Raw genomic sequence first — 46,422 nt, 5'->3', positions numbered from 1 at the left:
CGCCCCGGCCGCGGGCGGCTTGCGCATCGGCAGGCTCGGCAGCGTCGCCGGTTTCGACTGCGCCGCAGCGGATTCGGCGGGCAGCGTGAAGTGGAATTCGCCCGGTTCGACCAGCGTCGGATCGGCGGGCCGGATGATCGGCAGATCACCGGACGTATCGCGCTCGTCCTTGCTGGGCGGCGGGATGATGCGCAGCGTGCCCGTGTTCTGGACCGGGGCAGCTCCCGCAGGGGCTGAGACAGGCTGTGCCGCACCGGCATTCGCGGCTTCCGTGGATGCGGCTGCCCCGCCCGCGGCCGTCTCACCCGCGGCGGCGGAGCTGCGTGGCTGGAAGTTTGCCGCGATCGTCGGTCCGTCCGGTCCGAACGGCTGGAACGTCGTCGGCTCCGGTGTGCGGCGGTAGTCGTTGTCCCGTGCCGCCGCCACGGACACCGGGTCGGGACCGTCGGACGGGTTCGCGCCGCGCGGAGTGTTGGCGAGCAGTTCCGCGCCGAACACTTTCGGTGTCCCGGAATCGAACGGCGTCCCCACGGTGCCCGAGTCGGCGGGCACACGCCCGCCCAGCCCCAGCGCCGCGCGGGCGGCGGCCGCGAACTGTCCGGCGGTCTGATATCGGTCGGCGGGCGCCTTCGCCATCGCGCGCGCGATCACGTCGTCGACCGCCTCGGGCACGCCGGCGCGGGCGGCGCTGGCTCGCGGCGGTGGTTCCGACAGGTGCGACCGGATCAGCACGCTGACGCTCTCGGCGGGGAACGGCGTCGCACCGGTGAGGCATTCGTGCAGGACACAGGCCAGCGAATAGATGTCGGCGCGGGCGGTCACGGGCCCGGAGTCGAATCGTTCCGGCGCCATGTAGGTGTAGGAACCGGCGGCGTGGCTGCCGGTGGTGTGCGGGTTGTCGCCCTCGTCGCGGGCGATGCCGAAGTCGGTGAGATACGCGAAGTCGGCCGGGGTGACGAGGATATTGGCCGGTTTCACATCCCGATGGACCAGCCCGGCGGCGTGGGCCGCATCCAGCGCGGCGGCCACCTGCTCGACGATCGCCACCGCGCGGTCGGTATCGAGCTTGCCCTGCCGGCGCAGCAGGGTGCGCAGGTTCTCACCGCGCACCAGCCGCATATCCAGGAACAGAGAGCCGCCGGTCTCACCCCAGTCGTGGATCGGGATGATGTGTGGTTCGGCCAGCCGCGCCGCCGCTTGCGATTCGCGGCGGAAGCGTTCCTGATACGTCGCGTCCTGGGCGAGCTGTTCGGGCAGAATCTTGAGCGCGACGACGCGATCCCTACCGGTATCGAACGCCTCGTACACCTCGCCCATACCACCGCGACCGAGCAGCGAGCGCACCTCGTACGGGCCGAATCTGGTGCCGACCCGTGACCTCGGCACATCCACCGGTGAACCTCCAACTCCTGGGCAAGGTGGCCAACCTGCCCGGCGCCGCACCGGGTTGCCTGCCCCTCAGAACGCCGATTCTCCGGGTGCGACCACGCCGTGGTCAAACGCGAACACGATCGCGGCCGCCCTGTCCCGTAACCCGAGCTTGCCGAAAATGTGTCCGACGTGGCTCTTTACCGTTACTTCGGAGATGCCGAGTTCGCCGGCGATCTCGGAGTTGACCCGCCCGCGGCCGATCAGTTTCAGCACCTCGAGCTCGCGCGCGGTCAGCTCCGCCATGCGCGAGCGAGTGTCCGCGGGGACCGGACGCGCCGTCCGATAGGCCGAGAGCACCCGGCCGGTGACGGACGGGTCGAGCCAGGAGCCGCCCTCGGCCACGGTGCGGACCGCGCGGATCAGATCCTCGGCGGGGGAGTCCTTGAGGATGAAACCGGCCGCGCCGGCCCGCAGCGCCCCCGAGAGCAGATGGTCGTCGTCGAAGGTGGTGAGTACCAGCACCGGCGGCGCGTCCGGCCGGGTCCGCAGCCGGCGCGTCGCATCGATGCCGCCGACCCGCTTCATTCGCAGATCCATCAGCACCACGTCCGGACGGTGGTCGGCCAAGGCGGCCGGCACCTCGTCGCCGTCGCCGCATTCGGTGACCACGAAGCCGTCGCGGCGGCGCAGAATCCTGCGCAGCCCGCCCCGCACGAGTTCCTGATCGTCGACGACGAGCACGGTGGTGGTGGCGGTATCGGTCTCGGTGAGCGGGGTCTGACCCGGGTTCACATGTCCTCCTGTGGTCTGCGGGACACTCTCACCGGTCCTCCTGGCGTTTGCGGGTGAGCGAGGTGATCGCGTCGCGCACCATCGTCAAAGGATCGTCGAGTCCGCTCACCGGGCAGACCTCGTCGGGAGCGAGGGGGATGCGGGCACGCACCTGCCAGTACTCGCCCGATCGGCCGGCCGACAGGTTGCCGTTCAGGGTGGCCGTGCGCTGGCGCATGCCGCTGATCCCCATCCCGCGGCCGGTGCGCGGAGCCGGGCCCTGCGGCAGCGTATTGCGCACGCGTACGGTCACTTCGCCGGGCAGCACGGCGATATCGAGGGACGCTCGGGCGCCGGGAGCGTGTTTGGCGATATTCGACAGCGATTCCTGGCTGATCCGATACAGCGCCAGACCCGTCGACGCGGACACCACCGCGGTGTCGCCGGTCAGGTGGTAGGTCACCGGCAGTCCGGCGCCGACGAAATCGGAGACCAGGTCGGCGATGTCCTCGAGCCCCGGTTCGGGCGTCAGCGCGGAGGGGCGCTGATCGAGCAGGCCGACGGTGTGCCGGATATCGGCCATCGCCTGGCGGCCGAGGCGCTCGGCATCGCCGAGTGCGTCGATGGCCTCGTCGACATCGCGATCGGTCTCGAGCGCGTGCCGGGCCGCGGTCAGGTGCAGCAGGGTGACGCTGAGGGAATGGGCGATCACGTCGTGGACCTCGCGGGCGATCCGGCGGCGTTCGTCGTCGGCCGCCTGCGCGGAGCGGATGGCCTGATTCTCGCGTTCCTGATCCAGCGACTGCCGCTGGAATTGCAGCATCAGACCGACCATCCAGCCCAGCACGATCGCGACGACGTACACCTGCACCAGTTCGCCGTAGCCCAGGGCGTAGAAGATCAGCATCTCCGCGACCGCGGCGATCATCCAGAACAGGCTCACCCGTTTCGGCGCGATCGCCCCGATCATGCCGACCATCACGGTCAACACCAGCGGCGAGCAGTCGGGCGAGACCGGCTGCAGCAGGAACAGCGCCTGGGCGGTGAGCGCGGACAGTCCGAACACCGCCGGCTTCGGGGGCAGATCGAAGAAGAACAGCAGCGGATAGCAGGCGAACAGCAGCGCCACCGCGAGGAAGGGCACCCCCGTCGAGAAGTACTGGCTGCGCAGCGACGCGGCCGCGACCGCCGACACCACGACCGCGACGTCCGCGGTGACGACCACCGAGACGGGATAGCCGTAGGACATCTCCTCGACGCGCTGCCGCAGCGTGCCGGCCGGATCGTGCACGAGGTCGAGAAGTCGCCGCGCGACCCGCCCCAGCGCCAGGCGTGCCCGGCCCGGGCGCCGGGGTGCGTGCGGCGATACCTCCGCACGGTCGTCGGCGCTGGTCAGGTCCATAACAGTCAGGCTAGTCGCCGACGGGTGGTCGCTGCATCGTTCCCGGAAAGGGCTCACGCTCCTACCGTGGTAGGACGCGAAGTCTCGTCTGCGGCACGACGTATCCGCGGTGGCGCCTCCGTAGCGTGAGTCGCACAGTGTCCGGCAGAGAGGTTCGGACACCCGGCCCGAGGAGATGGGTGCGATGACTTGGCAAGACCAGCACGCTCGTACCGAAATCCTGCACGAGGTGCTCGCCCGCGCGGCCGTCGACCCGGCCACGCCGGGCCTGTTCTACGACCTGCCCGAGTGCGATCGGCTCTTCGGCGGGCCCACCGGAGTGCTTGCCGCCCTGCGGTATCGGTGGGACAACCACCTGCACGCCAAACTCGACCAGGCCCAGCTGCAGGGACAGTCCCCGAGCGAGGCCTATCGGGAATTGGCCGCCGAACAACCGGTACTGCGTGCCGTGCTCGACGCACACGAGGTCCGGCATTGGCATCGGGAGCCGGCCCTGGCACGCTGAGCGACGATCCGACCCGGTTGCGGCGCAGTCGAACCCGCGCCGCCACCGCGACCGACAGCAGAAAGAGGGTGGGGCGACCGCCATGTTGGAATTGACCGACGTAGTCAAGGAATACCGGGTGGGTGAACAGCGGGTTCGCGCCCTCGACACCATCAGCCTGCGCATCGAGGCGGGCGAATTCACCTCCATCATCGGCCCGTCGGGCTCCGGGAAGAGCACGCTGCTGCATCTGCTCGGCGCGTTGGATTCACCGGATTCGGGATCCATCACCTTCCGGGGTGAGGAGATCGGTTCCCTCGACGACAACCGGCAATCCGAATTCCGCCGTCACCGAGTGGGTTTCGTCTTCCAGTTCTTCAACCTGCTGCCCACTCTCTCGGCGTGGGAGAACGTCGCGGTCCCGAAACTGCTGGACGGCACCGGATTACGCAAGGCCAAGCCGCGGGCGCTGGAACTGCTCGACCGGGTGGGCCTGGCCGATCGCGCCGAACATCGCCCCGCCGAACTGTCCGGCGGCCAGATGCAGCGGGTGGCCGTGGCTCGCGCGCTGATCATGGACCCGCCGCTGATCCTCGCCGACGAACCCACCGGCAATCTGGATTCCAAGACCGGCGCCTCGATTCTGGAACTGCTCGGCGACATCTCCGGGGCCGGCAATTCGGTGGTGATGGTCACCCACGACATGGGGGCCGTCGAATACTGCGATCGCGTGATCACCCTGCGGGACGGGCGCATCGGTTCCGACGAACTGGTTTCCGCGCGCGGCCGTGAGGTGCACGACGGTGACGAGGTGGTGCGCGCGTGATCACAGCCGGCTGGGATCGGTTGCGGCTGTTCAATATCGGAGAGCTGTTCACCCACAAGGGCCGCACCGCCATGTCGATGGCGGTCATGGGGGTTTCGGCGGGACTGCTGGTGGCGGTGCTCAGCATTTCCGGTTCGGTGACCGGTTCGGTGGACCGGCTGACCTCGGCGCTGGGCGGTAAGGCGCAACTCGAGATCTCCGGCGTCACCGCGAGCGGATTCGGACAGGACCTGGTATCGCAGGTGCGCGCCGTGCCCGGCGTCGAGGCCGCGGTGCCGATGATCCGCACGGGGGTCGGCAATCCGGCCGATCGCACGCTGCTCATCGGCGCCGACGCATCGGTCTCCGCACTCGGCAGCGATCTCAACGGGGCGATGAGCGCGCAGGCGGCGAAACTGCTGTCGGTTCCCGGCGGGGTTCTCGTCGGCGCGGGGCTGGGCCGGCACGAGGGCGACACCTTCACGCTGGGCAACCGGCAGGTGACCGTGGCCGGGGTGCTCGACGACGCCACCTCACACAAACTCAACAGCGGGCACATCGTCATCGCCACGCTGCCCGTCGCTCAGCAACTCGCCGGACGGACGGGCATGCTCGACTCCATCCAGATCGTGCCGAAGCCGGGAACCGATGTCGGACAGCTGCGTTCGGCGCTGACCACACTGGCGAACGGCCGTGCCGTGGTGGCCGACCCGAGCCTGCGCACCGCCCAGGCGAGCGGCGCGATCCAACTCGTCCGCTTCTCCACGACGATGGCTTCGGCTGCGGCGCTGATCGTTTCGGGCTTCCTGATCTACAACGCGATGAGTATGGCGGTGGCACAACGCCGCCCGACACTGTCGCTGCTGCGCGCGATCGGCGGGCGGCGGCGCCCGATGGTGCGTGATCTCATCGTGGAGGCGGCCGTCATCGGATTGATCGGCGGCGCGATCGGTTCGGTGGTCGGGATCTTCGCCGGCCGCATGTCGATCGACACGATTCCCTCGGCCATGGTGGCGGCCGTGGACACCCGCACCGAATACATGGTGCCCGGATACGCGATTCCGTTCGCGATCGCGGCCTGCGTGCTCGCCAGCGTCGCCGCCGCCGCGATCGCGGCTCGCCAGGTCTACAAGGTGCAACCCATCGAAGCTCTGGCGCCGGTCGGCGTGTCGAAGGCCGATGCGGTGGGGCCGTGGCTGCGCTGGGGGGCGCTGGTGGGCGGCCTGGTCATGGTCGGTGGCGCGATTTTCATCGCCCGCGCCGATCTGGGGCGGGCGTCGCTGGCCGCGATCTCGCTGTCCATCGCGGGCGCGGTCGGGCTGTGTTTCGCCGCGATGGGCCCGATCGTGCGCCTGGCCGCGGCGGTGGCCCGTATCTTCGGAGCGCCCGGCGCGCTGGGGGCGACCACCATCGAGCGGGCTCCGCGTCGCGTCTGGGCGACGGCGATGACGGTGATGATCGGCGTCACCGCGACAGTCGCGATGGGCGGTGCGTCGAGCAATCTGGTCGATTCGGCGACGGACTCGTTCTCCGATCTCGGCCGCCGCGACGCCTACATCAGCCCCACCTCGCTCGCCGAATTCCCCACGGGGCCCTTGCTTCCCGCCGATCTGAAGGAGACCGTGCGGCGGGTTCCCGGTGTCGCCGATGTGGGATCGGCACAGATGGCCTTCGCCACCGTGGGCAGCGATCGGGTGATGTTGCAGGCCTATCAGTCCAATATCCGGTCGTCGGTCCTCGCGGATCTGGGACCCGATGTGTTGCAACAGATGTCGACCGGCGAGGGCGTGGTGCTGTCGCGCGACGTGGCACGCTCCCTCGGCGTCGGCGCGGGCGCGCAACTCGAACTGCCCACGCCGACCGGCATCCATTCCGTGCGGGTCCTGCGGGTGATCCCGTACTTCTCGGCGCTGTCGGGCATCGTGCTGATGGATCTGGACGTCCTGCGGCAATGGTACGACCGCCCGGGAGAAACGATCCTCGGCGTCAACTTCGCACCCGATGCCGACAAGGCCCACGTGATCGACGCGATCCGCGCGGTGGTGCCGCCCGGTCTGCACGTGGACACCGGAGCGCAGGCGCTCGCGGCGGTATCGCAAGGGGTGCAGCAGGGTACGTCGCTGTCCGGTTCGATCCTGTGGATCGTGGTGCTGGTCTCCACCGCGGCACTGCTGAACACGCTGATGCTGTCGGTCCTGGAACGCCGCCGCGAACTCGGCGTGCTGCGCGCCATGGGCACCAGCCGCCGATTCCTGTTGCGCACGGTGCTCACCGAGGCCGCCGGCATCGGATTGGCCGGTGCCGCACTGGGTTTGGTGACCGGCGCGGCCGTGCAATATCTGGCCACCATGGCGATGGGTCACGCGATGACCATCGACGTGGTGTATCGCCCGAGCCCCATGTTGCTGGTCTACGCCGTCGCCGCGCTGGTGCTGGCCCTGCTCGGCTCGATTCCGCCGTCGCTGCGCGCGGCCCGCATGCCGATCGTCGAGGCCATCGCCGTCGACTGATCGAGTCAGGAGGGGAAGTCCCACGCGGCCGGGCGCGCGGGACTACTCCCTTTCGGGCCGAGAGTCGGTCGGTGCGGCGGCCGGTGGCCGATAGATTGGCGGAATGGACGAATCGGATGCCGTCGGCCCGCCCTTGTCCGCGCTGGATACGGGTGCGAAGCCACCCGGTCCGATCGCCGCCGCCGCCACCGTGTTCGCCGTCGCCGTGCTGGTCTGCTTGCACTACGGCTGGTGGCCGTCCCGATTCGGCAGTATGCGGTGGGCCGATCCCTTGCTCGCCGCGGCGGGGGCACTGGTCCTCCTCGCCGCCGTGGCAGTGCTGTGGACGGTCCGCACCCTGTACGTGCTCGGACGAGACCGCCGATGGTCGTGGTGGGTGCTGCTCGTACCAGTGACCGTGCTGGCCGCCGGTCTGATGGTGATCCTCGCGCCGCGAACGACATTCGACGAGATGCGCCCGGAATTCGAACGCGTCGCCCGCGAGCTGCTGGCGGGGCCCGACACTGTCCGGAGCAATTTCGAGATCGGGCGGTTCGACATCGCCTATGCGCGCGCGGATTCGGGTGGTGCCGTCTACTTCGTCGAGGCGGGCGGGCTCGGGCTGGACACGAGCAGCGGGTGGGCCTACTCACCGAACGGCAGGCCGGCCGGATTCGACGATTTCTCGGCGAGGCACCTCGCCGGACCGTGGTACGAGTTCACCGCGGTCTGGCGGACGTGACTCGGGTCGGCGCAGCGTCGTCGGTGCCCTTACATAAACTGGTGGCCATGACTGCACCCACGGTGGACTTGATGGACTATGCCGACGTCATCGACCGGTACGAGCCGGTGCTGGGCATGGAGGTGCACGTCGAACTGGGCACCGAAACCAAGATGTTCTGCGGGTGCCCGACGGCCTTCGGCGCCGAGCCGAACACGCAGGTCTGCCCGGTATGTCTGGGCCTGCCGGGTTCGCTGCCGGTGGTCAACCAGCAGGCCGTGGAGTCGGCGATCCGCATCGGTCTCGCGCTGAACTGCTCGATCACCCCGTGGGGCCGATTCGCGCGCAAGAACTACTTCTACCCGGATCAGCCGAAGAACTACCAGATCAGCCAGTACGACGAGCCGATCGCCACCGACGGCTACCTCGATGTGGTGCTCGACGACGGCTCCGTCTTCCGGGTCGACATCGAACGTGCCCACATGGAGGAGGACACCGGTAAGTCCCTGCACGTGGGCGGCGCCACCGGCCGCATCCACGGCGCGAGCCATTCGCTGCTGGACTACAACCGGGCCGGCGTGCCGCTGATCGAGATCGTCACCAAGCCGATCACCGGCGCCGGTGAACGGGCCCCCGAGGTGGCGCGCGCCTACGTCACCGCACTGCGCGATCTGCTGAAGGCGCTCGACGTCTCCGACGTGAAGATGGAGCAGGGTTCGCTGCGCTGCGATGCCAACGTATCGCTGATGGCCAAGGGCGCCAAGGAATTCGGCACCCGCACCGAGACCAAGAACGTGAACTCGCTGCGCAGCGTCGAGGTCGCGGTGCGCTACGAGATGCGCCGCCAGGGCGCGGTGCTCAGCTCCGGCGGCACCGTGATCCAGGAGACCCGGCACTTCCACGAGAGCGACGGCTCCACCTCCCCGGGCCGGGTGAAGGAAACCGCCGAGGACTACCGCTACTTCCCGGAGCCGGACCTCGAGCCGATCGCACCCGACGCCGACTGGGTCGAGAAGCTGCGCGGCACCATCCCCGAATACCCGTGGCTGCGCCGCGCCCGCATCCAGGCCGAATGGGGTCTGTCCGACGAGGTGTTCCGCGATCTGATCAACGCCGGCGCGCTCGACCTGATCATCGCCACCGTCGACGCCGGCACCACGGTCGACGCCGCCCGCGCTTGGTGGGTCAACTACCTCACCGAGCAGGCCAAGGAGCGTGAGGTCGCGCTCGAGGATCTGCCGATCACGCCGAAGCAGGTCGCCGAGGTGGTGGCGCTGGTCGACGCCAAGACCGTCAACTCCAAGGTCGCGCGCCAGGTCGTCGATTTCGTGCTGGCCGGTGAGGGCGATCCGGGGCAGATCGTCGAGGCCAAGGGGCTGGGCATGGTGTCCGACGATTCGGCCCTGCAATCCGAGGTCGACAAGGCCCTGGCCGCCAATCCGGACATCGCCGACAAGATCCGCTCCGGCAAGGTCCAGGCCGCCGGCAAGATCGTCGGCGACGTCATGAAGGCGACCCGCGGCCAGGCCGACGCCGCCCGCGTCCGCGAACTGGTCCTCGCCGCCTGCGGCGCCGCCTGAGTTCTCGACCCCCGAGGCCCGGTCCACTGCGGCCGGGCCTTCGACGGAGCGCTAGTCCGGTCCGCCGCCCGCGCCGCCCTTCGGCGGTGGGATGCGCACGATCCGGTCGTCCAGCGGGCCCGCGGCGGCGGGCTTGTTGACCGTCCCCACCCAGACGTTGCCGTCGGCGCCCAGCGCGGCGCCGCCGAGGGAGCCGTATTTGTCCTGGGCCACCATCGTCGGGGCGGTGGTCACCGCGTGGGTGGTGGGGTCGGCGTCGGCGAAGGCCAGCGCCTTGGCGCCCGACATCGAGACCGCGACGCCGTCCACCGCGGCCGCGCAGCCACCCGCACCCGGTTTGTCCGGCCACGTCCATGCGGTGGCGACGGCGCCGTCGGGTCCCAGGCGCTGCAGCCGGTCCTCGGTGGCGGTGCGGTCTGTGAACCAGATGGTGTCCTTGTGGTCGGGGCACACTCCGCCCGCGGTGCCGATGCCCGACGCCACCACCTTCGGATTGGCGTTGCCCGGCGCCGGATCGTCGATCTCGAGCAGCTTGCCCGCCAGGGATCCGGGGTTGTTCGCCGCGCCCGAATTGCCGGCGTCACCGGTCAGCACCGCCAGCTTGGTCGGTGAGACGAAGGCGAGTGAACCGTGATTTCCGTTGGCGCCCTTGGGAATTCCGGTGAGAATCGGTTTCGGATCGCCGCCCGCGCCGATGCGCACGACGCGATTGTCCGAGGCGGTGGTGATGTAGGCGTAGACCAAGCCGTCCTCGCCGTAGCTCGGTGAGAGCGCGACATCGCTCAGCCCACCGTCGCCTGCCCCGTCGACGTCGACCCGGGCGACCTCGAGCGGCTGCGGCGGCGCCTGGCTCGGATCGACGGCGGTGACCTTCAGAATGCGCCCCGTGGTGCGCTCGGTGACCAATGCCTGCTGCCCGTCCGGCAGGACCGTCAGCCCGCCGGTGGTGTCCAGGCACGACACCACGACCGCCGGATCGGGATCGATACACGGCCCGGTGGGGCGCTGCCCGGTCGGCGGCGGAGTTTTCGGTTCGCTGGTCGGACCCTGCCCCTCGGGTTCGATGGTGGGCGCGGGAGTGAACGGTTTGGACGCGGAATCGTCGAAGCGGGCACAGCCGACCACCAGGCCGGCGGTGACGGCGAGGATCGACGCGACACGGCCGACGACAACCACACTCATTGCCCAAACGTTACGGAAATACCGCCGCGCGCGCTCGCAGGGGGCCGGGCCACACCGCGCGGACCGTCACGGCGACTCCGGTTCGTGCTGGCGAGGCGCGCCGCAGGACCTGCCGGGCGCGGCTGACACGCCGGGACCGGACCACGCGCCCGCTCGTTCGGCGTCATACTCTGTGCCCGTGACGGACAAGCCGAATCAAACACCGGAATCGAATCAGCCGTCGGGGCGGCCGTCGGGCTCCGGACCGACGGCAGGCAGCCCCTACGACAATCCGACCGGCGAATTCCCCTCGGTGAAACCCGCGGTGGGCAAGGATGTTCCGCGGACCGAGGACGATTTGGGCCTGGACCCGGACGTACCGGCCGCGGGTGCCGAGCACACCGGCGCCACGAAGGCGACGAAGGGCCCCACCGGCACCGCGGCCGCCGGCGCTACCGCCGCGAGCGCAGCGCACCCCGGCGCTGCCCGGGGCACCGACCACCCCGGCGCCGAGCCCACCGGCACCGAGCATCCCGGCGCGGAACACCCCGACGCCGAGCATCCCGGCACTGCTCCGGGCGGCGCCGCGCCCGCCGATGCGGAAGCGCCCACCTATGCCTTCGCCACGATCCCTCCCGCCCGGGCCAACGGCGAGACCGAGCGTCTCCGTCGCCCGCGCGAATATCGCCGCGGCACACTGGATCTGGGCTTGCTGGGTTTGCGCCTGACCGTCGGCCTCACCTTCCTGTACCACGGCCTGCAGAAGCTGGCGGGCTGGTTCCACGGACCCGGTCTGGACGGCACCCGGCACATGCTCGAACAGGGCGGCTGGAAGCACATCGAACTGTCCACCGCGATGCTCACCGTCTCCGAGGTCGGCGGCGGCGCGCTGATCATCCTCGGCCTGGCCACCCCGCTGGCGGCCGGCGCGGTCCTGGCCTCGATCTCGACCGCGTGGCTGTGGAAGCAGGGCATGGCTCCCGACTTCCAGTACCGCCCGGTCGAATTGGAGTCGATCCTCGCCGGCGCGGCGGCCTCGCTGATCCTCACCGGCCCGGGCCGCCTGTCGTTCGACCGCAACCGCGGCTGGGCCGTCCGCCCGTCGTGGGGTTCGTTCGTCTGCCTGGTCCTGGCACTCGGGGCAGCGGCCGCGGGCTGGATCTTCCTGCACGGCGGCAACCCGTTCGTGGGGATCTTCTAGAGTCGTCCCCGTGTCGAATCCCGTTGAGCCGTCGAGTCACCGAGCGATCGAGCGCCTGATCGCCGACTACGCCCTGCTGGTCGACCAGGGCGACTTCGGCGGCGTCGGAGCCCTGTTCGCCACGGGCAGCTTCGGCGGCAGCGGCGCGCGGATCGAGGGCAGCGCCGCCGTGGAGAAGATGCTGTCCGCCACCGTGATCCGCTACGACGACGGCACTCCCCGCACGAAACACCTGGTCACAAACCTGGTGATCGAGGTCGACGAGGCCGAGGGCACTGCCACGGCCAGATCGTATTTCACCGTCCTGCAAGCCACCCCCGACCTACCACTGCAACCCATCGTGAGCGGCCGCTACGCCGACCGCTTCCACCGCACCGACGGCACCTGGGCCTTCGCCGAACGCGCGGTCACCATGGACCTCATCGGCGACGTCAGCCATCACCTGCGCAGGTAGGTAGCTGCGACGTCCGACTACAACCCACTGAAAACGGCCGCTCCCGTCGGAGAGCAGCCGTTTCGCGCACTCGATGATTACCCCCGCCCCGGAAGCGAAAGGGCCGCCCCGCCGCAGCGGGGCGACCCGTCTTCCGATCTTTCACTCGGGCGACATCGGTTTCGCATGCACAGGGGTCACTGGTCGCCCAACTGCCGCAGATCCGGCGGACCGGCCCGGATGAGCTCCGGCGCGGAACGACCGCTCAGCTACGAATGAATGCGAGCAGGTCGGCGTTGATGGTCGCGGCTTCGGTCGTCGGCATCCCGTGCGGGAAACCCGGATAGGTCTTGAGGGTGCTGTTGGGCAACAGTTCGGCCGAGCGGATGCCGGTGTTCTCGATCGGGACCACCTGGTCATCCTCTCCGTGCATGACGAGGGTGGGGATCGTGATCTTCGTGAGCTCATCGGTGAAGTCGGTCTGGGAAAATGCGACGACACCGTCGTAGTGGGCTTTGGCGCCGCCGGTCATACCTTGGCGCCACCAGTTCGCGATCACTCCTTCGGAGGGCTGTGCGCCGGGCCGGTTGTAGCCGTAGAACGGTCCTTCGGCGAACGTGCGGAAGAAGTCCGACCGGCGGGTGGCGACCTGCTCCTGGATGTCATCGAAGACCGACTTGTCCAATCCACCCGGATTGTCGGCGGTCTTCACCATGATCGGCGGCACCGCACTGATCAGAACGGCTTTTGCCGCCCGATCCTGTCCGTGGCGGGTCAGATAACGCACGACCTCCCCGCCGCCGGTGGAATGACCGATATGAACCGCGTTCGTCAGATCGAGATGGGTGACCACGGCGGCCAGGTCATCGGCGTAGTGGTCCATATCGTGCCCGTCGGCGACCTGAGCGGAACGGCCGTGTCCGCGCCGGTCGTGAGCAACCACCCGGAAACCGTGGGACAAGAAGAACATCAGTTGTGCGTCCCAGTCATCCGAGGACAGAGGCCAGCCGTGGCTGAAGACGATGGGCTGTCCGCTGCCCCAGTCCTTGTAGTAGATGTCGACGCCGTCCGACGTTGTAATGAAAGGCATGGGGACTCCTCGTGATCGGATTCTCGGTTGTTGCCCGCAGGTCGCGACCGGAACCGGTTGGGGCGACGACGCTTCTGAACGGTCGGCGCCAGACAAATGTTGCTCGATTCGGACATGGCGCGCCCCGCTGTGCGCGCCACGAATCCCCCTTTTTCCGCCATCCCGGTTCGCGGTCGCCGGATCGTGGGGCGATCACTCCTCGGCAGGGCGGGACGCCGTGCCGGTTGCCGGCGAACAGACGACGATCAGCCGCAGGTCAGGCGATACTGTGTCGCTCTGACCTGCGGCTGAGGTTCGATATGGACCTCGGTAACTCACCGAGCACACCAAACGTGGTCGATCACCTGACGCGAGACCGACACCCCCTTCCCGCACCCCACGGCACGCAGGAACGCGGGGAGGCGGCACAGCCTAGGGCACGCGGCGGACGGCGCCCTTGTCGGCGGAGGTGGCCAGTGCGGCGTAGGCCCGCAGCGCGGTGGTGATCGGCCGGTCGCGCTGCACCGGCTGCCACGGCCGTTCCCGCGCTTCCATCTTGGCGCGGCGCTCGGCGAGCACCTCGTCGTCGACCAGCAGCTCCAGCGCACGGGTGTGCACGTCGATGCGGATGCGGTCGCCGTTCTCGATCAGGCCGATGGCGCCGCCGCTGGCCGCCTCGGGGGAGATGTGCCCGATGGACAACCCGGAGGTGCCGCCGGAGAAGCGGCCGTCGGTGATCAGCGCGCACACCTTGCCCAGGCCGAGGCCCTTGAGGAACGAGGTGGGGTGCAGCATCTCCTGCATACCCGGGCCGCCGGCGGGGCCTTCGTACCGGATCACGACGACGTCGCCGGGGGTGATCTTCTTGCCGAGGATCGCCGAAACCGCGTCCTCCTGGGATTCCAGCACCACGGCCGGTCCTTCGAAGGTGAACAGATCCTCGTCGATACCGGCGGTTTTCAGGATGGCGCCATCGAGGGCGATATTGCCCCGCAGCACGCACAGGCCGCCTTCGACGGTGTAGGCGTGCGCGATATCGCGGATGCATCCGCCCTCGGCATCGGTGTCGAGCGAGGACCAGCGGTTCTCGGTGGAGAACGGCACGGTGGTCCGCACGCCGCCGGGCGCGGCGTGGAACAGTTCGATCGCTTCGTCGGAGGCCTTGCCGGAGCGGATGTCCCAGGTATCGAGCCACTCGTCGAAGGAGGCGGTGTGCACGGTGGTCACATCGGTTTCCAGCAGTCCGCCGCGGCGCAGTTCGCCCAGGATGGCGGGGATGCCACCGGCGCGGTGCACATCTTCCATGTGGTAGTCGGAGTTGGGGGAGACCTTCGACAGGCAGGGCACCCGGCGCGAGATCTCGTCGATGGTGGCGAGGTCGAAATCGATCTCGCCTTCCTGCGCGGCGGCCAGGGTGTGCAGCACCGTGTTGGTGGAACCGCCCATCGCGACGTCGAGGGCCATCGCGTTGCGGAAGGCCTTGGCGTTGGCGACGTTTCGCGGCAGGACGGAATCGTCGTCGTCGCGGTACCAGCGGTTGGCGATGTCGACGACGGTGCTGCCGGCCCGCTCGAACAGGGCCCGCCGCGCCGCGTGGGTGGCGAGGGTGGAGCCGTTGCCGGGCAGTGCCAGGCCCAGTGCCTCGGTGAGGCAGTTCATCGAGTTCGCGGTGAACATGCCGGAACAGGAACCGCAGGTCGGGCAGGCGCTGCGCTCGACTTCGCTGAGGCCCTCGTCGCTGACCTCGGTGGAGGCGCTGGCGGCGATCGCGGTGATCAGATCGGTGGGCGCCTGGGCCACACCGCCGACGACCACGGCCTTACCGGCCTCCATCGGACCGCCGGAGACGAACACGGTCGGGATGTTCAGCCGCATGGCGGCGTTGAGCATGCCGGGAGTGATCTTGTCGCAGTTGGAGATACACACCAGCGCGTCGGCGGTGTGCGCGTTGACCATGTATTCGACCGAGTCCGCGATGATTTCGCGGCTGGGCAGCGAGTAGAGCATGCCGCCGTGACCCATCGCGATGCCGTCGTCGACGGCGATGGTGTGGAATTCGCGCGGCACACCGCCGGCGGCGCGCACCGCGTCGGCGACTATCTCGCCGACATCCTTGAGATGCACGTGGCCGGGCACGAATTGGGTGTAGGAGTTCGCGATCGCGACGATCGGCTTACCGAAATCGGAGTCGGTCAGGCCGGTGGCCCGCCAGAGTGCGCGTGCGCCTGCGGCATTGCGTCCGGCGGTGGTGGTGCGTGAGCGAAGCGGTGGCATGAATTCGGTCCTCGGTGGTCGGCGCGGTGGCCGGAGCGGCTCTACTCGGGCAGGGCTCTGCTCGTCGGTGCTCATCGTCCGGTGGGTCGCCGGGGCCGAGGGCTGGTCGGCCACCGTGCGGAGCGTCTCTTCGGCGAGTGGTGTCGTCGGCAGAGGTGTCTGTTCGCAAGAGCAGAGTGTCTGTTCGGCGCTTCAACGTTACTCCCGCCACCGGAGCGTGCTCACCGGAGGCGGGTGGTCGTGCGGCCGCGGGGTGGCGCGGCAGCACGACGCACGTCGAGCCGGTCCGAGCGGCCGTCACCGGGTGGGGTCTCGACCACGGACCCGCACCGCGATGCGATGATCGCGGCGACTGCGCCCCGAGTGGGGACGTCCTCAGGGCAGCGCCGCGAAAGCTCGGATTTGTTCCCGGCGTTCGGGGTTGGCGCGAGAGTGTGAAACATCCCACTCGATCGCCGCGGTCGTGCTGCGACAACCCGCCGAAGCGGCGGAGTTGAAGAAGTAGTTCGCTCAGTCGTCCGTGGGGGTGTCCGGCTTGTCGGCAGCGTCGGTCGACGAGCTGTCCGCTGCACCGGATTCCGGGGTCTCGTCGGCGCTGCCTTCCTGGCCGCCGCCGCTCTTGTCCTCCGCGCTCGCCGCGCTCTTCTCCGGCCGCGCGAACGGATCCGGAATCCGCCCGTCCGAGGCCGCGACCAGATCCTTCAATCGGTCGTAGCTCACCGCCGGCAGAGCCACCTCGGAGTCGTCGCTCAGATGGGCGCGCACCCAGCCGCGCTTGGGGATCCGCAGCCCCTGAATCTGCGACCAGTCGACGTGCCGGGAACCGAAAATCGTCCGCAGATCGAGTCCACCGGCCGACACCGTGGTGCGGGAGCGTTCGACCCACCACGCGGCCGCGATCGGAATGAGGAACAGGATCCACAGCACCGCCGGCCAGCCGAAGAACGGGAACGCCGCGCAGAACAGCAGGATGAACACCCCGAGATGCGCCAGCCGGGGAATACGGATCACACGCCCCGTATCGGATCCGCCCTCGGCGGTGTGGGACGATTGAGCTGGTGGCACGGACTGCTGCGGCGATGACACACCCCCATCCTCGCATCATGGTGAAGCGACACTCGAACCGCCCCGTCTCACATAATGAGACACCGCACGTCAAGTAATTTGACTCATCGACTCTCGCGCGCATACCGTCGAGCGCGTGAATCGAAACGAGCTTCTCGTAATCGGCCGGCGCGTCCAGCGCTGAGCCTGACGACTCGAGGTCGACTACGTCAAGCTCGCAACTGCGACGCGCCACCCTCGCTCAGCCATCGGCTGACGGGGGCTTTTTTGTGTTCGGACAAGTTGTGTTCACGGCTTCGATGTTCGCTCGAGCGCCGCGCAGGCGCCCCGTGAGAGCGAAGCGGTGAACGACAAGCAGTAAGGAAAAAGACGGTGAGCGCACCAACCGCACGGCCCGGGCCCTCGGCCCGCAGGCCAGCGCCCTCGGCTTCCCAGCCGACTCCCGCGGCTGCGGCCGCGACCGGAAACCGCCGCCAGGTCCCGCCCGAGAAGGTGACCGGCGCCCAGTCCGTCGTCCGCTCCCTCGAGGAGCTCGGCGTCGACACGGTATTCGGCATTCCGGGTGGTGCGATTCTCCCCGTCTACGACCCGCTCTTCGACTCCACGCGCGTGCGCCACGTGCTGGTCCGCCACGAGCAGGGCGCCGGACATGCGGCGACCGGTTACGCCCAGGCCACCGGCAAGGTCGGTGTGTGTATGGCCACATCCGGTCCGGGCGCGACCAACCTGGTGACCCCGATCGCGGACGCGCAGATGGATTCGGTGCCGCTGGTGGCGATCACCGGACAGGTCGGCCGTGGCCTGATCGGTACCGACGCCTTCCAGGAAGCCGACATCTCCGGCATCACCATGGCGTGCACCAAACACAACTTCCTGGTCAACGACGCCATCGACATCCCGCGCATCATCGCCGAGGCGTTCCACCTGGCCTCGTCCGGCCGCCCGGGCGCGGTGCTGGTCGACATCCCGAAGGACGTGCTGCAGGCGCAGACCACCTTCAGCTGGCCGCCGGAGATGCGGTTGCCCGGCTACCGCCCGGTGACCAAGCCGCACGGCAAGCAGGTGCGCGAGGCGGCCCGCATGATCGCCGAGGCCAAGGCTCCCGTGCTCTACGTCGGCGGCGGCGTGATCAAGGCCGACGCCTCGCCGGAGCTGTTGGAACTGGCCGAGCTGACCGGCATCCCGGTGGTCACCACCCTGATGGCGCGCGGCGCGTTCCCCGACAGCCACACCCTCAACATGGGTATGCCCGGTATGCACGGCACCGTGGGAGCCGTTGCCGCTCTGCAGAAGTCGGACCTGCTGATCACGCTGGGCGCCCGCTTCGACGACCGCGTCACCGGTCAGCTGGATTCCTTCGCCCCGCACGCGAAGGTGATCCACGCCGATATCGACCCCGCCGAGATCGGCAAGAACCGCCACGCCGATGTGCCGATCGTGGGCGACTGCCGTGAGGTCATCACCGAACTGATCGAGACCCTCAAGTCCGATCCGGCCTTCACCAACGCCGAGGCTCCGCTGCTGGATCTGGCGTCCTGGTGGACCTACCTCGACGGTGTGCGCAAGCAGTACCCGCTCGGCTACGGCCCCACCTCCGACGGCTCGCTGTCGCCGGAGTACGTCATCGAGACCCTGGGCCGCCTCGCCGGACCGGAGGCGATCTACGTCGCCGGTGTCGGCCAGCACCAGATGTGGGCCGCGCAGTTCGTCAAGTACGAGAAGCCGCGCACCTGGCTCAACTCCGGTGGCCTGGGCACCATGGGCTACGCCGTGCCCGCGGCGATGGGCGCCAAGATGGGCGCGCCGGACAAAGAGGTGTGGGCGGTCGATGGTGACGGCTGCTTCCAGATGACCAACCAGGAGCTGGCCACCTGTGCCGTCGAGGGCGTGCCGATCAAGGTCGCGCTGATCAACAACGGCAACCTGGGCATGGTCCGGCAGTGGCAGACCCTGTTCTACGAGAAGCGCTACTCCAACACCGACCTGGGCACCCACACCCTGCGCATCCCCGATTTCGTGAAGCTCGCCGAAGCGCTGGGCTGCCACGGCATCCGGGTGGAGAAGGAAGAGGACGTCGAGGCCGCCATCCGCGAGGCGCAGTCGATCAACGACCGTCCCGTGGTGATCGACTTCATCGTCGGCAAGGACGCGCAGGTGTGGCCGATGGTCGCCGCCGGCACCTCCAACGACGAGATCATGGCCGCCCGCGGCATCCGCCCCCTGTTCGACGAGGACGAGCAGGCCTCCGAGCCCGCCGTCATCCATGAGGCCATGTCGCACGACAAGGCGACCCTGTCGGCGCACGAACGGGCCTCGCAGAAGGAGACCAACCTGTGAGCACGACCCATACCCTCAGCGTGCTGGTGGAGGACAAACCCGGCGTGCTGGCGCGGGTGGCGAGTCTGTTCTCCCGGCGTGGATTCAATATCGAATCCCTGGCCGTGGGTGGCACCGAAGTTCCGGAGATCTCGCGGATGACCATCGTCGTCACCGTGGAGGATCTGCCGCTGGAGCAGGTGACCAAGCAGCTCAACAAACTGGTGAACGTCATCAAGATCGTGGAGCAGGACGCCGACGCCTCGGTGGCCCGCGAACTGATCCTGGTGAAGGTGCGTGCCGATGCCAGTGTGCGCACCCAGGTGATCGAATCGGCCAACCTGTTCCGGGCTAAGGTCATCGACGTGTCGCCCGACGCGCTGACCATCGAGGCGACCGGCACCCGGTCCAAGCTCGAGGCGCTGCTGCGGATGCTGGAACCGTACGGCATCCGTGAGATCGTGCAATCCGGCGTGGTGGCCGTCGGTCGCGGGCCGAAGTCGATCACCGCGACCCGCTAACACTTATTCAGAAGAATCAACGAAGGGACACAACCACAGTGGCAGTCGAGATGTTCTACGACGACGACGCCGATCTGTCGATCATCCAGGGCCGCAAGGTCGCCGTGATCGGCTACGGCTCCCAGGGCCACGCACACTCGCTGAGCCTGCGTGACTCCGGCGTCGAGGTGCGCATCGGCCTCAAGGAAGGCTCCAAGTCGCGGGCCAAGGCCGAAGAGGCCGGCCTGACCGTCGGCACTCCCGCCGAGGTCTCGGAGTGGGCGGACGTCATCATGCTGCTCGCCCCCGACACCGCGCAGGCCAAGATCTTCACCGAGGACATCGAGCCGAACCTGAAGGACGGCGACGCCCTGTTCTTCGGCCACGGCCTGAACATCCACTTCGGCCTGATCAAGGCTCCGGCCAACGTCACCATCGGCATGGTCGCCCCCAAGGGCCCCGGCCACCTGGTGCGCCGCCAGTTCGTCGACGGCAAGGGCGTCCCGGCCCTGATCGCCATCGACCAGGACCCGAAGGGTGAGGGCCAGGCCCTGGCGCTGTCCTACGCCAAGGGCATCGGCGGCACCCGCGCCGGCGTCATCAAGACCACCTTCAAGGAAGAGACCGAGACCGACCTGTTCGGTGAGCAGGCCGTCCTCTGCGGTGGTACCGAAGAGCTGGTCAAGACCGGCTTCGAGGTCATGGTCGAGGCCGGTTACGCGCCGGAGATGGCCTACTTCGAGGTGCTGCACGAGCTGAAGCTGATCGTCGACCTGATGTACGAGGGCGGCATCGCGCGGATGAACTACTCGGTCTCCGACACCGCCGAGTTCGGTGGCTACCTGTCGGGCCCGCGGGTCATCGACGCCGACACCAAGGAGCGCATGAAGGCGATCCTGAAGGACATCCAGGACGGTACCTTCGTCAAGCGCCTGGTCGCCAACGTCGAGGGCGGTAACAAGGAGCTCGAGAGCCTGCGCAAGCAGAACGCCGAGCACCCGATCGAGGTCACCGGCAAGAAGCTGCGCGACCTGATGAGCTGGGTCGACCGGCCGATCACCGAAACCGCGTAAGGTTTCCCACCGCAGAACGACCCGCCGGGCAATCTTGTCCGGCGGGTCGTTGCGTATGCGCTGGGCGTTCGGTCAGCCGACCCATCTGCCTCATCGAGCGCTACGCACGACGAAGATCGTTTCGATGCGGCGCCAGTTCCCCCTGCCTGGAGACCGGCGGTGCACACGTGAGTGCCCGGCACTCGCTATGTCTCGCAGCGCTCAATCCCGGCGACTGTGGCGACTGCCGCCCGCCGCGACGGTCAGTACTCGATAATGCCGGCCACAGCCCGGGCAGTGCGTCGTGCGTCCTGCAATTCGCCAGGGCGGCAACCGGTTCGGCTTGTTCGATCCTCGATCAGATGACTGTTGTGGCGATGCTGCATCGGTAGTTTCAACGGGGTTCATTCGTACTGTCTGCTCAGCTCCCGGCGTCGACGGTGGCGAAGGCCGCCCACAGCAGTGGTGAGTCCTCCACCGCGCCCCTCTCACGCCAAGCGGCCAGCCGCTTACGCTGCCAATTGACTAGGGCGGCAATGGGTTCCACTTGTTCGTGCGCCTCGTCGACTGCGCAGATGACATCTTGCAGCGGTGTCGCGCCGGTAACGCCCGCGAATCGCTCGAATGCCAGATCGGTGGGCAGCGGCCAGCGGGTGGCGGTGACGAGTTCGGCACCGCCGTGGATCATCGCGGCCACCAAGCCGAGCGCCTCGGTGAAGCGCAGATCGCCGCCGCTTTCGCAGGCGATGAGCGCGACCCGGCTCGGAATCGGCCAGAGTTGCGGTCCGGCAACGGGTTCGGTCTCCAGCGTATGGGTGCCCAGCAGCAGATCCTTGGCCGACAGCGGGCGATGCGTGCGCTGCGGCCGGGCGAAACCGGTGGTGTCGGTGGTGCAGGCGAGGTGGAGTTCGGCGTTCTCGCTCAGACCGGATTCCGGGCGTTCGGCGGTGACGTGGCCGACGTAGACCAGCCGGGCGGCCCCGTCCCGCAGGAGGGCGCTCAGGCGGGACCGGTCGAGATCGGTGCGCCGGAAGGCGTGCAGCGGGTCGTCGACTATCGGCCGAAGACGCTGCTGCGCAACGTATTCGGAAACCGTCTGCGTGAGCGGCGAGCCGGAGCTCATCCGTCCGAGCACCGAACCGAGTTCGGATTCCGCCCGGAATCCCGGCACACGCGGATCGAGCACCGCGACCACCGGCAGCTCGCGGTCGACCACCCAGTTGCGCGCGGTGCGGCCGGGAGCGTGGACGGTACTCGCCGGTGCGAGCAGGCTGAGATCCGCGATATCGATCAGCCGCAGGTTCGGATCGGGGGCGATGATTTCCCACGGCACCTGCGCGACTCGCGGCGACGGCTGCAACCGGATATGCGGACGGACACCGCGCACGAGCAGGTCGTGCAGCTGGACCGCGAGGGCCTGGGGGAGCAGTGCGCGGCTGAGTGCCTGCGCCAGTGCGTATTCAGAATCGCGCGCGGCGAAAGCATCTGTGGTGAGCGCCTTTTCGAGACCACCCGAGCGAGAGGGATCGGGCAGTGCCGCCGCGAGCCGCCGCACCACGGCGTCGATGTCGGCGCCGGGCAGCGCGGCCACGCCCGGACTCGCGGTATCCCCGAGCCAGCGCCACGACATATACAGATCGCCCGCGTCGGCCATACGCACGATCACCGTCGGTTGTCCGCCGGGTGTCTCCTCGCTCATATCACCAGCACCCGATCTTCCCGGACCCTGCGGCCGTAGCGTTGTTCGGCGGCGGTGATATAGGTGTCCAAGGCGATATGGCCATCCGGAGACACCGACAGCCGTGGCGGTGGGGAGACAGGCAGCCCGGCCGCAGCGGCGACCTGGGCCAGTGCCGAGCCGAGTTGCAGGGAACCGGCGTCGGGTCCATCGAACGCGTCGTCGGGCGTCGGTATCGGGTCGAACGGAAGCCTCGGCGGTCCGCTTTCGGTTACCGCGCCGGTGTCGAAAGATGTTCCAGCACACACGGTCTCGATCAGATCGGCAATCAGCTCGCCGTTACAGCACAGGTGAGCGAAGCGGAACGCCAGCCGCACGGCTGGTGCGGCGATCTCACGGTTCCACTGTTCACGCTGGGTCCCGTTGGCGAAGCTGTAGCGCACCGCGTCGATGGCGAGGGCGGAGGTGACGGCCAAGTCCCGAGCGAGGGCGAGTACCTCCGCGGGCGGCGGCGTGACCATGTCGGCGATGACCGACTCCCACAGCGCGGCATGCCAATAGTCGACCCGCGCGCACTGCAGACCGAGCCCGCGCACCGCATAGATCTCGTAGGCGGCCGCCAGTTGTGCCTGCCCCTCCCCGACCCGGCCGTGTGCGAAATCCAGTGTCGCCAAACGAATTCGAACTCCGGCGGATTCGAGCGCCGCACCGGATTGCTCGAACGATGTCAGCGCGCGGCGATACAGTTGTTCGACGTGGTCGAGGTCGCCGTGTCGTTCGCCGAGATATGCCATCAGCTGTAGTCCCAGCCCGGCGCGGTAGCCGAGACCGGCCTGTTCGAAATACTGTTGGCTGGCAACGAGATACCGGTCGGCGTCGTCGGGACGGCCCAGGCGGGCATACATCATTGCGAGCGTCTGCCGGGTTTCGGCCGTGCCGTTCCCGTCGCCGGCTGCCTCGAATGCGGTCAGGGCCTGATGGGCGAAGTCGACCCCGAGTTCAGCGCGCCCCGACTCGAAGTGCGCGGCCGCGAGATTGGCGAGCGGGTGGCCGCGCAACGGCGGCGCGAATCGCTCGGTGAACTCCAGTGATTCGGTGGCCAGCTCGATGGCCCGCGCCCACTGGCTGCGATGCATCGCGACGGCGGTCAGCGAGATCAGGCACGAGACCCGCAACGTCGACAACTCGCTGTGGCCGGTGAGAAGATCGCGTGCCTGCTCCAGCGCCGTCTGCGCGGCGTCGAGATCGCCCACGTGCTGCAGTGCCTGCGAATAGTTGACGAGGGTGGATGCGCGCTTTTCCGTCGCGTCGTCGGGGATTTCGGTGAGCACGGCGCGGAATCCGGTGATCGCGCCGGCGTGGTCGCCGAGTTCGTCGCGCATACTCGCCGCATTGACCAGGGCGCTGACCCGCACGCCGCCGGTGGTGCTGTGCGCGGCGTGCTCGAATATCCGCAGTGCCTCGGTGACGTCGCCGCGCGCGTGGGCCGCGGCGCCCTCGTGGAGCAGTTCGAGGCCGGGAGGAACAGCGTCGGCCATCAGAAGTCCGTATCCGATGCGGCGGCGGCGCGCTCGGCCTCGAGTAACGGCATGGACGGCTGGGCCGACCGCAATCGGTCGATCACGAATTCCCTGATCCGCTGCCGTTGCCCCGGCCCGTAAATGGCCTCCGATGCCGATGTCCCGTCGGGGACAGGCCCGACCCCGGGCACGTAGATATCGACGCGCACAACACCTTCGGCGTCGATCAGCGCTCCGCCGAACCAGGTATCGCCGTCGAGCTGCAGCGGGAAATCCGTTGGCACGGAGTCGGTCACGACGCGAGCGTGAGGCCACAGATGCCCAGGCAGACCGGCATCGAGGTGCGGAGCCGCCGCCGCACGCACCTCGACCGAGGTGCTGCCGGATTCTCTGGTGAGCCGCCACGAGACGGCGAACTCCGAGGCATCCAGCACGCCCGGAGGGCACCGGCGCCAATCCCAGCCCGACGTGCCCGTGGCCAGCACCAATCCGGTGCGCCCGGCGTCGGCGGCACCGGCCGCCAAGGCATAGTCCTGCCGACGCGGGGCAACCGCCTCGGAAAGTGACACCGGCCCCGGCTGTGCGTCGGACCCGTCGACGATCAGATCGCAGGCTTCGGTGAGAGCCGCGATGTCCCGGCCGAGCACATCGGGATCGAGCGCGGGAATCCCGTCGATGGTGGATGCGGGCCACCACTGCGCGGCCCACTGCGCATAGCCGAGTTGCCGTGCGGTGTAGGCCAATTCGGGACGCGCCGGTGTCGCGGCCGGCTCGCCGGAACGGCCGTCGGCGACAGCGAGCGCCACCGGTTCGCCGTACACGGCCCAGAGCCAGTCCTGTGCGGCGTCCGGATCGTGCAGCACCGCCGCCGGAACGGTGTGCCCGGACAGCAAACTCCACGACAGATGACCGCCGATCACCTCGAGAACCAGCGTGTCGAGTCCGGGCATCGCGTCGTGGACGGTGGGTGCACCGGCGGGGGAGACGATGACGACCTCGTCGTCGCGGTGCAGAAATACGGCCTCGGGCATCATCCGGCCCTCGATTCCAGCGAATCAACGATGGTCGCAAAGGAATTGGCGGTCAGCGCCTTCCGCACCCGCGTTCGGTGATCGAGGATGACCGAACGTGCGACCCCGTCGAGCAGATCCCACAGCTCGGAGGTTTGCGGCCCGGTCGATAGGGACGCGCCGCGGACATCGCGGCCGTGCAGGCGAACCCACAGCCGCCGCAGATACGAACGCCAGGGACGGCGAAGCTCGGCCGCGATCACAGCGAGCGGATCGGACGACTGCCCGGTGTCGTGCACGGCGAGGCGGCGTGCCTGCAGTACATAGGCCTCGCGCCGCCACCTCCCGTTGATCGCCCGATGGGCGGCGGTGCCGCAGTGTGGAACGGAACTGCCCTGGCGTGCAGAACTTCTCATCTCACGAACACAGTCGCCGTGGCTCGAGGTCGCCGGTTCACTCGCGGGCGACCGATCGGATCCGGTGACAGGTGCGAGACCCCGTGCCAGTTGCACGCCCGCTGCCGCTGTCACCCGAAGTGATTCGTCGAGCAGCGCCCACGGTGCGCAACTCCGGGCGATCTCCCCGGTCACCAGTTCCGGGATCGTGGGCAGGTCCGAGCGCTCGGTGGAGGCCTGCAACACCGTGAAAACACGTTCGTAGATGGTGCGGTCGAACGGCAGTGCCAGTGTCGCGGTCGATGCCCCGGTACCGAGCGCGGGGGCCACCGGCAGGCGGTGCGCGGTGAGGCCCAGTTCCTGTGCCGAGTCGCCGGAAGCGCTGTGCCACAGCGTGATTCCTGAATGCGTCCCCGCTCGCTCCGTGATCAAGGTGCGCAGTTCGCGGGCGGCGTCATCGGCTCGAGCGGTGGCGCACGAATCGAGTAGTGCGGCGAGAGCGGTGGTGTGGTCGGTGACCGCGGGCGCGGATTGCGGTCGCCGGAGCCACGCGGTATCGATCAGCGCCGCGAGTTCGCTGGTCGTGGAGCGATCGGTGAGATGGTTCTTCAACGCCTGCGTGGTGCGCCCGGCCGCCAGGTGATGGATGTCGTGCAATGCGGCTGTGGCAGTGGGCCTGTCACGCACCGGATCCGGCGCCCCCGACACGGTCGCGAGTTCGAAGCAGCGTTGGAAATACAGGTCCTGCGGGTTGCCGTCGGTGATGCGCAGTGACCGCCGCACCTGTTTGAGCAGGCTGAACCAGGCCGCGGTCGCGCGCAGGACGTCGGCGGCGGCATGGACGCGGGCCGCGAGCAGGGTGGCACCGTCCGCGGTGAGCGTCGGTCCGGCGCAGGCGGGGTACTGGACAGGGCGGATCACCAGCGGGTCGAGGATCAGTTTCACGGTGCGGCGCAGCGGCCCGCCCTGGGCGCCGCTGAGCGCCTCGACGCCGTCGATACCGCGCCACACCTCGTCGAGCACCATGGCGCGCGGTCGTCGCATTCGGTCAGATTAACCCACCGCCGCCACCAGGGCAGAGGCCCGATTACCGCCCCGCGGCCGGGCCCGAAACCTGGGATCGGTAGGCGGCGAACCGTTCCTACCTTGTGAACAACGGCCCGCTCCCAGGGCCGGACTCACCGAGAACGAAGGAACGAACACCATGCGCACCAAGCAGATCCGGATCGCCGCCGCCACCCTCGCCGCCGCCGGCCTGACCCTGACCCTCGGCGCCTGCGGCGACGACTCCGGGACCGCCGCCCCGGCATCGACCACCGCGGCACCGGCGACCCAGACCCCGGCGGGCGGCAAGTCCGCTGCCCTCGTGGACGGCAAGGCGCTGAGCGCGAACTTCGACACCACCTGCGCCCAGCGCGGCGGGACCCTCGCGCTGGCCTTGACCGATACCGCCAACCCCACCTACGGCCAGCTGAGCGTCAGCGCCACCCTCACCGCACAGGGTGGCACCGTGCAGGCGGTCGCCATCGGCGGCAGCAAGGGCGGCGCCTCCGGTATGCCGTATGCCGTCGGCTTCGGCAACGGCCAGCCGGGCGGCTCGGCCACCGTGTCGAAGGACGGCAAGACCTACAAGATCACCGGTGAGGGTGTCGCCGCGCCGGATATGACGAACCCGATGGCCGGCCCCGCCACCGCGAAGTTCGAGATCACCTTCGCCTGCCCCACCATCGTCAACGGCTGAGCCGGGAGGAACCATCGTGCGCACCACAGTACGGGCCGGTGCCCTCGCCTTCGCCGCCTTCGCGGTCGGCGCCTACCTCTGGCACGGCTTCACCTACCGGACGACCGGCCCCTGGGAGCCCGGTTTCGTGGCCTGGCTCAACGGTTTTCTCGCACTGCCGATCATCGCGCTCACTACGGTGGTGATGGTCTTCGCGTTCACCGGCGAGGGCGTGCTGTCGGCGCTCACCGGCCGCAACAGCGCGGAGTTCCGCAACGGCCTGCTCGGCCTCGGGACCGTCAAGTCGGCTCGCGAAACCGGCCTCACCGTCAACGATCAGCCGCAGCTGCGCATCGAGTTCAGTGTCGAGGGCGCTCATGGCGAGGTCTTCGATTCGACCGCCAAAATGATCGTGCCCCTCGCCGAACTGGCCCTGCTGCGCCCCGGCGTCGTACTGCCGGTGCGCTATCTGCCCGGACGAACCGACAAGGTGGAGGTCGATCGATCCGGCGACAGCGCGTCGGCGCAGCAGGCGATGAACGAATCGCTGATTCGCAAGGGAGTCACCACGCGGGCCAAGATCGACATCGCCGGTCGCGGCGTGGCCGCGCAGGCGGTGGTGCAGTCGCTGTCGGTGCCCGGCGAAATCCGCAACGGCTACGCGAAGATCGACCTCGGGCTCGCGATCACCCGGCCCGACGGCAGCACCTTCAGCGCCCACGCGGAGAAGTTCCTCCCACCGGCCGGCGTCTCGAACGTGCAGGTCGGACGGATCGTCCAGGTGCACTATCTTCCGGAGAACGAGCAGGAGGTGGTCATCGCGATCCCGCTCAACGCATGAACCACACCGGTATGCCGCCCTTCGCAGAACCAGCGCTGCGAAGGGCGGCACGGTCGTGTCGGCGGCAAGCGGATCACGGTGTTCGCCAGATGGTTGCCGCAACCGTGTGCCGGGGCAAAACTTGGTGCATGACGAAAACAGTGGCCGACCCCGTTCCCAGCGAACCCCTCTCCACGGGGCGTGCGGTGCGCGCCACCGTTCCCCGCTCGTCGCTCGGCGGATTCCGTCCCGCCCCCGATCGCGATCCCATCGCGATCCTGGAGCGGCAGGCCGAGACCCGGCTTCCCGACCTGGTCCCGATTCGCTATGCCCGAATGGCCGCAGGGCAGTTCCCGTTCCTGCGCGGCGCTCCCGCGATCATGGCGGCCGACCTCGCCACGATCCCGCACACCGGGTTGACCGTGCAGTTGTGCGGTGACGCGCACCTGTCGAATTTCGGCATCTTCGCCTCAGCGGAACGGTCACTGGTCTTCGATCTCAACGATTTCGACGAAACCCTGTCCGGCCCCTTCGAATGGGACGTCAAAAGGCTGGTGGCGAGTGTGGTCGTGGCGGCCAGGGAGAAGGGCTTCACCGACGAGGAGGCCACCGCCGCGGCTCGGACCGCGGCCACGGCCTACCGGGAATGTATGCGGCGCCTGGCCGGCATGGACTCCCTCGACGTCTGGTACGAGCGGGTCGACGAGGACACGGTGGCGAATATGGTGAGCCGACCCAAGTTTCGCGAGGGTGTGGACCGGGCCTTCGATGCGGCCCGCAAACGCACCAGCCTCGGCGCGCTGAGCAAACTCACCTACACCGACGAGCAGGGAGCGCTGCGCATCCGCCATCGGCCGCCGCTGCTGACACCGGTCGACTACGTCGACGCTCGGACCGTCGAAGAGGTGTTCACCGCCTACCGGCGGTCATTGCCGGAGGAGCGGCGGGTGCTGGCCGATCGCTACCGCATCGTCGACTACGCGCACAAGGTGGTCGGCGTGGGCAGCGTCGGCACCCGCTGCTATGTGATCCTGACCGTCGACCGTGACACCGGCGGCCCGCTGTTCCTGCAGATGAAGGAGGCCGAAAAGTCGGTCCTCGAACCATATCTCGCACCGAGCCGCTTCCAGCACCAAGGCCACCGCGTCGTGCACGGCCAGCGTCTGCTGCAGACCTCCAGCGACATCTTCCTCGGCTGGGTCTCCGGCCCGAACGACCGCAACTACTACTTCCGGCAGTTGCGCGATATGAAGGGCGGCGCCGACATCACGCAGATGTCGAAGACCGCCCTGCGCGACTACGCCGGAATCTGCGGCCACACCCTCGCGCGGGCACACGCCCGTTCCGGCGACCGCATCGCCATCGCCGACTACCTCGGCGGGGGAGAGGCCTTCGAGAAGGCCATGACGCAGTTCGCCCTGACCTACGCCGATCAAACCGCCGCTGATCATCGAGAACTGTTGCGCGCCATCGACTCCGGACGAGTGCAGGCAGCGACCGATGCGTACTGATCGTCCACCGCGCCCGGGTTGGTGAGTAGCCCCACCAACCCGGGCTGCCCCTAGTTCATGGTGCCTTGCATGGGGATGTAGATCTCGGCGGCTTCGACGAAACCGGAGCCGGTGAGTTCGGCCAGGGCGAGGGCTTCATCGATTTTTCGGAGTGCGCCCTGCACGTAGGGCCGGTCGTCCCACTGGTCGCCGACCGCCGTGAGCGGTTCGATATTGCGCGCGAGCCACCGGCGCAGGGCGCGGACATCGTCCGGAGCGGTGTATCCGCCGATGGTGTAGTTCCCGCCGATCATCGACTCGGATTCCCAACGCAGCGTGGGCAATTCGGTGGGTAGACAGCCGAGCAACGGCGCATTGTCGTCGATCGGGGGATAGGCGTCGACGGCGGCTCGTCCCGCCAGTTCGGTGGGCCACACCTTGCCCCGCTCGATCCAGCCGGGAAGCAGGGCGGCGAGGAATTCGACCAGCGCGAAGTGCACATTGCCGGTCAGTGCGTCGGCGGCGGGGATCTCGTCGCCGTCGGCGTTGGGGATGGTCGAGCGGCCCTCGCGGACGGCCAGTGCGGCGGCGCGGAGCAGATCGAGTTTCCAGCGGAAGCCCTCCGCGAGGTGCGCGTCGGCGGGCAGCGTGCCGTTCATATCGGGTTCGACGTGTTTCACCAGGCCGGGGTCGAGGAGCGCGATCTGTTCGCGGGCCAGATCGTCGACCTCGTCGACGGACGAATTACAGTAGCGCACAACGGTTTCGGCAACCGTTGCCGGATCCTGTGCCGTGACGAAGAACGGCCGCCCCCAGATGTAGAGAAACGTATCGAAATCGCGGTCGCCTGCGACCTTGCTGGTGCCCAGCCCCCAGGCATTCGCCCGGAACCGCACCTTCGCCTGCCGTACCGCATCGGCCACCAGATCATCGATCTCCACATCCTGCCCGGCGAGGTACGGGGTGATCCGTTCCTCCACCACGCGCATGTCGATCGGATGAAAGCTGATGTCGTAACCCATATTTCCGCCCCGTGTAGTCGTGCCGGTACGCGCCGACTCTAGCGACCCGCACCGACACTCTTCGGCCCGCGCGCTCCGAGGGATACCGCCTACTCGCTCGTAACCGCCGCGGCGGCCTAGGGTGCTCGGGACAACGGTGTCGGCGAAGAAACAACGCTCTCGGAAAGGGACCTTTCGCTGTGCCGAATACACTGACCGCCGATCTGCCCGCCCCGGCCGTCGCGGGGCCGCGGGCGGAGGTGATCCACCGCTTCCTGGTCAAACCGGCCGACGCCGGCATCGTCGGCACCGTGGACGGCGGCAAGCTACTGGAATGGATCGACAAGGTCGCCTACGCCGGCGCCGCGCAGTGGAGCGGCCACTACTGCGTCACCGCCTACGTCGGCAATATCCACCTCGACCGCCCCATCGAGGTCGGCGAACTGGTCGAACTGCACGCCAACCTGGTCCACACCGGCCGCACCAGCATGCACATCCTGGTCACCGTCTACTCGACCGACCCGACCCGCGTGAAGCCGGTCCAGAGCGCCCAATGCCTGACCATCTTCGTCGCCGTCGACGGCGACCGCCGCACCGTCGAAGTGCCGCAATGGAATCCGGCCACCGCCCTGGAATTGCGGCGGCACCGCCAGGCGAAGGTCAGAATCGCCGTCCGCAAGGAAATCGAAGCCGCGATGGCCGCCCAGCGCTACACCGCGGAGGGGACGGCGCCCAGCGCGACCCTGCGCTTCCTCGCCGCTCCCTCCGACATCAACTGGGGCGGCAAGGTCCACGGCGGCCGCACCATGCAGTGGATCGATGAAGCGGCCTACGTCTGCGGCGCGAAGTGGGCCGGCCAGCACGTCCTGACCTCGTACTTCGGCGGCATCCGCTTCTACCGGCCGATCGTCATCGGCCACGCCGTGGAGGCGACGGCCCGGCTGATCCACACCGGACCCCGCAGCATGCACATCAGCGTGCACGTCACCTCCACAGACCCGCATTCCGGCGAACCGGAACTGGCGGCCCACGGCCTGGCCGTGGTCGTCGCCTTGGACCCGGACGCCAAAGCGCGCTCGATCCGCCAGTGGATCCCGGCCTCCGACGAGGACATCGCTCTGGACGCCCACGCCCGTCACCTGATCGGATTACGCTCGCTGGTAGAGGATTTCACGCCCGCGGATGCTGTTCCGGAAGACGCCGAGCCGAACCACTTCCGAATCACGGCGAACCAGTCCTGAGCCGGGAACGCCGATGCGTGTTGCCGTCGCACATCGGTGAACTTTTCGTGCAAGCCTCAGCGAAAATGGCGGAAAACTCGCAATAGTTCAGGTTTGCACGATTAGTGCGGGGCCGCCGGTTCACAATGGGCGCCAACGGAACTCGTCCCCGTCGCGGAACGCCCCGAACGATTCCGCGAGTTCCCCGGTGGCGCTGCACATCACCTGAGTCCGGTTCTCGATGTCGAGGGCATGGCGCAGACTCGGCGCATCCACCGTCTGCCACATCGTCTCCTTGGTCATCCACACCGCGAGCGGGGAATGGGCGGCGATCTCCTCCGCCTTGGCGATCGCCCGGTTCAGCAGCTCGTCCTCGTCGACGACCTCGAGGACGAGCCCGATCCGCGCGGCCTCGTCGGCGTCGAAAACCCTTCCGGTGAGCAGCAATTCGGCCGATCGGGACGCGCCCACCAATCGCGGCAGGTGATAGCTGGTACCCATATCGCAGGCCGAGATCCCGTGCCGGATGAAGACCGCCCCGAAGCGGGCGCTAGGACTCGCATACCGGATATCGCAGGCCAGCGCGAGCGCGAACCCACCACCGACCGCGACCCCGTTCACCGCCGCGATCACCGGCTGCCGCAGCCGATGGATCTTCTCGAACGCCGAGGCCATCAACTCCTGGCTCGCATAGATCCGCGCGACCGGCGACTGCACCGCGCCCAGCAGCGCCGCGGTCGGACTCGCATCGGTGGCCGTGAAATCCTCGGGCTTCGACTTCAGATCGGCACCGGAGGAGAACCCCGCTCCCGCACCGGTGATGACCAGCGCCCGCGCCTCCGGCTTCCCGTTCACCTCGTCGAGCACCCGGTGCAATTCGGCGACGGTCTGATTGTCCAGCGCATTGCGCCGGTGCGGCCGGTCGATGGTCAACACCACCACACCCGAAGGCCGATATTCGATATTCAGCGCGGACATGCCTGCCTCCTTCGATCAGCGCGGAACGGTGCCACCGTCGATGACGAACGTCTGCCCGGTGATGAAACTGCCTGCGTCCGAACACAACAGCAGCGCGGGCCCGACCAGCTCGTCCGGCTGACCGAGCCGCCGCAGCAACGGTGCCGCAGCCATCGCGTCCACCACTTCCCGCGGATTGTTGCGCACCATATCGGTATCCACCGCACCCGGAGCGATGGCATTCACCCGAATCCCGTCGCCGGCGAATTCGGCCGCCATCGAGCGAGTGAACGACAACAACGCCGCCTTCCCCGCCGAATACATCGCCAGCCCGCCCGAGAACCCGAACGCCCCGATCGACGCGAAGTTCAACACCGCCGCATGCTTGCTCGCCCGCAGATACGGCAACGCCGCCTGCACCAGAAACAACGGCCCCTGCACATTCACCGCGAACGACTTGTCCACCGCCGCCTTCTGCATCACCTCCAACGGCTGCGCCAGCGCATTGGCGGCGTTGTTGATCACGATGTCGACCCCGCCGAACGTCTCCACCGTCGTCGCGACCAACCCCTGCAACTGGTCGATCTCACCGAGATGAGTGGGCACCCCGATCGCCTCGGCCCCGAGGTCCCGTAGCCGCTCGGTGGCCTTCTCGCAGGCCTCCGGCTTCCGGCTTGCCACAACCACATTCGCGCCGGCGCAGGCCATCCCCTCGGCCAGCGCCAGCCCGATACCCCGGGTACCGCCGGTGACGATCGCGGTGCGCCCGCTGAGGTCGAAGAGTTTCTGGAATGAGCTGCGGTCCACTGAGCCGGCCTCTCTGCTGGGTGTCGCTCTGCCGAGCAGAACTGACGACGGTCGCAGTCAGTTCTATCAGGCGAGCCGCGCCGCGTGGTCCGAACGACGAGGGCTCGCCGCACGACCATGTGCTGACCGTGTGCGGCCCTGCGAGGGGCGCACGGCTTCACCACTAGCCGAGACGGAGTTGTCGGTGGGTTCGGCAATACTGCTCATGGGGTTGAGGCGGGAGGATTCGACATGGATTTCGTGATTTCGCTCGTGCTCTCGGCGATAGCATCGAGCAGCTCGAAAGATGTTGTGGCACAACAGGCCACGGACGCCTACGGTCATCTGAAGCGGCTGATCGCCGAGAGATACCCGGACGTCGATGTTTCGGTGCTGGAGCGGAAGCCGGATTCCGAAGCCAAGAAGGCGTCGCTGGCCGAAGATCTCGACGACGCCGGTGCGGCCGGCGATCGTGCGTTGGCGTCAGCGGCCGTGAGCGCTCTGCGTACGGTGCACCGGCCGGAGGCGGCGCCCACGAAACTTCCGACCACAGCGCTCGCGGAGGAGGAGCCGACCCGATCCGCCTCCGCCGCTGCTCTGTTCGGCGGTGCCGTCGCGGCTGAAGACGCAGGGCGTATACAGGAGGCTGAAGCCCTGTACCGCCGCGCCGCCGACAACGAACACCCTGGCGCGATGAACAACCTCGGGCTGCTTCTGGAAGATATGGGTCGGTCGTCCGAAGCCGAGGAGTGGTTTCGCCGGGCCGCCGACCTCGGGAACGCCAATGCCATGTCGAACCTGGGGGCGAGGTCGCGTGATGCTGGACAGGTGGCGGATGCCGAGAGGTGGTTTCGCCGCGCCGCCGACCTTGGCCACGCGAGGGCAATGAACAACCTTGCCGTACTTCTCGAGACGACGGAACGCTCGGAATGTGCCGACGAGTGGTTCCGCAAGGCAGCCGACGCCGGGCACACCGGTGCGATGAATGCTCTGGGAGTTCGCTTGGAGGCGCGGGGACAGGTCGAGGAAGGCGAGGCCTGGTACCGCCGAGCCGCCGACACCGGCGAGCCCAACGCGATGTTCAACCTGGGGTTGCTCCTGGAGGACGCCGGCAAGGTCGAGCCCGCCGAGCTGTGGATCCGCCGCGCTGCCGACGCCGGCCATGCCACTGCCATGTTCAACCTGGGCGTGCTCGCGGATGACTCGGGCCGGACGCACGAGGCAGAAGCCTGGTGGCGCATGGCCGCCGACGCCGGGCACCCCAAGGCGATGTTCAACCTGGCGATCACGTTGGAGGAGGCGGGCAGGTCGGAGGACGCCGAAACCTGGTATCAGCGGGCCGGCGAAGCCGGACATCCCAAGGCGATGTTCAACCTGGCCTGCACATTGCAGCAGGCGGGTAGGCAACGAGAGGCCGAGACCTGGTATCGAAAGGCCGCTGATGCCGGGAACATGACCGCGATGTTCAACCTGGGCTCGTTACTCGAAACCTTCGGCGAAGTGGGGGAGGCAGAGTCGTGGTACCGCAAAGCCGCTGAGGCAGGCGAAGCCGTTGCGATGACCAACCTGGGTGCCCTGCTGATGGAGTCGGGCCGGCCCGAGGAGGCTGAGTGGTGGTACCGCAAAGCCGCCGAGGCGGGACGCCCCGTCGCTATGTGCAGCTTGGCGGTAGCGATGGAGAAGACCGGCCGTATGGCGGAAGCCGAAACGTGGTACCGCCGCGCCGCCGACTCAGGTCATCCCGGAGCGATATTTCTCCTCGGCGGCATCCTCGAGCATCGAGGACAAACCGACGAGGCCGAAACATGGTGGCGCAGAGCCGCCGACGCCGGCCACCCCGGCGCGATGTCCGGCCTGGCCTACCTACTCGCGTTGGCCGGTCGTGTCGACGCGGCCGAAACTTGGAGGCGCAGAGCCGCCGCCGCGGGCGACCCCGGCCCGACTCTCGTCCGGTGACGAGCCCCGTTCCGATCGGCCTCACCTGATCAGAACAGCAGCCCAGAGCGGCCACCCGCTGGTCTACGGTGGATACCGGCCATTCCACTCGTCACCCGGGAGGTGTCTTGCGCTCCACCCGCATACTGCCGATCCTGCTCGTCCTCGTCGCCGCGGCCCTCCTGCTGCCCACACGCGCAAGCGCCGACGCCGCCATCGACGACACCACCTCCCACCGCATCGATGAACTGGTCGCACTGCGCGCGGCCGCCGTCGGAGCGAGCAAAGGCGAACTACTCGACCTACTGTCCCAGCAATTCCTGGGCACCCCCTACGCCGCGAACACCCTCATCGGGTCGGCAACTCAACCCGAACAACTCGTCGCCGACTTCCGTCAGGTGGACTGCTTCACCTTCCTCGACTACGTAGAAGCCCTGAGCCGAACCACCGACCGAAACCGCTTCGAAGCCAACCTGATCGACACCCGCTACGCCGCCGCCCACGTCGACTACACCCACCGCAAACACTTCTTCACCGACTGGGCACAAGTCGCCGACACCGCCGCCACCGACATCACCGCAAGCTTGTCGCCCGCCGCAATCACCGTCCCCAAACACCTCAACGCAAAGGACGACGGCAGCGTCTACCTCCCCGGCATCCCAATGGTCGACCGCGACATCACCTACATCCCCAGTTCCGCGGTAGACCAAGGTGTCGTCAACGGCCTACGAACCGGCGACTACATCGGCGCCTACGCCGACGAGCCCGGCCTGGACGTCACCCACGTCGGAATCCTCATCAGCACACCGAGCGGCCCAGTCTTCCGAAATGCGTCCTCGCTTGCGGCCAACAACAAGGTGGTGGACACGCCGCTGGCCGAATACCTGCAAACCGTTCCGGGCATCGTGGTGCTGCGTCCGCTGTCTTGAGCCACCATTGGTGCGTATCGCCGTAGCGCACGGGGTGGTACGGACTTCTGGCTTACGTGGATGCCGCCGAGGGTTCAGCCCCGGCGGATTCAACTGCCCACTCTGCGCGGGCCAGCACTTCATCGAAGGTCAGTACCTCGGGTTGGACCAGTTCTCTTCTGAAGAGTTCGAATGAACGAAACTTTTCTCGGTGATAACCGCCATTCTCTCCCTTGAGGCTGTCGAGGTTCCCGATGATCAGGTAGCTGCGCGGGCGTAGGAGGTAGGTGAATTCGCCTGGAATGTCGCTTCCGTCAGAAGCGGTGTCCTGTAATCGCTCTCTGATCTGGTCAACGGCCAGGTGGACCGTGCCTTGGGCCTGCACAACTCCGCCGGACAATTCGGTGGATGGTGCCCAACACCCCGGCCTGTGCGCCTGTGGCGTCGGTTTCAAAAGACTCTCTTTATGTGTCTTGATTTCAGCGAAGACCATGGACCTGATGCGGCCCGAGGTGCGAAGGAGAGCGTCGGCTCGTTTACCAACCGACGCGATGGAGCGGCCTGCAACTGTTTGCTCAAGCCGCTCTTCATCCCAGGAGGTGAGTAGCTGCCCTGTCAGTGAAACACCGAAGATCCAGGGGTTTTGCTCGAAAAATCTCTGCCAGACAGCCTCGTTGCCGGCATTTTCAATCTCCGCCTTCTCGGATTCGAAGTAGGCTTCGTCGTCGAGTAGTTTGCGGAAGCGATCGATCTGCTGACGGCGGTGGGCTAATGCGATGACATCACCAGCTGCAGCATCGTTGCTGACTAGCTCGCGAAAGAGGTTGGGGTGTCGTTGGTACGCCTTAGCGAGCCTGCTGGGGTCTACCGTCAACTCGGACTTCGAGAACGAGATATCCCATCGCGGCTCGATCCCCAAAGCCTCGTCACCGAAGGCGGCGCGCATGAGCTGGATGAGTTGCTTTGATATCTCCGTGTCTATTTGCATCGATTGGCTGCTAGTACGGGCCGTTTGACGATTCTCGGACCCGAATGTCGTCAGGTGCAGTAGCTTTGTACCATCGTGATCGTCGATCACCTGGTGTTCGCAATCGACTCCATCTTCAAGGCGATGCGGCTTGATTCTCTGCGTATTCGGCTTCAACGCCGTGATGCGCGCCATCTTAGCTATTCTGAAACGTCGACGCCATGCCGTCAACTTGCAGCGAGATTCGCAATACGTTGCGGAGCAACGGGTTTGAAGTTGACACCGGGGCGCTTCGAATGGAATGTGCTGGTAGTGAGGACTTTTGAAGTGTCAGCAGGGTCGAGCATCTCACTTCCGGCTGCTCGCCAATCGATCGACGACTGGGAGTAATTGTTGTACTCGTACATTGTCTTCCTAGGCGCTCGGACGAGTTCAGGACTTTCGTGCTGTCGTGGCGAGTCGGGCGACGAGCAGGGCATATGTGATAAGGAATTCGGTACCGGACCTTGCTGTCGTGACAAGAACGTCGAGTGGTTCCGCACATGCAGTCGAGCGATCGAACGGGCGCATACGCACTGCAGTTCTGGAGCAGGTCGAGAGGAGGAAAGGCGAGTCAGGATTCTAATATGGACGAGAACGGAACTCGTCCCAGTGCAGTCCTAACCACTTCTTCTGCTTGCTGTCCAATTCGACAGCAAACTCCCCGCAGTGAAGCTCCGAGTAGATCGGAAACCGGCGAAGCTCGAAGCTCACATCGATGCGGCACTCTCGGTCCACCGCAATCAATCCACGATCGAAAAGGGTGTGCAGGTCTCGGCGAAGAAGAAGGCCACCGTGGGGGTGATGGTGGCCGATGTCTGCGTAGCTGTACAGGTGGCAGGCGTCCAACGCCGGTTCGGGTAGTGGCCCGGAGAACGCGCAAACGGAGCCGAATCTGCGTAACAGTTCGGCGCGAAAGCCTGTTTGACCGAGACGCACTCGGACGGGCCGGATCGTGTGGCCCCCGCGCAGTTGCGTCGCAGTGGCTTCCAGTGGCACCAGGGGATTGCCGAAGTCGGACGACAGTCGCACTGCCGTGAGAAAATGGGACCACTGCAGTTCGCGAAAGCTATTCTGTGACTTCGGTTTCACGCAGAGCGCGCGCAGTTCGTCTGCGCGCAGCGACCCTGGGAGAGGAACCCAGCTCTGGCCATGGTTGGAACGGAATGTCTCGACCTCGACCGTTTCGAGCACAGGGTTGTCGAAGGTGTCTTTGCAGTCGTAGCAGCGATAGGCAGGAGTCAGTGTGGTGCGACGCTCCAGATTCGTTTTTCCGCAAGTTCTACAACGCGAGATAACTTTGGTGCCGCGACCGCGCTCGATGGATTCGATTACCGAAATTCCGAGCAACTCCGACTCGTCCCACAATGCGATGATGTCGCCGACATTGACGCGCTGGTGATTGGGAACGCGGTTGTCCCAGCTGTAGTGGTTGGCCGCATCGTCGTCGTAGCGGGTGTCGACGCCAAGACGCCGATAGTCCTGCTTCAACAGCGCAAGCCACGCTCGCCGGTCGGCTTGCTCGTCTAGTTCGGACAAACTCCCAGTACCTCTGGCTGCAACCGAAGCGTCTCATGTTTGAAACGCGCTCAATTCGTACTGGTCAATTGTACATTGACGCTCCCGCCGCAGGACGACGAACCGCCGTGCAGGGTGTCGTTGTGGCAGTGTCAGATCTGTCGTATGAGCACATCGAACTTTGGGGCATCGGGCCAAGTCGGGCGGAGAGTGCCGACGCGGGACCAGCCCCACCTCATATACCTGCGGTAAGCGCGGTCGTTGTCCGGTCGGACCAGCAGGGTCGCACGTTGTTCAGGTCTGGCGCTGAGCAATTCGTCGTGTAGTGCGCGTGCGATGCCTCGACCCGTGAACTTCTTGCGCACCATGATCTCGCTGAGGGCGAAGGTGCGGTTGCCGTTCTCTGCGGTGAAGGTGACCAAGTCGCCTGCGTCGAGCTCTAACCCCGACCACCATCGCGTGTCTGGTTTGAGTGGCCAGCCCCATGCTTGTCCTACCGGCTCGTCGCCGATGCGGGCTATGACCAAATCGAAGCCCTGGCCGCGGGTCGGGTCGGTATAGGTGTCGAAACGGTTCAGAAAGGCATCTGGCGCTTCGAAACCTTCGCCGGATTCGATGGCGTCGGTGTACGAGTCTCGGAAGATCTGTTCGACTTGGCCTCGGGCACCTCGTGCTTCGGCGGCCGTGTAATGCTGAAATGTTAGCCCGTCGATCGAGGGTGGGTCGACGCTCATGAGACACCTAGCGCTTGTCGCTGGAGGTTGTCGTAGCGGCGGGCGAATTCGTCATCCGGGATGTTGTCCGCGATCGCACGGACGGGGGCCAGCAGTCGGAGGGTGCGTGTGGAGGATACGGCGCTCTCCAATTCGGCCAGAACGGAAAGAGCTTCAGCCACAGCGCTGTTGATGTCACCTGTTTTGCCGAGTGTTGCGGCCAGGCCCGCGCGGTAGTTGGCACGGTTGCGGGTTCCGGCCTCGTTCGTGTCGTCGTCGGCGACCAGTAGGGCCAGTGCTTTCCCGGGCTGGCCGAGGTCGCCCAGTCCGCGGGCTTCTTGTGAGCGAATCTCGCTCGCGTTCACGAATCGCAGCCATCGCGGGCATTCGGACAGCGGTTCGTAGGAGATGGCGGCGTCAAGTTCGCGCCACGCTGTCGCGACTGCGCGGTCGAATGCCATCCTGTCGTGCAGGATTGCGTAGGAGAGGGCTTCTCGGATCGCGAGCACGGCGTGAATTCGCCCGGGTGGTCGGCCATGAGTGAGTTGACGTGCGCGCTCCAGATGTCCGAGCGCGCGGTGCGGGTTGCTTTCCCCGGTTCGGCTGAGGGCGAGCGATTGATGTGCGGCGTTCAGGCATACGTGGATTGTCAGATCGTCGTCACCGGCCTGATTGGCCAGTGCGAACGCGTCGGCGTAGCACTGTCGGGCGAGCGGGTGGATGTCGGCGTCGTATGCCATCCAACCGGTGATCGTGGCCAATTCGCCGGCGGCGCTCATGAACAGGGATGCGGCTCGATCGGAAAAGGCGCCGGTTTCCAGCAGTTGCTTCGCGATCGCGAGATCTCGGAGCCCGGTCATCACAAGTCCGGCACCGCCGATAGCTTGCTCGCGCCGAGCGAGTTCAGTTACGCGTTCGGCCAACTGGCGAGCGTCGCTTACTCCGACCGTGCGGGAAATGCGTGGGGTGTCGGCAGCTGCCGTAAGGGCGGCGGCACCCATGAACATTCCGAACTCGCGCCGCTTCACCTCGTCCTCGATTCCGTAGGTGTTCAGCTCATCGTGCTCACCCAGGTTATCGGTTGTTCGGGGCGGAGTCCTCGGGTCGCGAGCAACGGGACGCGCAACCTTATCGGTAGCAACAGAAGCGAACCGGTCACGCTGTTCGTCGGTCAGTCGGGATAGCTCCACATCCAAGGTCGCGGCCGAATCGCCGCGCACCGGGCGCTCATGAGTTGCTCTCTCCCACTTGCGGATGGTCGGAGGTTGAAAACCGAGCCGTTCAGCGAACTGCTCTTGCGTAAGTCGAAGTGCGACCGTGCGAAGTGCACGTACCTCCGCGCCGGTCCATGTGCTGACGATCATCCTTGCCCCCGATCGACACCCTCAACGGCCAGTAGCGGAAGCGTATTACCTCGGTGCGGTTCCATGCCTTCGATTTGCGTCGTTTCTCCGTGAAGCTCGAATCGGCCCCGCCGCCGGGTCGATGTCCGGATATCTGTGACGCCATCCACGCCCGGCGGTGATCCTCGGCGGCGGGTGCTTACCAACGAAAACCGAAGGAGCTGAATGTATCTCATTGTGACGACCGGGAGGTTGATATGACGCTGCCTACCGCTTATGTTTCCTCGGCTGAGCTGCCGAAGGGGCCGCCTCGGGCGCTCGGTTATATCGACCGGACGTTGCCAGGGTGGCCGGCGAATGAGCAGCGGGTGCTCGCGCATGCGGTGAAGTTGGGGTACTCGTTGGTGCGAATCGTGTTTCGGACGGCGGGGGATATCGATGATCCGATCATGCGGCTGCTCGATCGGATCGGTGGGTACAACGTTGCGGCGGTTGTGGTTCCGAGTGTGGAGCATCTCGGTGAGCGGCTTCGAATCGTCTGCGCGGCATGCGATGTGGAGGCGGTTGAGCCGGAGGTTACCTACGCGCGGGCGCGGCCGACGATTTCTTCGGAGTCGGCCTCGGCTTCGCGTGATTCGCTGCCCGAGGTGGGCGATTGAGATGTCGGGGTTGATCGCTTCGGTGGTGACGGTTGTCGGTGTGGCGGCGTTGGCGGTTGCCGGGGTTTCCTGTGCTTGGCCGGATGTCGGGGGCGATCGGAAGTTCGGTGAAGGCGCTTGTCCCACTGTGAAAGCCGTTGTGCGTCCTGACATCCTGTGGTTCTCGTTGACCCACGCTGCTCGGTCGCCGGTGCCGACGGTGGGGGAGGCGCACGAGGATATGCAGCTGCACTTGGAATGTGATCCCGCCCTGTGCGCTGCGAAGGCAGTGGCGATGAGGACTCTGGTGGCCGCCGGGCGGGTGCGGCCGGACCGATCCCGGCGGCTGTGAGCGTCAGCGCCCTGATTCGCGCACGGCGGACTGCCCGGCCGGTGGTCGGGTGTCAGGCCGCGCTGGTGTCGGGTGGTCGCGAGCGCGAGTGCAACCAACGCTGGTGTTGCTCGCGTTCACGTTGTCGGCGTTCGTGTTCGTCGCGCAGGTGGATGCGAGTGAGTATCGCGGCCAGGAGCTCGTCGGGGTGGTGGGGGTGGTGAAACACGGCCGGACCTGAACCATAGTGCTCGGTAATGCCGAGCACGGTTACACCGCAGCCGTGGAAGTGAACGTTCAGCGTGTAATTGGTTATTGCATCATCTGGATGTGTGGGTGCTCATGTGACACCGGGCAGATCCGGATGATCTGGTCGTTGACGTCGGAGACGCAGATCTGGGTCGGCGTGCTCGGCCCGCCCTTGGCGGCTTGGTCCTCGTACGGAATCCAGTGGTGGATGTCGGATCGCCACTCGCGGCTGGCGATCGTCAGTAGCGGCTCGGTCGGGGTGCCGCAGGTGGGGCAAGGATTCGGATAGGGATCTTGCATGCCCCATCTGACAAAGCCGCCGATCTTCCATCCGGGTGCGATACACAAGAAGTTGTAAGGGTGATCGTCGCCTTCGAGACCGCCGAACTCGACGCCGGGAATCTGGGCCATGGTCCACTGGTCCACTCGTTGCCGAAGCTCCCCCTCGAGCTCCCCTGAGTTCGGGTATTCGATCACTTGTTCCGGATGGATCATGCACGGTTCGGGCACCAGGTCTTCCTCGTACTCCGCGGGTTCCGGAGGATCCCTCAGAACGTCGGTGATCGCCGCTGCCGACCGCCAGAACAGTGCGGTCTTGGGCATACCATCGTCGTCGTGCTCGAAGGGGCACCACAACACTTGCAGCAGGTCCGCCCCCTCGGGCGGAGACAAACCGGGCACGTCACGGACGTACAACTGCGCGACCGGCACCATCGCAATCGAACCGTCGGACTCCGGTTCCGAATCGTGGTCCTCAGCGCGGCAGTACGGCCATGGCTCGTTCGCCGGCCACAACGGTGGCCCCCCGATCGAACTGTCATGCGCCGATGGTGTTCCCGGACGGGGGTGCAACCGAGTCGCGGTGCGGGCCAGTGGCGCCAGCTCAGGAAAGACGGCCACGAGATCGACCGGACGTGGCGGCGTAGTGCGAGTCATACAACAACCTCTGGAGGAACGCGGAGACGTTCGATTTCGATGATGGATGGGACCGGCGCGGTCTCGTCCCGAGGCTAGGGGTCCGGGCCTCGATCAACTTCCCATCATTGGGTATCCGCCAGTGCATGGCCTCGGGGGCATGACATCTCGACATGAACTGACATGCCGCTTACAGATCGGGGTCAGCCTGCGAAACCGATTCTGAACGGGTGACCGAAAGAGATTGTGGCGCAGTGCAATTCGCCAAGTCGAGGCGGACAAGCTTGAGTGCCCGGCGAGTATCGAGCGTACTGCGGCGCACGTGGCGAGCCGCTCGGCGAACCCGAGGCCGGTCCTCAAGCGAGTTGCATCATCAGCACCACCCCCAAGACGAACATCGTCGCCGCCACGAAGACATCGAGCACTCGCCACGCCGCGGGCAGCGACAGGACCGGCGCGAGCAGCCGCGCCCCGTATCCCAGCCCGGCGAACCACACTCCGCTCGCGACCATCGCGCCGACTCCGAAGGCCCAGCGCAGCGATCCGTGTCCGGCGGCGACCGAGCCGAGCAGCAGCACGGTGTCGAGGTAGACGTGCGGGTTGAGCCAGGTCAGTGCCAGACAGACCAGGATCTCGGTGCGGATGGACGCGGTGGCGTCGCCGGTGGTCGCGAGGGCGGTGGTGGCGGGGCGCAGTGCGCGGCGGGCAGCGGCGGCGCCGCAGGCGATCAGAAAGCAGCCGCCGGCGAGTCCGACGACGGTCAGGGCGGCGGGATAGGCGCTGACCAGCGCGCCGAGACCACCGACACCGCACATGATCAGAATGGCGTCGGAGGCGATGCAGATGGCGACCACCGCCGCGACGGCTTGCCTGCGTGCGCCTTGGCGCAGGACGAAGGCGTTCTGCGCGCCGATGGCGACGATCAGGGATAGGCCGGCACCGAATCCGGCCAGGGCCGCCGAGAAGATACCGCTGTTCACGCCGCCGACGGTATGGGCGTTGACAGAATCAGTACAGCTAAAGTTCCTTAACTATCATTAGTAACCGTGATGTCCGAGCTTCCGGTTGATCAGGTCCGCACGCTGCTCGCGGTCGTGGACGAAGGCACATTCGACGCCGCCGCGGCCGCGATGCATCTGACGCCCTCGGCGGTGAGTCAACGCATCAAGGCGCTCGAACAACGCACCGGCCGCGTCCTGCTGATGCGCACGAAACCCGTCCGGCCCACCGAATCCGGCCGGGCGGTGGTGCGTTTCGCGCGGCAACTGGCCGCATTGCAGGAGGCGGCGCAACGAGAGCTGGGGATCGCCGGAGACTCCGAGTCCACCACGCTGTCCATCGCGGTCAACGCCGATTCGCTGGCGACCTGGTTTCTGCCCGCGCTGTCACGGGTGCCGCAGGATCCGCCGCTCTGTTTCGACCTGCATCGCGAGGACGAATCCCACACCGCCACCCTGCTCCGGGAGGGCACGGTGATGGCGGCGGTGACGTCGCTGGCCGAGCCGGTGACCGGATGTACCGCACGGCTGCTGGGCCTGGCGCGGTACCTGCCGGTCGCGAGTCCGGAATTCGTCGAGCGTCATTTCGCGGCCGGACCTCTGGAACAGTCGCTTCCCGACGCTCCGGTCATCGTTTTCGATCGCCGGGACGAATTGCAGGATCACTACGTTCGCACCGTCACCTCGGGCAGGGCGGGTGCGAGCCGGCTCCGCCATTACGTGCCCACCTCGGAAGGGTTCCGCGACACCATCGTCGCCGGGCTCGGGTGGGGGCTGGTGCCCGAACCGCACGCCGACCCACTGCTGCGGACGGGCGCGTTGCGGAATTTCGCGCCGGAGCAGTGGGTCGATGTGCCGCTCTACTGGCAGCAGTGGAAGTTGGATGTACCGGCCCTCGCGCTCGTCGCGCAGACGATCGGTGTTGCGGCGGCCGACTATCTCCGGTCGATGTAGACCCGTCCTGGGTGTGCCGCTGGTTTCGTCAGTCGATCAACTGTGGTGCCACCGCCCTGGAACTGCCGGGAACCGCTCGCGGCGATGCGGAGGTGAGCAGCGCGATTCCCGCCGCGAGCAACCAGATGATCGTGAGTCCGGAAACCGTTGCGGTAGTGCCCCATCCGTTCGCCGCGTAGAAGTTCGCCGGAGTGTTCCCGAAGAACATCGACGGTGCGAACGCCACATTCACCACCGTCAGGACCGCGGCCGAGCGCCCCGCCCACGCGGGCAGAATCCGCGTGCGCAGGATCGTGACGGCGGCCGTGGTCATGAACAGGGCGGTCAGGAGCCGGGTGACCGTTCCGTACAGCACATAGGTGCCGGACACGGTGACAGTGGGATCGATCGGCTCGGGCGCCTGGATCGTCGCGCCGATCTCGAGGCCCATGGAGACGAAAGCGACCGTAACCCACATCAAACCGGCGGTCGAGGCCAGCGAACCGAGCCATTCGTAGCGTCGGTCCGCGGCCTTCACCAGGTGACCGAAGGCCGACATGAACACCACCGCCCCGATGAGCCCGACGAGTCCGATCAGGCCGCGGGTCAGGATGTTCCAGTCCGGGGGCGGTCCTTCGTAGACGAAGTAGAGCGGCAGTTCGACGAGCATGAGCGCGGCGCCGCAGACCGCGGCGATACCCGCGGTGCGGCGGAGGGTTTCGGTGTGCACGGATCGTCCTTCCGATCGTCGGCAATAGTAAGTATATGCCTTATACTATATCGACCATACTAAACTCCCGAAGGATGAATTGTCGACGACGGGATGCGCGCTGATGACCGATCGGGAGGTGCCCGACCATCTGGCCCGGCTGTGGCGGCTGCCGGTGGATGCCAAACTGGGCCGTCCGGCCGCACTCGATGTCGATCGGGTGGTCGCGACGGCGGTCGAGCTGGCCGACCGGGACGGTCTCGCCGCCGCCACACTGCCGAAAATTGCTGCCGCGCTGGGCGTTACGCCGATGTCGCTCTACCGTCACATCGGATCGAAGGACGAACTCCTCGGGCTGATGTCCGATGCCGGAATGTGTGCCCCACCCGAATTGCCCAGCGGTTCATGGCGTTCGATGCTGCGCGCCTGGGCACTCGCGCAACTCGATGTGCATCGCGCCCGCCCCTGGCTGACCCAGCTGCCGATCACCGGGCCGCCGAGCGGACCGAACACCGTGGCCTGGATGGACGCGGGGCTGCGCGCAGTGCGTGAAACCCCTCTGGACTGGCCGGCGAAGGTCGGGGCCATCATGGTGGTCAGCGGGTACGTCCGCGAGGCGTTCGTCACCGCCCGCCAACTCGAACACGCCATGGCGGCAGCCGATCTCGACCCCGCCGGCGCCCTGCACGACTACAGCCGTCATCTGCGTGCGCTGGTGGATCCAGAGCGGCTGCCGGATATGGCCGCACTGCTGGCCTCGGGACTGTTCGACGCCATCGAGCCCGCCGAGGCAGATCCCGACTCGGACTTCGCCTTCGGCCTGGACCTGATCCTCGACGGTGTGGCGGCGACGATCGCCGCAAACGGCCGGTGACGACAAACGGCCCGGCGCCGTGGACTTGGGTTCTAGGAGTCGTTGCAACACCCCAGTTCAA

At 67.2% G+C, this 46,422-nt stretch carries 41 protein-coding genes; 20 read left to right on the top strand and 21 right to left on the bottom strand.

From position 1 onward, the window contains the following. The 3 genes from AC5592_RS33010 to AC5592_RS33000 all read right to left on the bottom strand — a co-directional run. Positions 1-1,392: serine/threonine-protein kinase (locus tag AC5592_RS33010; protein ID WP_371507562.1), on the bottom strand; the 1,392-nt coding region annotated here is incomplete at its 3' end. Positions 1,393-1,458: 66 nt separating this feature from the next. Next, positions 1,459-2,112 carry a response regulator gene (locus AC5592_RS33005; RefSeq protein WP_036503922.1) on the bottom strand — a complete coding sequence of 218 codons (654 nt, stop codon included), beginning with the start codon at positions 2,110-2,112 and terminating at the stop codon, positions 1,459-1,461. A gap of 79 nt (positions 2,113-2,191) precedes the next feature. Continuing rightward, complete coding sequence (locus tag AC5592_RS33000) at positions 2,192-3,544, bottom strand: sensor histidine kinase (protein WP_051024810.1); 1,353 nt, start codon at positions 3,542-3,544, stop codon at positions 2,192-2,194. A gap of 184 nt (positions 3,545-3,728) precedes the next feature. On the opposite strand from AC5592_RS33000, the gene AC5592_RS32995 reads away from it, so the two are divergent. The 5 genes from AC5592_RS32995 to gatB all read left to right on the top strand — a co-directional run bounded on the left by AC5592_RS32995 (position 3,729) and on the right by gatB (position 9,623). Further along, entirely contained in the window at positions 3,729-4,049 is a 321-nt protein-coding gene (locus AC5592_RS32995) for a hypothetical protein (RefSeq protein WP_051024815.1), read from the top strand. Between the two features lie 82 nt (positions 4,050-4,131). Further along, on the top strand, positions 4,132-4,854 hold the full coding sequence (locus AC5592_RS32990) for an ABC transporter ATP-binding protein (RefSeq protein ID WP_051024809.1): 723 nt from the start codon (positions 4,132-4,134) through the stop codon (positions 4,852-4,854). Further along, entirely contained in the window at positions 4,851-7,343 is a 2,493-nt protein-coding gene (locus tag AC5592_RS32985) for an ABC transporter permease (protein WP_063066440.1), read from the top strand. The genes AC5592_RS32990 and AC5592_RS32985 overlap by 4 nt, the downstream gene beginning before the upstream one ends. A 103-nt stretch (positions 7,344-7,446) precedes the next feature. Next, positions 7,447-8,064: a hypothetical protein gene (locus tag AC5592_RS32980; RefSeq protein ID WP_063066439.1), complete on the top strand. Its 618-nt coding sequence runs from the start codon at positions 7,447-7,449 to the stop codon at positions 8,062-8,064. Positions 8,065-8,111: 47 nt separating this feature from the next. Then, entirely contained in the window at positions 8,112-9,623 is a 1,512-nt protein-coding gene (gene gatB / locus AC5592_RS32975; RefSeq protein ID WP_036503897.1) for an Asp-tRNA(Asn)/Glu-tRNA(Gln) amidotransferase subunit GatB, read from the top strand. A gap of 51 nt (positions 9,624-9,674) precedes the next feature. Here gatB and AC5592_RS32970 read toward each other — a convergent pair whose 3' ends face one another. Then, positions 9,675-10,805, bottom strand: coding sequence for a PQQ-dependent sugar dehydrogenase (locus AC5592_RS32970; protein WP_063066438.1), 1,131 nt, complete (start codon positions 10,803-10,805; stop codon positions 9,675-9,677). A gap of 178 nt (positions 10,806-10,983) precedes the next feature. Here AC5592_RS32970 and AC5592_RS32965 point away from each other — a divergent pair, with 178 nt between their 5' ends. Both AC5592_RS32965 and AC5592_RS32960 read left to right on the top strand, forming a co-directional pair. Further along, complete coding sequence (locus AC5592_RS32965) at positions 10,984-11,985, top strand: DoxX family protein (protein ID WP_063066437.1); 1,002 nt, start codon at positions 10,984-10,986, stop codon at positions 11,983-11,985. A 10-nt stretch (positions 11,986-11,995) separates the two neighbouring features. After that, entirely contained in the window at positions 11,996-12,439 is a 444-nt protein-coding gene (locus tag AC5592_RS32960; protein WP_036503893.1) for a nuclear transport factor 2 family protein, read from the top strand. Between the two features lie 244 nt (positions 12,440-12,683). On the opposite strand, the gene AC5592_RS32955 is transcribed toward AC5592_RS32960, so the two are convergent. From AC5592_RS32955 to AC5592_RS32945, 3 genes are all read right to left on the bottom strand, one after another. Continuing rightward, complete coding sequence (locus tag AC5592_RS32955) at positions 12,684-13,508, bottom strand: alpha/beta fold hydrolase (protein ID WP_036503892.1); 825 nt, start codon at positions 13,506-13,508, stop codon at positions 12,684-12,686. 411 nt (positions 13,509-13,919) lie between these two features. Further along, a complete protein-coding gene (gene ilvD, locus AC5592_RS32950) occupies positions 13,920-15,761 on the bottom strand; it encodes a dihydroxy-acid dehydratase (protein WP_036503891.1) in 1,842 nt (613 codons plus the stop codon). A 510-nt stretch (positions 15,762-16,271) separates the two neighbouring features. Continuing rightward, the gene (locus AC5592_RS32945; protein ID WP_083870975.1) at positions 16,272-16,772 is read right to left on the bottom strand and encodes a PH domain-containing protein; all 501 of its coding nucleotides are present in this window, start codon (positions 16,770-16,772) and stop codon (positions 16,272-16,274) included. 426 nt (positions 16,773-17,198) lie between these two features. On the opposite strand from AC5592_RS32945, the gene AC5592_RS32940 reads away from it, so the two are divergent. The 3 genes from AC5592_RS32940 to ilvC are packed head-to-tail and all read left to right on the top strand — an operon-like array spanning position 17,199 to position 20,715. Continuing rightward, complete coding sequence (locus AC5592_RS32940) at positions 17,199-19,163, top strand: acetolactate synthase large subunit (protein ID WP_036503890.1); 1,965 nt, start codon at positions 17,199-17,201, stop codon at positions 19,161-19,163. Beyond that, complete coding sequence (gene ilvN, locus AC5592_RS32935; RefSeq protein WP_036503889.1) at positions 19,160-19,663, top strand: acetolactate synthase small subunit; 504 nt, start codon at positions 19,160-19,162, stop codon at positions 19,661-19,663. Before AC5592_RS32940 ends, ilvN begins: the two co-directional genes overlap by 4 nt. Positions 19,664-19,713: 50 nt before the next feature. Then, on the top strand, positions 19,714-20,715 hold the full coding sequence (gene ilvC, locus AC5592_RS32930; protein ID WP_174372318.1) for a ketol-acid reductoisomerase: 1,002 nt from the start codon (positions 19,714-19,716) through the stop codon (positions 20,713-20,715). A gap of 400 nt (positions 20,716-21,115) precedes the next feature. Here the strand turns inward: ilvC and AC5592_RS32925 are convergent, their stop codons facing one another. The 4 genes from AC5592_RS32925 to AC5592_RS32910 are packed head-to-tail and all read right to left on the bottom strand — an operon-like array spanning position 21,116 to position 26,323. Further along, complete coding sequence (locus AC5592_RS32925; RefSeq protein WP_063066436.1) at positions 21,116-22,393, bottom strand: CHAT domain-containing protein; 1,278 nt, start codon at positions 22,391-22,393, stop codon at positions 21,116-21,118. Next, positions 22,390-23,910, bottom strand: a complete 1,521-nt coding sequence (locus AC5592_RS32920) for a tetratricopeptide repeat protein (RefSeq protein WP_063066435.1) — start codon at positions 23,908-23,910, stop codon at positions 22,390-22,392. Before AC5592_RS32920 ends, AC5592_RS32925 begins: the two co-directional genes overlap by 4 nt. Next, positions 23,910-24,926 (bottom strand): hypothetical protein, encoded by a 1,017-nt coding sequence (locus AC5592_RS32915; RefSeq protein WP_063066434.1) that lies wholly within the window; start codon positions 24,924-24,926, stop codon positions 23,910-23,912. Before AC5592_RS32915 ends, AC5592_RS32920 begins: the two co-directional genes overlap by 1 nt. Further along, positions 24,923-26,323, bottom strand: a complete 1,401-nt coding sequence (locus AC5592_RS32910) for a hypothetical protein (RefSeq protein WP_063066433.1) — start codon at positions 26,321-26,323, stop codon at positions 24,923-24,925. The genes AC5592_RS32915 and AC5592_RS32910 overlap by 4 nt, the downstream gene beginning before the upstream one ends. Positions 26,324-26,501: 178 nt before the next feature. Here AC5592_RS32910 and AC5592_RS32905 point away from each other — a divergent pair, with 178 nt between their 5' ends. The 3 genes from AC5592_RS32905 to AC5592_RS32895 all read left to right on the top strand — a co-directional run bounded on the left by AC5592_RS32905 (position 26,502) and on the right by AC5592_RS32895 (position 29,348). Further along, on the top strand, positions 26,502-27,038 hold the full coding sequence (locus AC5592_RS32905) for a lipoprotein LpqH (protein ID WP_063066432.1): 537 nt from the start codon (positions 26,502-26,504) through the stop codon (positions 27,036-27,038). A 16-nt stretch (positions 27,039-27,054) separates the two neighbouring features. After that, positions 27,055-27,858, top strand: a complete 804-nt coding sequence (locus tag AC5592_RS32900) for a hypothetical protein (RefSeq protein WP_063066431.1) — start codon at positions 27,055-27,057, stop codon at positions 27,856-27,858. Positions 27,859-27,986: 128 nt separating this feature from the next. Continuing rightward, positions 27,987-29,348 (top strand): DUF2252 domain-containing protein, encoded by a 1,362-nt coding sequence (locus tag AC5592_RS32895; protein ID WP_063066430.1) that lies wholly within the window; start codon positions 27,987-27,989, stop codon positions 29,346-29,348. Positions 29,349-29,398: 50 nt separating this feature from the next. Here AC5592_RS32895 and AC5592_RS32890 read toward each other — a convergent pair whose 3' ends face one another. Then, on the bottom strand, positions 29,399-30,349 hold the full coding sequence (locus AC5592_RS32890) for a hypothetical protein (RefSeq protein ID WP_036503874.1): 951 nt from the start codon (positions 30,347-30,349) through the stop codon (positions 29,399-29,401). Positions 30,350-30,528: 179 nt separating this feature from the next. Here AC5592_RS32890 and AC5592_RS32885 point away from each other — a divergent pair, with 179 nt between their 5' ends. Continuing rightward, positions 30,529-31,569: an acyl-CoA thioesterase gene (locus AC5592_RS32885; RefSeq protein ID WP_063920440.1), complete on the top strand. Its 1,041-nt coding sequence runs from the start codon at positions 30,529-30,531 to the stop codon at positions 31,567-31,569. 120 nt (positions 31,570-31,689) lie between these two features. Here AC5592_RS32885 and AC5592_RS32880 read toward each other — a convergent pair whose 3' ends face one another. Together AC5592_RS32880 and AC5592_RS32875 are read right to left on the bottom strand one after the other, a co-directional pair. Beyond that, a complete protein-coding gene (locus AC5592_RS32880) occupies positions 31,690-32,526 on the bottom strand; it encodes an enoyl-CoA hydratase/isomerase family protein (protein ID WP_063066429.1) in 837 nt (278 codons plus the stop codon). A gap of 15 nt (positions 32,527-32,541) precedes the next feature. Next, positions 32,542-33,312 carry an SDR family NAD(P)-dependent oxidoreductase gene (locus tag AC5592_RS32875; RefSeq protein WP_036503872.1) on the bottom strand — a complete coding sequence of 257 codons (771 nt, stop codon included), beginning with the start codon at positions 33,310-33,312 and terminating at the stop codon, positions 32,542-32,544. A gap of 231 nt (positions 33,313-33,543) precedes the next feature. On the opposite strand from AC5592_RS32875, the gene AC5592_RS32870 reads away from it, so the two are divergent. Then, positions 33,544-35,247, top strand: a complete 1,704-nt coding sequence (locus AC5592_RS32870; protein WP_063066428.1) for a tetratricopeptide repeat protein — start codon at positions 33,544-33,546, stop codon at positions 35,245-35,247. 107 nt (positions 35,248-35,354) lie between these two features. Next, on the top strand, positions 35,355-36,155 hold the full coding sequence (locus AC5592_RS32865) for a DUF1460 domain-containing protein (protein WP_198163999.1): 801 nt from the start codon (positions 35,355-35,357) through the stop codon (positions 36,153-36,155). Between the two features lie 52 nt (positions 36,156-36,207). On the opposite strand, the gene AC5592_RS32860 is transcribed toward AC5592_RS32865, so the two are convergent. The 4 genes from AC5592_RS32860 to AC5592_RS32845 all read right to left on the bottom strand — a co-directional run bounded on the left by AC5592_RS32860 (position 36,208) and on the right by AC5592_RS32845 (position 40,735). Further along, positions 36,208-37,296: a Shedu immune nuclease family protein gene (locus AC5592_RS32860; RefSeq protein WP_063066427.1), complete on the bottom strand. Its 1,089-nt coding sequence runs from the start codon at positions 37,294-37,296 to the stop codon at positions 36,208-36,210. 426 nt (positions 37,297-37,722) lie between these two features. Next, entirely contained in the window at positions 37,723-38,679 is a 957-nt protein-coding gene (locus AC5592_RS32855; protein ID WP_084507558.1) for an HNH endonuclease signature motif containing protein, read from the bottom strand. Between the two features lie 131 nt (positions 38,680-38,810). Continuing rightward, a complete protein-coding gene (locus AC5592_RS32850) occupies positions 38,811-39,392 on the bottom strand; it encodes a GNAT family N-acetyltransferase (RefSeq protein WP_063066425.1) in 582 nt (193 codons plus the stop codon). Then, complete coding sequence (locus tag AC5592_RS32845; protein ID WP_157122386.1) at positions 39,389-40,735, bottom strand: helix-turn-helix domain-containing protein; 1,347 nt, start codon at positions 40,733-40,735, stop codon at positions 39,389-39,391. The genes AC5592_RS32850 and AC5592_RS32845 overlap by 4 nt, the downstream gene beginning before the upstream one ends. 236 nt (positions 40,736-40,971) lie before the next feature. Here AC5592_RS32845 and AC5592_RS32840 point away from each other — a divergent pair, with 236 nt between their 5' ends. Continuing rightward, positions 40,972-41,373: a hypothetical protein gene (locus AC5592_RS32840; RefSeq protein WP_036503863.1), complete on the top strand. Its 402-nt coding sequence runs from the start codon at positions 40,972-40,974 to the stop codon at positions 41,371-41,373. Positions 41,374-41,792: 419 nt separating this feature from the next. Continuing rightward, positions 41,793-41,924: a hypothetical protein gene (locus AC5592_RS32835; protein ID WP_269750232.1), complete on the top strand. Its 132-nt coding sequence runs from the start codon at positions 41,793-41,795 to the stop codon at positions 41,922-41,924. Between the two features lie 71 nt (positions 41,925-41,995). On the opposite strand, the gene AC5592_RS32830 is transcribed toward AC5592_RS32835, so the two are convergent. After that, on the bottom strand, positions 41,996-42,646 hold the full coding sequence (locus tag AC5592_RS32830; protein ID WP_198163998.1) for a hypothetical protein: 651 nt from the start codon (positions 42,644-42,646) through the stop codon (positions 41,996-41,998). 557 nt (positions 42,647-43,203) lie between these two features. Further along, positions 43,204-43,827 carry a LysE/ArgO family amino acid transporter gene (locus AC5592_RS32825; protein ID WP_063066421.1) on the bottom strand — a complete coding sequence of 208 codons (624 nt, stop codon included), beginning with the start codon at positions 43,825-43,827 and terminating at the stop codon, positions 43,204-43,206. A gap of 69 nt (positions 43,828-43,896) precedes the next feature. Between AC5592_RS32825 and AC5592_RS32820 the strand changes: the two genes are divergently transcribed. After that, entirely contained in the window at positions 43,897-44,799 is a 903-nt protein-coding gene (locus AC5592_RS32820) for a LysR family transcriptional regulator ArgP (protein ID WP_036503857.1), read from the top strand. Between the two features lie 28 nt (positions 44,800-44,827). Here AC5592_RS32820 and AC5592_RS32815 read toward each other — a convergent pair whose 3' ends face one another. Then, entirely contained in the window at positions 44,828-45,508 is a 681-nt protein-coding gene (locus tag AC5592_RS32815; RefSeq protein WP_198163997.1) for a hypothetical protein, read from the bottom strand. 103 nt (positions 45,509-45,611) lie between these two features. On the opposite strand from AC5592_RS32815, the gene AC5592_RS32810 reads away from it, so the two are divergent. Beyond that, positions 45,612-46,361, top strand: coding sequence for a TetR/AcrR family transcriptional regulator (locus tag AC5592_RS32810; RefSeq protein ID WP_063066420.1), 750 nt, complete (start codon positions 45,612-45,614; stop codon positions 46,359-46,361). Positions 46,362-46,422 lie beyond the last annotated feature (61 nt).

The sequence above is a fragment of the Nocardia violaceofusca NBRC 14427 genome (genome assembly GCF_963869435.1).
GTDB lineage: Bacteria > Actinomycetota > Actinomycetes > Mycobacteriales > Mycobacteriaceae > Nocardia > Nocardia aobensis.
The sequence above is the reverse complement of the archived record's forward strand: the minus strand, read 5'-3'. Positions and strand labels throughout refer to the sequence as shown.

Bases quoted from the DNA above. Each gene is read 5' to 3' on its own strand.
- AC5592_RS33000 (WP_051024810.1), bottom strand. From the start codon at position 3,544: ATGGACCTGACCAGCGCCGACGACCGTGCGGAGGTATCGCCGCACGCA.
- AC5592_RS32995 (WP_051024815.1), top strand. From the start codon at position 3,729: ATGACTTGGCAAGACCAGCACGCTCGTACCGAAATCCTGCACGAGGTG.
- AC5592_RS32990 (WP_051024809.1), top strand. From the start codon at position 4,132: ATGTTGGAATTGACCGACGTAGTCAAGGAATACCGGGTGGGTGAACAG.
- AC5592_RS32980 (WP_063066439.1), top strand. From the start codon at position 7,447: ATGGACGAATCGGATGCCGTCGGCCCGCCCTTGTCCGCGCTGGATACG.
- gatB (WP_036503897.1), top strand. From the start codon at position 8,112: ATGACTGCACCCACGGTGGACTTGATGGACTATGCCGACGTCATCGAC.
- AC5592_RS32970 (WP_063066438.1), bottom strand. From the start codon at position 10,805: ATGAGTGTGGTTGTCGTCGGCCGTGTCGCGTCGATCCTCGCCGTCACC.
- AC5592_RS32955 (WP_036503892.1), bottom strand. From the start codon at position 13,508: ATGCCTTTCATTACAACGTCGGACGGCGTCGACATCTACTACAAGGAC.
- ilvD (WP_036503891.1), bottom strand. From the start codon at position 15,761: ATGCCACCGCTTCGCTCACGCACCACCACCGCCGGACGCAATGCCGCA.
- ilvC (WP_174372318.1), top strand. From the start codon at position 19,714: ATGTTCTACGACGACGACGCCGATCTGTCGATCATCCAGGGCCGCAAG.
- AC5592_RS32925 (WP_063066436.1), bottom strand. From the start codon at position 22,393: ATGAGCGAGGAGACACCCGGCGGACAACCGACGGTGATCGTGCGTATG.
- AC5592_RS32920 (WP_063066435.1), bottom strand. From the start codon at position 23,910: ATGGCCGACGCTGTTCCTCCCGGCCTCGAACTGCTCCACGAGGGCGCC.
- AC5592_RS32915 (WP_063066434.1), bottom strand. From the start codon at position 24,926: ATGATGCCCGAGGCCGTATTTCTGCACCGCGACGACGAGGTCGTCATC.
- AC5592_RS32910 (WP_063066433.1), bottom strand. From the start codon at position 26,323: ATGGTGCTCGACGAGGTGTGGCGCGGTATCGACGGCGTCGAGGCGCTC.
- AC5592_RS32905 (WP_063066432.1), top strand. From the start codon at position 26,502: ATGCGCACCAAGCAGATCCGGATCGCCGCCGCCACCCTCGCCGCCGCC.
- AC5592_RS32895 (WP_063066430.1), top strand. From the start codon at position 27,987: ATGACGAAAACAGTGGCCGACCCCGTTCCCAGCGAACCCCTCTCCACG.
- AC5592_RS32890 (WP_036503874.1), bottom strand. From the start codon at position 30,349: ATGGGTTACGACATCAGCTTTCATCCGATCGACATGCGCGTGGTGGAG.
- AC5592_RS32880 (WP_063066429.1), bottom strand. From the start codon at position 32,526: ATGTCCGCGCTGAATATCGAATATCGGCCTTCGGGTGTGGTGGTGTTG.
- AC5592_RS32870 (WP_063066428.1), top strand. From the start codon at position 33,544: ATGGATTTCGTGATTTCGCTCGTGCTCTCGGCGATAGCATCGAGCAGC.
- AC5592_RS32860 (WP_063066427.1), bottom strand. From the start codon at position 37,296: ATGGCGCGCATCACGGCGTTGAAGCCGAATACGCAGAGAATCAAGCCG.
- AC5592_RS32850 (WP_063066425.1), bottom strand. From the start codon at position 39,392: ATGAGCGTCGACCCACCCTCGATCGACGGGCTAACATTTCAGCATTAC.
- AC5592_RS32845 (WP_157122386.1), bottom strand. From the start codon at position 40,735: ATGATCGTCAGCACATGGACCGGCGCGGAGGTACGTGCACTTCGCACG.
- AC5592_RS32840 (WP_036503863.1), top strand. From the start codon at position 40,972: ATGACGCTGCCTACCGCTTATGTTTCCTCGGCTGAGCTGCCGAAGGGG.
- AC5592_RS32830 (WP_198163998.1), bottom strand. From the start codon at position 42,646: ATGGTGCCGGTCGCGCAGTTGTACGTCCGTGACGTGCCCGGTTTGTCT.
- AC5592_RS32820 (WP_036503857.1), top strand. From the start codon at position 43,897: ATGTCCGAGCTTCCGGTTGATCAGGTCCGCACGCTGCTCGCGGTCGTG.
- AC5592_RS32810 (WP_063066420.1), top strand. From the start codon at position 45,612: ATGACCGATCGGGAGGTGCCCGACCATCTGGCCCGGCTGTGGCGGCTG.